The following is a 53565-nucleotide window of genomic DNA, read 5'->3' as shown; positions in this document are numbered from 1 at the left end:
GGCGGCGTTGTGAACCCTGCGTGAAGGATCCGCCATTGCTGAAACGAGCAGGTCGACAGAGTCGGTATCATCCATTTCACCAAGGAGCCTCGCACAGTTTTCCCTCACGGGAATAGAATCGCTCTTCAGTCCTCCGACTATGAAAGGAATTGCAGGAGCTCCTATCGCCTTGAGGGCCGCCGAGGTGTTCCTCGTCACCAGCTCCTCGCCATGCCGGAAAGATTCTATCAGGGGGTTTATCTGCGAAGGGCCTATTGACGGTGTGCGTTTAATCAGGCCGGCGTCCCTGCCGCTTACGACAGCAGCTGGTGATTCAGCACCTAAAGGCACTTGTGAAGCAGGAGGAGCAATGCTTTCCCCGGATGCCATCTCTTCCCCGGTTCTTCCAAACTGGACCTGCGGAATTGCAAGTATGGCGATAAAGACCCAGAGATAGATGAAGGATGTAAAGACCATAAACAGGGCATCGAGGCTCCATCCGTTCATCAGGAATCCAGAGATAAGACAGAAGAAAATCAAAGAGAAAATGATGAAGTGCGCCAGTCTCTTCTTGGGGTACCAAAGGGCAGTCAGTACAAGGGGAATATAAAACAGGTGAGGGATGAGACGGGCAAGGATGTAACCCATCTCCCCTCCGATGGGTGAGAACGCATAGACCGCAAGAATGCCGACGACCAGAAAATATACTATGAGCACGAATAACCTGACGAAATCGCCATTATTCCGGTTGACGGTCTCCAGGTGCCCTGCGATTCTCATATATAATCGAATTTGGGTTCTAAAGCTGTTATAGTTTTGTAATTCAACCGTAAAAAGGCGACAAACAATTTAATTTAATTAATCTGTCCATATTATGAATTTATCAGGGGCAAAGAGACGGTGTCCTCCTCCAGCCTTATGGAAACGAGATTCTTTGTATTGAAAAGAAGCCTAAGCAGCCCTTCAGTCATCCTGATGATATATTGCATTCAAGAATAATTATATCCGCACAGTTCCAAAATTATTAGAGCCTTTACTGATAAAGGACTAAACAGACCCCCGTAGTGTAGTGGTCAATCATTCCGGCCTTTGGAGCCGGAAACGGCGGTTCGAATCCGCCCGGGGGTATTATTTTCTTTTTGCACCTGTGCCAAACGATAAAGCACGGATAAAAAATAAGATTCCGGGATTCATCACCGGGCTACAAACACTCTGGAAACTTCACCATCCTGTCCTTGAGATCGACGGTCTCTCCGTCGACAACGAAGGTGCCGTCGCCGTTTGCATGGAAGGTCCGCCTCTCCTCGTGATCAGGGTCCGTCCATGCCTTTACCGCTTCGAGGACGAAGAGGCCGTATTTGTCCACCATGCTCCTGTCAACAACCCGGCATTCTATGTTGGCGAAGCATTCCGCCAGCAGCGGTGCTTTCACTTTCCCGGCAGGAAGCGGAGTAAGCCCGAATTCTTCGAACTTGTCGACGTCCTTCCCGGAGCAGTTCCCTATATCCACGGTTTTCTTCATCATCTCAACCGTAGGTATGGCGATGACGCACTCTCCTGTGGCATAAAGCGCCTCGAAACTGTAATCGTCCGGGCTGAGGACGCAGCCTATCAAAGACGGAACGAATTCCATCGCCATGTGCCAGCTCATCGTCATGACATTAGGTCGTCCATTGTTGGAAGTCGTCACAAGGACGACCGGACCCGGTTCAATCAGCTTGAATACCTTTCCAAGATCGTAATCTTCCATCTGAAACACCCCGGGAATTTAGATCACTCTCTTATCCTCTTCATCAGGTCATCAATATTCTTCCTGATCGCCTCATCATCCGGATCAAGCGAGCGTGCCCTTTCATAAGCGACGAGAGCCTCCCTGTACCTGCCGAGGTCGACAAGAGCACAGCCTTTGTTGTCAAGAGCGAGTATATTCGACGGATCGAGGATCAATGCCTGGTCGAAGTATGCAATGGCACGTTCGGGCTCACCTGAAGCCGCATATGCAATTCCGCAGTTTACAATCGTCGGGACATGGGCGGGATTCAGATCGAGAGCCTGGTTGTAGATCTTTATCGCTTCCTTCGTCCTTCCAAGTTCACTCAACAGGTTTGCTTTATTATTCATAGCCATAATATTGCCGGGATTTATTCTCAGGGCCCCGTCAAGAGCGATAAGCGCTTCATCGTTCCTCCCGAGACCGATAAGTGAATACGCCTTGTTCACCAGTACCGGACTGTTTCCGGGCTCAATCTCCAGCGCCCGTTCGTACATCAGAAGCGCCTCTTCATCCCGACCCAGATCAGAAAGGACGTTGCCCCTGTTGTTTAAGGCCATTACATTATCAGGCTCTGCTTCAAGGGCTTTATCGTACAGTTCAAGAGCCTCTTCAAACCTCTCAAGCCTTCGCAGGACATTCGCCATGTTGTTAAGAGCTGCATCATAGAGAATGGGATTTTCAGGGACAATACGCAGCACTTCCCTGAAGACTTCCAGGGCCTCATCATCCCTTCCCAGGATGGAGAGGATGTTTCCCTTCCTGTTCTGTGCAGCAAGGTAGCCGTCATCGGTGGCACGAATCAGATCATAGGCAAATAGGGCCTCCTCGTATTTGCTCTCCTCAAACAGCCGGTCGCCTTCTTCAAGCAATCTTTCATCATCCGGTGTTCCGGCTGAATCGCCGGAACCTGTATTTCTCTCGGTCATATAACTCAAACTCCACAACTTCCCTAAGGGGTTAATCCGGTATAATTGTTAGGGAGAATTCAACAGATCGATTTCTCCTCAGGGGATGGAGAGAATCCCGGAAGATCAGGGATTATATGAAAAACCATTACAAAGTCAATACAAGGGAAATGCCCGGAACAGACACCGACATGTAGTCTTCGTTTTATCTACCTGTCGGCCGGACTGTCATTGCAGCTCTCTTTTTTTGAAAACGGACAGCTCCTGAAGACCGCAGACAGGCATATGCACAGAAGTCCACCCATGACAAATGAAATCGATATCGCAAGATTATAGCTTTGCAGACCGGCAGTAATAAGCGCCGTCAGGAAAGTGAACGCAAGGACGATAATTGCAATCAGCAGTCCCATCCCGAGGCTCAGGTAACCGGATTCCATCGATCTATCATTGGGCAACACAAATATATAACTATCCGAAAATTCACATCGTGCTTCAAAAGTTATTTTTATGCAACAGATCCAACAGTTTCTGTTAAACTATGAAAAAACCCGAATCAGGTAATAAACAGGAAGAATCCCTAATTAAAAGGTTTTTAAAGAGTGATGAGCCGGCTTTTTCACTGGCACGCGACGTAGCATGGATCGTGCTGGTCGTAGGCCTTGTCGCACTCCTGCTCTTTATATTTTCAGGCACCTGGCCGGCAGTCGTTGCAGTCGAGTCTGAGAGCATGGTTCCAAATATGAATAAAGGAGATCTCGTCTTTGTCGTCGCCGCAGACAGATACGGCGAACTGCAGACATGGAACGGGAGCCTTTCGACAGGCTACGGTAAATTCAACGAGTATCCCAATCTTTACGGCAATGCTGTCTACGGGGACGTAATTATCTACAAGCCGAACGGGGTGGACAGCGTTCATCCTATCATCCATCGTGCAGTTGAATGGTATGGCAATGCAAGCGACGGAGGATACATTACCTGGGGCGACAACAACCCATACCCGGACCAGATGGGAGGAATTTCAGGAATAGGACAGCTAATGCCTGTCGAAAAGGAATGGGTCGTAGGAAAGGCCTGGTTCGCAATTCCCCTCGTAGGATATATCCCGCTGCACATAATCGAATTCGCAATACTGATAATCATCCTTATGTTTGTTCATGAACTGTATCTGAATTCCAGGGAGAAAAAGAAGAAATGAAGGACGCAGAGCTTAAGAACCTTTTAAACGATGTTCTCGAAGGTCACAGGATGACCGAGGAAGAGGCGGTCTCGCTGATGATGATCCGTGACAGGAATATCTTCAGGATCGCCGAAGCGGCAGATCAGTTAAGGGAAAGAAAGGTAGGAGACATTGTGACCTATGTCAGGAACCACAATCTGCATGTTACGAACATCTGTAAAAATCTCTGCGGGTTCTGCGGTTTCGGCAGGCCGAAGAAAGCTGAAGATGCCTACCTTCATAACGAAGAAGAGATCAGAGCACGGGCTCTTTTGGCAAAGGAGAGAAAAGTAACAGAGGTCTGCCTTCTTTCAGGAGTTCACCCGGATTTCGACGCGCAAAGATACGCTGAGATCATATCCTGGGTGCATGATGTTATTCCCGAAGCGGACATCCATACTATGAGCCCTGACGAGATCTCCTATTCTGCAAAAAAAAGCGGAATTTCGACAAAAGAGGTCATCGAAATGATGAGAAGCGCGGGCCTCGGAACTCTCCAGGGAACTGCGGCCGAGATCCTCGTAGACAGCGTCAGAAAGACAATATGCCCGGCCAAGGTACCGACGGCCGAATGGGTCAGGATAATAAAGGAAGCTCACTCCATGGGGATAAAGTCAACTGCAACGATATTACCCGGTTCAGTGGAGACCGAGGCGGACAGGGTGGAACACCTTAGAGTTCTCAGAGAGATACAGGATGAAACCGGAGGATTCACCGAACTCGTCCCGCTCCCCTATCTTCACCACAACACTCCCCTGTTCAACAAGGGACTTGCCCCGCCGGGTGCCACAGGAAGAACCGACATCCTTCTCTTCGCAGTCTCAAGGCTCTATCTCGACAACTTCGACAACATCCAGATCTCATGGGGAAAACTGGGACGGAAATTCACCCAGGTTGGTCTTTTATCCGGAGGAAACGACTTCGGAGGAACGATGTTCTCCGATGAGGTATCCGTAGATGCAGGCGGCGATGAATCAGACTACCTCGATCCAGGCGAGATGAGGCGCATAACCGAAGATATCGGCAGGGTTTTGAAACAGAGATCGACAACCTACGAAATCCTGGATTAACCAATAAAGAAAATATTCTTATTTTACCTGATCTCCGGATCATTCCGGTTTTTATTTACAGACGGGATAGTACGAATTGTATTTGCCGGTGAACCAGCCGGGACAGACCCCTTAAAATGCAAATTTTCGAAGAAAAAAGAGTAATTATATTTTGAATCCCTTCATATCGCCCTGGAGCTTCTGGGACATCTTGTTCACTTCATGGATTGCGCTTCCAATCTCTTCGGTCGATGCGCTCGCCTCCTCTGCAAGTGCTGCGAGCTCCTCGACCTCCCTGAGGTTGTCCTTGGAAAGAAGGCTTCCTTCATCTGTTGCAGATACAACAATATTGGCAATATTCGCCTGGTCCTCGATTGCTTTTGCAATCTCGCTCATATCCATTGTGACCTTCTCAGAACCCTCTACAATTGTGTTTAATGCCTTAATTGCGGCATCTACACTCTCGACACCGGAGACTACCTCGGTACTGGCGGTCTGGATTGCGTCGGCGGTCCTGATACTGTTGTTCTGGATCTCACCGATGACCTTGTCGATATGCTCAGTGGCTTTCCTCGCATCCGCGGCAAGGTTCTTGACCTCTCCGGCTACAACTGCAAATCCACGCCCGTGCTCTCCGGCACGTGCGGCTTCGATTGCGGCATTTAGTGCAAGGAGATTGATCTGGCTCGTGATATCGGTGATCATCTTGACGATCTTGTTGATCTCCTTTATCTGGTCGTTGAGCTCCTTGATCTCCTCGGCGCTGCGGTTTGTAATCTCGACTACAGAAGCCATCTTGCGGTTTGCGTCATTTCCAAGAACCTGTGCGTCGTTGCCCATCTTAGTTACCTCCTCGGAGTTCTTCAGGACGTCCTGCGAGGTTGCGGCGACCTCCTCGTTGGAAGCGGAGAGATCAGCAATCTGCTGTTGGATGGCTGTCATCTTGTCGAGCATCTCCCTGCTGATATCAGCACATTTCTGGCTTGTCATGGCAACATGTTCGGCCGCCTTCGCCACCTCATCAGAGCCCTTGCTGGCCTCGTTGGTCCCCACAAACACATGATCTACGGCGTTTATTACGTCGCTGATTACATTGGAAGTATTCTGGCCGAGAAGATTGATCGATTCCTTGAACTCTGCAAACTCTCCTTTGACAACAACTTTATCGTTGAAAAATTCGGTATAGTTGTTCTCGGCATATTCGCCTATAACTTTTATCGCCTCATGGAGGGGTTCTGCAATAGTATCAAGGGTGTGGTTGATTCCATCGACAATCTGCCTGAACTTGCCGTCATGTTTCGACGCATCCGAACGGACATCAAGCCTGCCGTTAACTGCTGCCTGTGCAAGCATCTCGGAATCGGCCACAAGGGCTTCCACAGCCGCCTTAGCCTCTCCAAGCGATTTGTCTACACGGTTGAACATCCGCCGGGCTTCGGACGTGTACTCATTCGCTGCACCGGCATCGAGGTTCATATCAAGGTTGCCTTTTGAAAGTTTCTCAAGATTTTCCGAGATCCTGTCAACCTCGCCGTTCATATAATTGCTGAGAGTAATTTCCGGCGTCATATCCTGGTAGATATAGTAGTTGACATCAATTTCGCCTTTTTCATCGAGAATAGGGGTCTGGAACAGACGAAGATAAGATTTCTCTCCGTTCTCCCACGAGATCTCCATCTCAGTGACGGCCCTCCGTCTGCTCTCGAAAGATCCGTAGAAATCATCGCCGCCGGTGATGTTGATATTGAAGTCGTAGAGTTTCTTAGCCATAAGTTCGTCATAGCCGCCGCGCCATACACGCTGGTACTCTTTATTGAGGTCGAGACGGTGCTTATCAGGTGCAAGAACGGTAATAGCCTGTGGGTTTTCCTGCAGGAAGGCTTCGGCACGTCTCTGAAGTTTGGCAGTCTCAGCCATCTCCTGCTTTAATATTGTAATATCATTGTAAACCGTCATTACGGTGTCAACCTTTCCGCTTTCATTAAGAAGCGGGATATTGTATCTCTCAAGGACTTTTATTCCGGAGGGGAATTCCATCTCGGCTTCGCCATGGTTTGCCTTCTTCTCCTCAATGGTATCCTTAATGGATTTGCCGCTCTGTTTGAGATATTTGAAATCCGAAAGTTTCAGTTTTTCAGCTGCTGAATCTGAAAATCCGGACATCTTAAGAAATGCCTTATTGTATTTTCTGATAGTCAGATCGGTATTCCAAAGAAGTATAGGCATCGGATTTTCGCTGACGATGGCATTGGACTGCTCCTCCAAGGTCTTAATTTCGTTCAGCTTTTCGACCTGATCGGTGAGATCCTGGTAGATATAATAATTGACATCGATCTCCCCGTCTTCGTCAATAATCGGAGTCTGGAAAAGACGGAGGTAGCTCTTCTCGCCGTTTTCCCAAGAGATCTCCATATCGGATATCGCGGGTTTCTTTGTCTCAAAAGAGGCGTAGAAATCATCCCCGCTGGTGATCTCTATGTTGAAGTCATAGAGCTTCTTAGCCATAAGCTCGTCATATCCGCCACGCCAGATCCTTTCATACTCTTTGTTGAGATCAAGGCGGTGCTTGTCGGCGGCGAGAACAGTAATTCCCTGAGGATTCAACTGCAGGAAGGCCTCGGCACGCTTCTGCAGCTTTTGAATCTCAGCCATCTCCTCCTTCTGCGGTGTGAGATCCTGGTAGATGTAATAATTGACATCGATCTCACCCTTTTCGTCAAGAATAGGTGTCTGGAAAAGGCGAAGATAGGTTTTCTCGCCGTTTTCCCACGAGATCTCCATATCGGATATCGCAGGCTTCTTAGTCTCGAAGGAGGCATAGAAATCATCGCCGCTGGTGATATTGATATTGAAGTCGTAGAGTTTCTTAGCCATAAGCTCGTCATATCCGCCACGCCAGATCCTCTCATACTCCTTGTTGAGATCGAGGCGGTGTTTGTCGGCGGCAAGAATTGTAATTCCCTGTGGGTTCAACTGCAGGAAGGCATTGGCACGCTTCTGGAGCTTCCTGGCTTCCGCCGCATCCCCAAGTTTTTCCACAACACGGTTGACCGTAGCCGCCAGATTTTTAAATTCGTCCGTGACTTCCGACTCATTTACTCTTGCCGAGACGTCTCCATCAAGCGCCTTTTTAAGAATATTATTAATGGTATCTAAACTCATTTCCATCACACCATAATTTGACTATAATTTCAATATCGAATTCAAGCTTATTAAGTTTATATAATTGACATGCAAATTAAAAGTGAATTTTTTTCCGCAGGACTTTATTTTTGAAATATTATTTATCAAATGTAAAGACAACGAGACAACAATATATAAAATAAGAGTATAAAATTTCTAATAACAGCCGGCTTTGAACAAACAGATGGGATTGAGGGGATAAGATTAAGAGCTGTTATATACGTTTCGTACATAAAATTGGAAAGAACAGGAATATGGAATTATAAAATTCCCGGTGCTAATCATAAATGAAGGTCGGAGTTAGATATTGGTATAATAAAGGAATTGCTCTTCTTGAGGCGGAGCTGCCGGAGAAAGCTGTCGAGTGTCTTGACAGGGCATTGGAAGAAGACCCGGAAAACGACACAATCATATTTAAAAAGGGAATTGCACTTTTTTATTCGGAGAGACTTGAAGAAGCCGCCGGGATCTTCGACTCCGCCCTGGAGAAGAATCCTGAAAACTATTCGGCTTTAAACAACAAGGGGATGATCCTGCTGAGATTAAACAGGATAGATGAAGCCGAAAACTGTTTCAGGAGTGCAAACGAGATATCCCGGAAAAGCGGGTGTGTTGACTTAAACTTCAGCATGATAAAAAAAATTCGCATTGGTGAGCGGTGAGAATTATGAGAATTGTTTTAACAGTTGATGAAGAACTTTGCCAAAAGATTGAAAAAACTGCAGCAAAAGAGGATTTGAGCAGAAACGAGTGGATAATCGGATCCATTTCAGGCCTGGTATCAGGGAACAATCCGGCGGATGCCGAACTTAAAGAACTGAAGTCCAACCTCAACGGTAAAAATACAGAGAACAGCAGACTCAGGGAAGAGATTAAACTCCAGGTCGAACTGAGGGAAGCATATGCAAAACTCCTGGACGAGAGAAACAACAGGATCGACGATCTAAAGGAAGAAGTCGCAAGAATAGAAGTCCTGAGCGTAACTGCAACCGACCAGATCAACCAGGATAAAGACGACAGGATTAAAGACCTTACCAAAATGATCGAACACCTCCAGGGACAGGCGGCGGCCCACAGCCTGGCGCTCCAGTCTGCAATAAAAAGCATAGAAAAAGATGAAAAAGAATCTGATGAACAGACCAAAGAAAATACAGGGCGGAAAGAATTGATAGAAAAACCGAAATGGATGTTTTGGAAATAATTTGGCAACGGAACCTGAACAGCGATATAAAAATTATATTTTTCTCTTAATCTCCGCCATCCTTTTTGCCTTCTGCGCCTTTTCATGAGAAGGATTCATTTTAAGAACCCGATCAAAGCATTCAAGCGCTTCATTGAAATAACCGTTTTTGGCATAGATTATTCCTTTTGAAAAGACTGCCTCGGAACAATCTTCAGTTATCGTTTCGATCCTGCTGAAACATTTCAAAGATGCCCTGTAGTATCCCCTGCGGGCGAGTGCCACACCTTTCTTATAGAGATAATCCGGATCATCAAGCTGCTCCTTTGTCGGCGTCCTTGTATCAGGAATATTTACAGAATCGTATTCCGACGATTCCATAACCGGAGATGAGACTGAACCGGTGCCGGCCTGCGTGAAATCCTCCTTCTCCTTTTTGGATGCCCTCAGCTTAGGCTTTGCATCCCCGGACCCGTGACTGATCGAAGACTCCGAAATCCTGTGAATTCTGTCAATCTCCCACTCGATAAATGAAGAAGCACTGATGCCCCTCATCAGCCACTCTTCTTCAAGAGACGGATCAAAATCGATGGATCTCTTATAGCACTCCATCGCCGCCCTCCTGTCGCCAAGACGGAACAGAGCAGTGCCCATATTAATCAGGGCATCGGTATCATCAGGCTTTTTCCGGAGAACTTTTTCAAAGTCCGCCACCGAATCTTCATACCTTCCCAGGGTATACAATGCAAGCGCCCTCGACATCACGAAACCTGACTCTCCCGGGACGAGACTGATCAGCCTGTCATAGTAAGGCAGGGACTCCCCGTATCTTCCCAGGTCGGAAAGAATTGACACAAGTTCGAGAAGATAGCCGATATTTTCAGGCTCCAGCTGCAGGGCGGAAACATACAAAACAACCGCATCATCCTTTCTGCCGGTTTTTGCAAGTGAGAATGCCTTGCCTGCGATAAGATCCGATCTCCCGGGACTCGTGACGATGAGGCCGTCATACATGGGGATAGCCTCTGAATATCGTTCGAGTGAAACAAGACTCTTAATACGACCGGATATGGCAGCGGAATCCTCCGGATCTGCTATGAGAATCCTGTCGTATGCCGTCAGGGCCTGCCCGGGATGACCTGCATCTTCATATAAAGCGGCAAGTTTCCGGAGTACATCCGTATCCATGGGGCTTATTTCAAGAACATTATTATAGGCCTCAACTGCTTCAGCCGGATTACCGGATGCTGCAAGAATCTCCGCTCTTCCTTTTAATGCCCCAAGTATATTTCCGCCTGCATCTATTGCACGCTCATATGAAGACAACGCTTCTCCGCTCATTCCCAGGGCCAGATAAACATCTCCCTGCCCTGAAAACACTTCGCTTCCTTCAAATCCCGACTCGATAAGCCTGTTATAATAACCGAGTGCATCCTTAAAGCGTCCCGTTTCAAGCAGGAGAATTGCAATTTCAAGGAGTGTATCTGAATCGGAGGGATCGAGCCGAATCGCTTCTTTAAACGAGTCTATCGCCTCATCATACTTCCCCATGACCTTCAGGACCAGGCCGCGTGAATGATGCACCGCAGCATTCTCAGGCTTTCTTTCAATGAGAAGATCATAGCATTCAAGCGCTTCTTCAGGCCTTTTTTCTCTCATCAGGAGCAGTGCTTTGGATGCAACCGCCCGGGTGCATCCGGCATCAAGAGAGATCGCCTGATCGTAATCCACAAGTGCTTCCCCGAATTCCCCGCTCTTCTCACTGAGCCATCCCTTCTCGAACCAGAGATGAGAATCTTCAGGATTCTTTTTGATGTATGAATCCAGAAGCTCCGCAGCATCATAATAATTCTCACTCTCCTTGTAAAGGCGGTAAAGAGAGAGAACCGCAGTCATATTGTCAGGATCCAGTTCAAGCGCACTTTCATAGGACTCGATTGCATCAGTAAAGTGTTCGGCCAGGGCGCAGATATCGCCCCTCATGATCCAAAGGTAGGCAGATCCCGATTTTTCCAGGACTGATCCGCCGAGGAGATTCATTGCATCTTCATATTTGCCTTCAGAGACCAGCTCCTTCGCTTCAACAAGCAATGTATCGACGGCCGATTCTTCAACAAGGTCTTCAAGATCGGAAAATTCGTCATTTACCTCGAATCCTGACGACAATTCTCCAGGGAATTCCTCATCTTCAATATCGGTCAAAGAACCTGAATCAGGAATTTCAGCGGCGGCCAAATCCGGGAAATCGTCCTCTTCCAGATCAATACTTTCCTCAAAGCCTTCAATTTCCGGGAAACTCCCGGCAGATATAGAAACATCGGGCTCCCCGTCGCCCGGCGAGAGATCCGGCTCTACACCTGTCAGTCCCTCAAATTCAGGAATTTCCTCACCGGAATCCGGAAGAAGATCCAAATCCATATCGTCAAGATCGTCGAAGGAGATTGCATCTTCAACGGACGAAAACCCGGAAGGGAGCGTTTCACCCGGTTCCGGAACAGTTTCCTCAGGTTCGGAGGGAATGTCAAGATCCATGTCGTCCAGATTATCGAAGGAGATGGACTCGTCAAAGACAGGAGTTTCAGGAGAGATGCTTTCAACGGTTTCGGGAACAGCTTCCTCTGAATCCGGAAGTAGATCCAGATCCATATCGTCAAGATCGTCGAAGGAGACAGACTCTTCAGGAGATGGAACCTCTCCTGAGACGGTTTCATCGAACCCGGCGATCTCTTCATGGGATTCCGGAATAAGATCGAGATCCAGATCGTCGAGATCGTCGAATGAGATCTCTTCCTCCTGCACGGACGGTGCGTCAGTCTTAAATTCTTCAGAATCCTGGACGAGATCCTCCGTCAATGTCCCGGTAAACGGTTCCTCCTCTATAAGATCCGCTATTTTTTCGTTGAAATCCGCATCTTCATGCATTCCTTCGAATGAAAGAGACCCGGACTCCAAAGGCACATCAGGAGATTCTAAAGAAAAAATAGCATCTGACGGATGATGAAATTTAGAATACGATCTCATTGAAGGTGCAGAGGATCTGTTTATCCCTTCAATAAATTCCTCAGGACTTATCTTCGAAGGTTCGCATATCTCCATGTCTCCCTCTTCAAGAAGATGCGCATAATCCATCAGTTTTTCTATCTCGGCTGCAGCCGCAGGAATAAACTTCTGTTCCTCAGGCAGCCTGACCGAAAGCCTGTTGGTATCGTAATCGACATAAAGAACACGGTATTTGCTGAACACCCCTTCAAACTGGTTCTTTTCCACATTGTTAAAAGATATTGTAAATTCGGCAGGGATGATGCAATCATCCTCAGAAGTAATATATCTCCCTATTGTAAGCCTCGGCACAACTTCAACCCCATAGGACGGAGACTCCATTTCCGTCCTGTATCATATAAAAGTATCTGAATCTGAATTCTTATGTCTATTGCTTCCTCTTACCGTCACGATGGGTTCTGCTCACCATTTTCAGTATGTTTTCAGCCACTTCGATCGATTTCGCCATAGCGCTTTCATCCTTACGGACATCCCCTGCGGCAGCCCCCTTGCCGGCCACATATCCGATATAACCGAACTCATGCGTATTGACAAAGCCTTCAAGCGTAGAAAGGGTTCTCTCACCGCCCCTGTCGGCACAGACCGAGATCACAACCGCATATTTTCCAGCGAGTTTTCTGTCATGGAAGAGCGAATAGGTCCTGTCTATGAAGTTTTTCGTCTGCCCGTTGACATCGTAATAATATGTGGGGGAGCCGAGTATCAGGATATCGCATTCCATCATTTTTTCCGCGATATCGTCCCAGTCATCGTCAAGAACACACCATTTGGTCTCCCTGCACTTGTCGCATCCTATACACGGCGATATCTTTTTTCCGGCGAGGGAGATATATTCGGTGTTAAACTCGTCACAGCCTTCGGTTTCGATATAATCCACCACACTCTTCACGAGTATCGAAGTGTTGCCTTCTGGCCTCATACTTCCGGAAATCCCAAGCACTTTCATAATGAGATTAGTCTATCCGAAGTTATTTGATTTTTTTCATATGGACAGGGAGATTCAGGGCTTCAAAGGCGGACCGGACTTCATCCTCCGGATTGCCGTCCCTATGAAAAAGGTGCGACCTGCACCTGCAGTCCGAGCACCCAAATCCCGGAACATTTTCCCCCCCGAAAAGCCCAGAAAGAGTGCATTCAAGCCGCTCTGCAGTTTTACCGCAGAAAACGGATTCCAGCTCGAAATAAGAGGAAGTGAGCAGGTAATCTACATGCCAGCGTGGTTTTTTGTTTTTTTCAACAAAAAGAGATATATGCCGTCTTACTCTTGAAAATCCGGCCTGCCCAAGGGCGGAACCTACATAAATATGCCACCCGGGAGAAAATTCCACATCCCCGAGGCTTCCAATTCCAAGAGTTATCCCGGGGTTCCGGAACACAAGACAGTAGATCCCTCTTTCATTCATGATTCAGAAATAACCCGTATTCAGTGCCCGGAGTGCAGCAAGAATGTGCCGTCTTCCGTTTGAAAAAGCAGGAGTACCATGACCGGGGTACAGCCCCTCTACATCAAGTTCCGAGAGCTTTTTAACAGAATTACTGAGCTGCTCCAGGCTCCCGCCGGGAAAATCAAACCTCCCGAAGCCTCCGTCGGCAAATACCGTGTCGCCTGAGAAGAGGATCATCTCTTCGGCGTCATAAAGGCATATCCCCCCCGGAGTATGGCCGGGAGTATGAATTACTTTAAGCCCGCCGATCTCATCGCCCTCGGAAAGGATAACATCAGGTCCGATATCAGGCCCTCTCTCGCCGAACATCGTAGAGAGGCTTCTCGCAGGTTCGGTGATGCCGGGCGCGTCAAGTTCGTGTATGCAGATCTCCGGGTTTCCGCACATATCCCTGATCTCCCGGAGATGCGCAATATGATCGTAATGGCAGTGCGTTAAGACAATCGTCCTGATATCGTCGCGGTAGGGCTCAACAGCCGGCGGGATAGCCCCCGTATCGATAAGGACCGAACCGTACACATAGGAATTCGAGAAATATCCGGTTCCGGGGATCCATTCTACAGGCATGTAATGATTGTTTAAGTTATCAGGGACAAAAGTATATCCATGCAAACCCTCGCACGGGAATGTAAATCCGGTATCCCGGAGATCGTCCGAAAGACTGCAGAATCGCAGAATATCGAACCCGAAAGGCTTTCCCGCTCCATAGCTGCAGGAAAAGCGGTTATCCCGGCAAACCGCATAAGAGAGCACAAGCTATGTGCAATCGGGGAAGGGTGCACGGTAAAAGTAAATGTCAATATAGGAACGTCAGGCATAAGGTGCGACCCCGGGCTTGAGATTGAAAAGGCGAAGTGTGCAATCGACGAGGGCGCAGATGCAATAATGGATCTCTCGACAGGCGGCGACCTTGAGGAGATGAGGAAGAAGATCCTCGATCTTGACATTACCGTCGGCACTGTACCGGTTTACGAGGCGGTCCGCCGTGCGGGAAGCGCCCCGGACTTGGACTCCGATACATTGTTCAACGTGATAAGGGATCACTGCAAACAGGGAGTAGACTTCCTGACGCTTCACTGCGGTGTAAACAGGCAGGCTCTGGATGCATTAAAGAAGGACCCGCGTGTGATGGGCGTCGTCTCGAGGGGAGGTGCGTTCCATATAGCGATGATGACCGCATCCGGCGAGGAGAACCCGCTCTTTGCAGAGTATGACTACCTGATCGAGATGCTGGCCGAATACGATGTAGTGATCTCCCTCGGCGACGGAATGAGGCCCGGTGCGATGATCGACGCCGTAAAGAGAGCAAAGACCGTAGAATATCTCACGTTGGGCGATCTTGCACAGAGAGCACACGAAGCAGGAGTTCAGAGAATGATCGAGGGGCCCGGCCATATCCCGATCGACCAGATCGGCTACAATGTAAGGATGATCAAGGAACTGACCGCCGGAGCTCCGCTATACCTGCTCGGGCCGCTGGTAACGGACATCGTTCCGGGCTACGACCATGTCTCCGGTGCGATCGGTGGTGCGATCGCTGCAATGAACGGTGCCGACTTCCTCTGCATGGTCTCGCCGTCAGAGCACCTGGCACTCCCGTCTCTGGAGGATATCAGGGAGGGAACGCGTGTCGCAAAACTTGCCGCTCATGTAGGAGACACGATCCGCCCCGGGATCAACTGGTTCGGAACAGGCGAAGAAGAGATGGCGTATGCGAGGAGAGATCTCGACTGGAAGAAGCAGTTCTCGCTTGCAATGTTCGGGGAGCATGCAAAAAAGATCCATGAAAGAGACGGGGAAACGGATACATGCTCGATGTGCGGCGATCTCTGCGCCGTAAAAATAGTAAGGGAAAGCCTCTACAAAGACTCCTGATCTTATTTATTTCTTTAATTTTAGAATTCTCAGGGCAAGATGCGCTGCATTTGCCCCGTTGTCTATCCCTACACATGCAACAGGGACACCTTTTGGCATCTGGGCGATTGAAAGAAGTGCATCAAGGCCCCCGAGGGTTCCGGATACCGGGACGCCGATAACCGGCTTGTCGGTCCTCGACGCAACAACTCCCGGAAGTGCCGCCGAAAGGCCGGCTATGCATATGAACACCTCTGCATCCGACCCGGCAACGTATTTTTCAAGTTCGACCGGATTTCTGTGAGCCGAAAGCACCTGAATATCGTATTTCATATTGTTCTCATCGAGTACAGCCTTTACCTTCTCCACTATGTGCGAATCGGAGGCCGAACCGGATATTATTGCCACACCTGACATATGCTGAATTATTGGTACCGCATTGAATAATTCTTTTTGGAGAGCACGATATTACAGGAAAAAAGGCAAATTATTGTATTGCAGAGAGACTTTTCCGGACCTTTGAAGAAAAAATATTCGAATAGTAGATATTTTATGAAATTATATTCTCAATAGCGATTATAAAAATAATAAATTTTCACCCACCAAAATAATTGAAAATCCTTTTTAAGTGAAACTCAGACATATTAAATGCCCCTTTTGCAGGGGCAGTGAGGAGAACAAATGTTTGACTGGATATTATTCATAAAAGTACTAGCACAAATTCTTCAGATTATCGCCGATAGCTTCTCAGGAGTAATTGGTTAATTATTTTTCTTTTTTTTAAGTCCGGTTTTATTTATCGTTTCAAATCAGGATGATCCGGTTGTAACCCGCAACCTAAATTGCCTTTGGCGTTTAAATATTCTTACTGATTTCTATGCAGGATGAAATACTACTGATGATGCCGGGACCCGTCCCTATGCCGCAGCGTGTAAGGATGGCGATGGCTCGCCAGGCAATTAATCACAGGGGCCCTGAATTCGGGGAATGCCTGAATGACATCAACAGGATGCTCAAACCGATGTTCGGGACAAAAAACGACTGTCTGATACTCTCCGGCTCGGGAACAGCCGGAATGGAGGCGGCTGTTGCAAACTTCTGCGCAAAAAAGAAGATTGCCTGTCTTGTCAACGGAAAATTCGGAGAAAGGCTTTACGATATAGGAAAGATGTACGCCAGCGAAGCCGTTGAGCTCTCGTCCGAATGGGGAACCCCTCTTCCGCTTGAGAGACTTGAGGAAGAGCTTGAAAACGGTGTCGAAGCAGTAACCCTGGTCCACAACGAGACTTCCGCCGCAATAAAGAATCCTGCCGAAGCAGTGGGAAAGCTCTGCAAAAAGCATGACGCCCTCTTTATAATGGACGGAATAACCTCGATCGGAGGCGACGAGGTTCTTGCAGACAAGTGGGGTGCGGATGTCGCTATAGTCGGATCCCAGAAATGTCTTGCAGCACCTGCGGGTCTGGCGGCAGTATCGGTTTCCGATAAGGCATGGGAGAACATTGCCGAATGGCGACCCTACTATCTCGATCTCAAGAAATACAAAAAGAGCGCCGAAAAGAATGAAACGCCATATACGCCTGCTGTACCACTGTTTTTCGCACTGCGCGAGGCATGCAGGATCGTAGAAGAGGAAGGTCTTGAAAACAGGATTGCACGGCACAGGAACCTCGCCGACGCGGTGAGAGCAGCCGCGGGTGCATGGGAGCTAGATCTCTACCCGACTGTAGACGAACTGCATTCATATTCAAACACTGCAACCGCAATCTGCTATCCCGAAGGCATAAAGGACAATGAATTCAGGGGGCTTGTCAAGAAAGACGGAATAGAATTTTCCGGAGGACAGGACCGCCTGAAGGGCAAAATATTCCGCATAGGCACTATGGGCGCCACAGGAGTGCCTGAGGTTCTCGCAGTCATCGGCGCCGCGGAGAAGGCACTAAGGCAGCTCGGATACGAACGCGGCACATGCGGTGTAAAGGCAGCAGCAAAAGTGCTTAATGCCTGAGGAGTGAACTTCTGGTATGAAAGTCGGGGTTGCGGACACCACATTTGCAAGGGTGGATATGGGTGCAGAGGCCATCGACGAACTCCGCAGGCATGCAAGCGTGGCGATCGAGCGCTATACGGTCCCCGGAGTTAAAGACCTCCCGGTTGCATCCAAGATCCTTCTCGAAGAGAGAAAATGCGACATTGTCATCGCACTCGGAATGCCCGGGGGAAAGGAGAAGGACAGGATGTGTGCCCACGAGGCCTCGCAGGGCCTGATAAGAGCACAGCTTATGACAAATAAGCATATCATCGAGGTCTTTGTTCACGAGGACGAAGCTGAAAACGACAGCGAACTCGCCTGGCTCGCAAAGAGGCGTGCACGCGAGCATGCCGAAAATGCCGTCCTTCTCATCCAGCATCCCGAAAGGCTCGTAAAACAGGCAGGAACCGGGCAGAGACAGGGCTTCGGGGATGCCGGCCCGGCCCGCCAGTAAAACACGAAAACGATAATAGAGTAACCGGATAAAACGGATAATTAAGATTTCAAAACAGGAGATAAAAATGACAGTAAAACTTGGATTTGTTGTTGCGGAGTTCAACCGTGACCTGACCTATATGATGGAGATCGAGGGAGAGGAGCACGCGAAGTTCCTCGGTGCGGAAGTTACCGAGAGAATCTACGTCCCCGGAGCATACGATATGCCCCTTGCAATCAAAAAGATGCTCAAAGATAACAAGGTGGATGCAGTCGTTACAATCGGATGCGTTATCGAGGGTGCAACCCAGCACGATGAGATCGTCGTCCAGCATGCCGCAAGGAAGATCATCGACCTCTCGCTCGAGTTCGACAAGCCAGTAACACTCGGAATCTCAGGTCCGGGAATGACAAGGCTCGAAGCGACCGAGCGTATCGATTACGCAAAGAGAGCAGTCGAATCAGCAATAAAACTTGTAAAAAGGCTGAAATAATCAATCCCGAGAGGGTTTTTCATCAATGAGGCCGCTTTCAGAAAAAATCAGCAGCATACCCCCTTCCGCTACGATAGAAATTACCGATCGCGCCAGGAGGATGAAGTCAGAGGGTATAGACGTCATCTCCCTTTCCATAGGAGAACCGGATTTTGAGACGCCGAAGCATATCACCGACGCCTGTATAAATGCCCTGAAGGAGGGCAAGACTCACTACGAGGCAAGCCAGGGAACTCCGGAGCTCCGTGAGGCGATATCGGAGAAGCTCAGGAACGACAACGGGGTTGACGTCGATGCCTCAGGAATCGTCGTCGCCTGCGGTGCCAAGAACAATATCTACGAGGCGATGGAGGCCTGCCTCAATCCCGGAGACGAGGTTATAATCATAGACCCGTCATGGGTCTCATATGAACCTGCCGTAAGAATTGCAGGCGGAACTCCCGTTCATCACAGCCTCAACGGGAAGGACTTCCAGATCGACGACTCCCTTCTTGAGAAGATCACAGGGAAGACGAAGATGATCGTCCTCAATACTCCTTCTAATCCTACAGGTTCGGTTCTCTCGAAGGAATCGCTCTCGATTGTTGCCGACATCTGCAGGGACAACGATATAATCGCCTTATCCGACGAGATCTACGAGAAGCTCATCTATGATAAGGAACACCTCTCGATCGGCGCCATGAACGATATGGCAGAGAGGACAATCACGATAAACGGCTTTTCGAAGGCATATGCAATGACCGGCTGGAGGATCGGTTATGCAGCCGCCTCACCGGAGATTGCTAAGGCGATGACAAAGGTCCAGCAGCATACGATCAGCCACCCGGCGACGTTCGCCATGTGGGGCGCCCTTGCGGCATTGAAAGGCGATCAGTCGTGTATCGAGGATATGAGAGTCGAGTTCGACAGAAGACGCAGGTATGTATGCGGCGAACTTGAATCGATGGGCTTTAAGACTGCTCCTGCCGACGGGGCATTCTATGCCTTCGTAAATATAAACGGCGACGATATGGAGAGAGGCGAGAGGTGGCTTGAAGAGGCGCACGTGGCCGCCACTCCCGGAACGGCCTTCAATGCACCGGGCTGGATCAGGATATCCTATGCAGCAAAGACGGATACATTAAAAGAGGCAATGCGCCGCATAAGGGAATTTGAAGACAGGCGGGACTGACAGGATGACCGACCTGATCTCCCCCGAAGTCCCGGAAATAAAAGATCCTTTTATCAAACGATTACTTTTTCTGACTCTTCCGTTCATTGTAATCGGAATCTACATATTTCTCCTGTACTTAATTCTGACACCGGAAAAATTCGAGATTATTCTCGGCCTGATGGCGATCAACCTCATCCCCCCTGCCGGAAAGGAGAGCGTAATCCCTCTTGGAATTGCAGCGGGGATACCCTGGTATATCATCGGAACTACAACCGCCATGATGGACGTTGCAGCAGCACTCTTCATGATCCTCAACTTCGATCTTGCACTTAAGATCCCGATACTCGGGAAGTGGATCTATGGATTCATGCACAAAGGGAGCGCCTTTTTCTTGAAATACAAGTGGCTGGAAGGCCTATCCATATTCGGACTGATGATCTTCGTTATGGTTCCCTTCCAGGGATCAGGAGGTATAGGCGGAACCTTACTGGGAAGAATTATGGGCCTTCCGCCGCTGCAGCTCTTCATCGGAATTGCAGCAGGCTCTTTCCTGGGCTCTTATATCCTTGCAATTGGATTCGAGTTTGCAACATCCGTCCTTGCGATAAACCCGCTCTACCTTGCTCTTATAATAGTCGCGCTGGTGATCATAGCAACCGCTGCAAATTACTTTTATAAAAAGATGAAAAACAGCAGGGAAAGCTGAATTACGGGATAATGTTTTATTTGCAATCAAACCATTATTTCTAACCGGATGGAAGCTGAATACACAAATTCAGAGATAAGAATTCTGAATGCAGGGAAAATAATCCTTAACCTTTCCCTTCCTTTTGCAATCCTCGGAGTTTATATCTTCGTACTCTGGATGCTGCTTCCATATTCCCTGTTCTTGTCCATGCTGACTCTTATGTTCATCTATTTCGTTCCCCCGGCAGGGAAGGAGAGCGTGATTCCCATCGGAATCGCACTGGGCATACCCTGGTGGACAGTTGCGTTCTCGATCGCCATGATGGATATCCTCTCGACTCTGTTCATGGTCCTGAACTTCGATCTCGTACTAAAGATTCCGATTGCCGGAACAAAATGGATGAAAACCTTCATGGAGCATGGAGAATCTTTCTTCAGGAAACACAGGTGGCTTGAAAAACTCTCAACCCTCGGGCTGGCGATCTTCGTAATGATTCCTATGCAGGGCACCGGGGGAATCGCAACGCCCATAGTCGGCAGGATGATCGGAATTCCGCCGCTGCAGATCATTCTCGCGGTAATTGCCGGTGCTCTTTCCGGTTGTTTCCTGATCGCACTCGGATCGGAGTTCCTGAAAGATCTGCTTGTATATAACCTGAGTCTCGGCATAATCGTAATAATCGCGATTGCTGTGTGCGCTGCAGCAGCATGGTTCCTCTGGAAGAGAAAACAGAACAGGCTGAAGGAGAGAAAGCCGGCCCATAGGATATGAGGGCAGTGAACGGAAACAGATCGGTCCTTTTCATATGCACCCACAACTCTGTGAGATCCTTTATGGCCGAATACATAGGAAGATCGAAATACCCGGATATCGTCTTCAGGAGTGCAGGGATCTATCCTCTAAAACCCGATCCTGCAGCTGTTGCCGTACTTAAAGAAGAAGGCATAGATCCTAAGGACCACAGGCCGTCAACGATAGGGTCCTGTTCGGGTGAGTACTTTGATCTTATAGTGTTCATGTGCCCCCATGCGATGAGGAACGCATACTCACTGCCAAAATCGAAGGGGATTATACTGCATGAAGTTAGTGTTCCGGCGGGGGGAACCGGCAATCTTTCAGGATTCAGGGAACTGAGAGACAACCTCAAAGTCTTTATTGATGAGATTGCCGAAACTATAAGGATCTGAAGTGATTTTTATGAAGGAGATCGTAGTTCTGTGGTCGCATACCGGTGACCCTACAATTCCCCCTCTCGTCTGCCCTGACACCTGCAGGACTGTAAAGGAAGTCGTTATCGATTTCCAAAATGCCCGGGGCACTGATAAATACAGGTTTACATTTTCTGAAGAGATCCTAAATGATAAAAATGGAAATGACAGATCACTGACAATCGACGGACTGCCTCTCGAAGAATTTGTCCCCCTGCCGGACCCCTCAAAATACTGCGGCATGGCGTGTGAAGGATGCGGAACCGGTAACCAGGGTGATGGAAGATCATGCAGCAGGATTTACGAGCAAATCCCTGAATCCGTCCTAAGACTGGCACTTTCAAAAGCCCTTGAAAGAAGAACAACGGGATAACACCTGCGGAACAGATTCCATACCTGATGATCCCTGTATGGTTTCCTTTTCATAATATTCACCCGGCAAGGTAATGTTATATACTTCTAACATTTTATATAATAACACATGATTTCGGTAAAAGAAATATTGATTACCCCGGGGCATTTCTTTGAGAAGAAATGCAGGGAGGAGGCGTCCCTGAAGATGCCCGTACTGATAGTGCTGATTACGGCAGTTATCAGCGGAATATCTGCATATATAGTCTCGGGAAAGACCATTGAGGCCATGGGGTCAGGCCTTGAAGGATATGCATTCATCGCTTCGCTATTCGGTTTTGCATTCGCTTTTGTTTCAGCGTTTGTTTACTGGATAATATGGGTCTTGGCATTCCTGGTAATGATATATATCCTGAAAGGAAAGTCCGCATTTAAGCAGCTTGCAGAAGTTACCGGGTACGGCTTTATTCCACAAATATTCGGTGGAATTATCACCACGGCCATAATGATGACATCTATCCAGAACCTTGTAATCCCGGCAACTTCCAACATGCAGGAGATTGAGGTTGCCATGAAGGCATTTACAACTTCAGCACCAATGATGGCTGCATCCTTTGTAACCATAATATTTACAATATGGTCTGCGAATATCTGGTTATTCGGGATCAAAGAATCCTCAGGTCTGGAATTCAAAAAGGCCGCAATATGTGTTGGCGTGCCGCTTGTGATATTCATAATACTCAGCCTGAGTTCATTCGTCATGTGAGGTAGAAAAACATGAAATCAGGAATTATAATTTTGTTAATACTGACGGCATTTCTTGCGACGGCAGCATCGGCGGCTTCAACATCTACGAATGATGCCGCCTCCTATATCGAGATTACGTCATATGAGGTCAGTCCTTCGGTCTTCATGAAGGGAGACACGGGAACAATCGCAGTTACAATAAAAAATACAGGATCTTCCAGCGTCGAGATCCAGAGTGCAGACCTTTTCTCAAAAGATCTTACTCTCGTAAATGAAGAATCTTATTCGACCGTAGGAACAGTCGGACCGGGTACAAGCAGGGACTTTACCTTCACCATTAGGGCCGATGCATCCGACGGCATATATTACCCGAGATTCTACATCAACTTTGCAGGGGGAGGCAGTATGAGTGGCCTGATTCCCGTCAAGGTCGAGAGCACCCCGCTGGAGATATCGATAATCGATATTCCCGATGAATTCGGAAAAGACGTCAAGGACCCGGTGACCGTGCTTGTCGGAAACCCGAGGGAGAATGCGGTAAACGGTGTCGTGGTGAAGCCTGAAAGCGACACTGCATCGTTTATACAGAACAGCTATTTCATCGGAGAACTCCAGCCTGACGGGAGCCAGCAGGTTGAATTCGAGGTCATCCCTTCGGAATCGGGGGAGATCGTATTCAACGTCGAATACAGGAACGGGATCAACCTTCATACAACAGAGCAGGTGCTTACCTACACGATCGGGGAAGGCAAGAAAGATGCCGAGATAGTAGTAAACAATGTCGAGGTGTCCTCCGGAAGCAGTTACTACACCGTGACAGGTGATGTTACAAATGCAGGCCTTAAAAATGCAAAATCGGTGATCGTTACATCTTCTGATCCCGCTGTTCCGACCGACCCAAACCGCCTCTATGTAGTCGGCGAACTCGAACCTGACGATTTCTCAAGCTTCGAAGTCACGTTTACGGCTGAAAACACGAATGAAGTCCCTCTGAGCATAATATACAAGGATGAAGACGGAAACAGCTACGAAGAGAAGGTGACGGTCTCTCTCGGGGCGTCATACTCCCAGTCATCAGGGCAGTCGTCACAGGATTCCTCAGGTGACGGGTTCCCCGTCGGCCTTGTAATACTGGTCATCATAATTGCTGCAGGAGTAGGCGGAGCGATCCTGTATTCGTGGAAGAAAGAAGGCAGGTTATAATCACCCCATTTTATTTTTGGAACAGCCATGCATGTAATACAACTTGAAGGGGTCTCCAGGATCTACCGCATGACTTTCGGGGATGTGGTGGCGCTCAATAATGTCTCTCTTTCTATCGAAGAGGGAGATTTTATTGCAATAATGGGACCGTCAGGTTCGGGCAAATCCACGCTCCTCAATATGATAGGCTCCCTGGATGTCCCTACGAAAGGCAGGTTATACATCAACGGGACTGATGTCAGCAGGCTCTCCGACGATCAGCTTACAGATCTCAGGCGGGACACGATTGGGTTCATCTTCCAGCAGTTCAACCTGATTCCCCTCCTTACCGTAAGGGAGAACGTCGAGTACCCGTATATTCTCAAGTACCGTAAAAAGGACACGGAAGGCAGGTGCGACGAGCTTATCAGGCAGATGGGGCTTACCGAGAGCCTGAGCCACCACAAACCCAACGAACTCTCAGGCGGACAGCAGCAGAGGGTTGCAATCGCACGTGCACTTGTCAACGACCCGAAGATCCTGCTCTGTGACGAACCCACAGGAAACCTGGACTCAAAAACCGGACTGCAGGTAATGGAGCTGTTAAAGAGTCTCAACGAGCAGGGCAAGACCATTATCATGGTAACGCATGACAACCACATAGCCGAATATTCAAAGAGAATTATTACAATCGCGGACGGTGAAATACAGTGAGCACACCGATATTTTTCGAGTTTGCGAAGAGAAGCGTGAGGCTTCACTGGCTGAGATCGCTTCTCGCCGTCATCGGCATTGTCATCGGTGTTGCCGCAATCGCGTCCATGGGAATGCTTGGAAACAGCCTTACGCTGTCGATATCCGATTCACTCTCGGATGTCGGAGATTCCGTAGTCGTCTATTCTCACGGGGGTTCAGTTGTTGAAGACAAGATCACGAAGAGAATGCTTAAGGATATCGTCAGGGCGGCCGGTTCAAACGATGTGATTCCTGTCTATAATAAGGCCGACGAGATCGAGGCAGGGGGAGAAGAAGGTTTCGTCACCGTCTATGCTTTTGAAACACAGGACATTCCGTTGATTCTCGATCTCGAGGAAGGCCAGTACCTGAAGAGTTCTGCCGGAGCGCTTGCGGGCAGCAGAATTGCCGAAGAATACGACCTGAAGGTAGGCAGCCGTGTCAAACTCGGTGACGATAACCTGAGGATTGTAGGAATACTAAAAGAGAGAGGAATGGGATTCGATATCAATCCCGATTCCGCCCTCGTCGTAACCGACAAATTCTTTTCATCGACATACGACCAGGAGGATTATGACTTCGTCGTAGTCAAAATGAGGAACTTGGACGATATCGAGGATGTAAAGGATTCAATCGACGCAAAGATGAACAAAAAGGACGACGTGGTAGATATCTTCGATACAAAAGCGATCCTCGAGGCGATCTCCAGCGCATTCAGCCAGATCTCGATGTTCACGACGGCGATAGGCGGAATATCCCTTGTAGTTGCCGGAGTCTCGATATTCAATATCCAGATGATGTCCGTAACCGAGAGGATAAAGGAGATCGGAATCATCAGGAGCATAGGGACCAAGAAGAGCGAGGTCCTGAAGATGTTCCTCTACGAAGCATTCCTCCTCGGTCTTTTCGGTGCGATTGTCGGGGCATTCTTCAGTTTTGTAGCCGGCTTTGTGGTGCTGATGTTAATGCTAAACAGTACCACGTACCTCTTCGAACCTTCGACCCTGGTATACATCCCGTACGGAATGCTGTTCGGGATCGGTACAAGTCTAATCTCGGGATTCTATCCTGCATGGAAAGCGGCAAACCTGAACCCGATCGAGGCGCTGAGATTCGAATAAAAGATATTAACGGATCTGAAGAGGGAGCTCTTCCCTCTTCAGGTCAAAACTGTATGCCCCGGATTCAGTCTCCACTATTATCGATATCGGGCATACAGAAAAAACGAATCCACCGGGATATGCAAATGTTGATACATCGGCCACCGATGAAACTTTTACACCTCCTGCCGTTACCTTCCCGGAGGTGATTTTCTCTTTTACGATCTTCATGCGGCAGGGACACCCCCGGCGGTATCCGCTTTATTTTTCTCTTTCTTCTCACCGGATATTCTGAAGATCCTGATTGCCGGGGCTATTATCCTGTAGAACCTGGAGATCCTGAACCCTGCTTCAATTTCGCACTCCAGCGCCTCGGTCTCAAAAACCGGGAGAATATTCAGTTCGAAACGATCGGAACAGCTTAATACACCTTTCAGGGCGGAGACCAGACCGAACGCCATCCCTGTCCCGGCAGGATCGCCAAGGCCGACCCTTGCATTCACCCTGAGGTAATCGAAACTTATCTCCCTGAAGATTACAGCTGCCTCGTCGAGCAAAGGCTTTATTTTTCCGGGATCAAACGGCTGTTTATCCTTCTCCGTCTCTTCGGGGGTGGTTTCTTCTTTTCCCAGGGAAAACTCCTTAAGCCTGAATGAAAAGAGATAGAGCGTAGCAGTGCCGCCGGCAGATACCTTCACCGATGCACGGAGAAATCCCCAGCTTATCCATGCCAGAAAAAGATCGCTCCTGCTCGATCTCAGCCTGCCGGAGAACTTTACGGGCAGAGCCAGGATATGCACGGCTAAAACGACTAAAATTAATCCTATAATTAGTGCTGCGGCTAAGAGAAAAGAGACCATTCAGTCTACCGAAAAAAGTTATTTTCCTTTTTTCGTTTCTTCCTTTTTGACCTCTTCTTTTCCTTCTTCTTCTTCTTTCTTGTTCATCATTTCGACGACTTTCGGGATGATCTCCTCCCCGATGGCAGTTATAGCCTCGGTAACGGGGCCGGGCTTTTTCACCGGAACGACCCTTACGCCCTCGATTCCTTCGGTGTTCTTATCGATTACGACAAGTGCTATCGGGGACATTCCGCCCCCTGCACCTGCTCCTCCGCCCTGTCCGGTCTTGTCGTTTCCTCCGAATCCGGCTCCGAACCCGAAACCGTACGCGAATACCGGGATTATCGTGCAGCCGTTGATCTCAACAGGGTCACCGAGGGTGCTTCCCTCGTGGATGAGCCTGTCCAATTCTTTTAACGTTTTTTCAAACAGTTCTTCTGAAGACATATTTCCTGCTCCTTTTGTAACACAACAGCTTTCGGGAAAATAAAGGTAACTGATATTGAATATATATTCGTATGTAGAGAAGAGCTTATATCTCCTTTATAACCATCACCCGCCATTCTTTGTCAAGAATTTCTACGGTGCCCCAGAATGCCTGCTTTTGAACTTCATCGGCAGAACCTGTCGCTTTGAAGGAGTAATTATATGTACCCGAGGGGCTCGATGAATATTCCTCAGCAAATGCAATCAGCGAGGGATATGCCTCGTAAGCCGGATTTACGAACGTTTCACTCCCGATCTCTTCCGAGTCCTCGTCATAAAGAATAACCCCGTCAGGCTGTGCAACCATGACAGAATAACCGTACTTCGATTTTATATCCCCTGCATAAGGCTCGATCAGCTCTGCGGGAGTGAACGCGAAAGAGAGGATTCCTGCATATTCACCATCCTCCGAATATACGGGATATTCGAGAAGTGTTCCCATAACACCTTCATCAAGCAGCATATAATCCGACATTACCGGCGAACGGGTTGCAAGAGCCTCCTGTACAATCTCCTGGTATGAGAGATCAGCACCGACAAGATCGCTGTACGATTCGGGCATTATTGCAACGACCTGCCCGCCGGGACTTATGAATGCTGCCGAGTCGATCCACGAAAATCTCTCCTGTGAATCCCCGAGGATCACGTTCACCTGTGTCTGGTTGCGATCGATATCTGCGAGAGCCCGGGATGTTTCACCTGCAAGTGCAAGCGTGTCCGACAGGGACGAATTAACTCCCGATTCCAGGTACTGCAATGCTTCGGCGGCATCATCCCCTCCCCCTCCGGCAGACCCTACAGTTGAGACATTATCAATACCAGCACAGCCGCAGGCAAATGAAAAACAGAATACGAGCAATAGTGCAATGAATCCAATATTCGAGAAAAGACCCATGAAATTCATAGAGAATAAAAGTACGCACCTGGAAAAAATAGTTTTGGATTTTACTTATTCAGGCTTCCGGAATACCGCGATCCTGTTCGTATTCGTACCTTTCTTCCGGTTCTCTATACCCCAGATATTGGATGTCTTCGTAAAGTGCTGCTCGTTTATCACGACACCTGCACATTCGAATCCTGCATTAATCCCGAGCGGAACGACATGCTCGTCAAGGCATACTTTGCCGTTTCTGACCTCGCCTACCTCGAAGGCAACCCATCCGCCGGGTTTCGTGATCCTGAAGAGCTCCCTGAAGACATCACCCATCACCTGGCACCACCCGGCCGTTGTCCCGGCCATCGTGATCTTCTTCTCTATCTCTCCTGCATCGAGCGAGTTGAACCAGCAGCGGAGCCAGTTGTCCTTTGAGTACTGAACTATGTCAAGGAACGGGGGCGAGGTCACGGTAAGAGCAACCGAATCGTCATCGATCTCCGGAACGGAGACTGCATTGTTCGAAAGGAAGACAGCATTCCCTGATGCCGAATAAAGGTTATCGGCCTCCGTCTGCTCAAGATTTTTAAGGAGGCTTTTCGTCTTCTTAAGGATCAGCTTTTTCGTGTCCCTGTACCCAGGCACCTGATCTCTTTTTTTGTTGATCTTCACCTGACTTTCCGGAGACACGGCTTGGTTCGGCGGGAGTGTATATACCGAAAAAAAACCGCTGGAGTGACCTGTGAGCCGGTTTGTTGCGACCATCCTTATCCACAGGTCTGTCGGGTCCTCGATACCCTCCTTTCGCCTCTCAGCAAGATAGTCTCTCAGGGACACTATCTCCGAAAGAGTCGATTCATGAAAGAACATTGAAAGATCAATATCGGCCCTCCTGGAGCCATCATATTCGATCTCCTCAAGCCTCTTTTCGACATCCTGAATCTCCGGGGGCGTCAGCCTCGGTTCGCACAATATCCTGCTGAGGGGATTTGCATCATTGGATATAACGAATCTGCCGAGAAGAGCCGCCTCGATTATTGTCGTCCCCCTGCCGGTGAAAGGATCATAGACAACATCTTTCCCATTCGTAAGCAGCTCAATGAAAAACCGTGGAAGCTGCGGCTTGAAGCATGCACGGTATGAAACCTCGTGAATCGAAGATGCCTGCCGCTGCCTTGACGTCCAGAATTCGTTTACATACAAATTGCAGGGAATTTCATTTATAGTCCGAACTTCGGCAAGAGTCTCCGTGGTTTTACCCCCGTTATACGTGGATATAAAGCCGGAGATCTCTTTTCTGAACTCAGTGATATTATTTATCGGCGGCATTTCAATCTGACTTGTTCGATAACCGAAACAGGATTTCCAAATAATTATTCAGGGCAATCGGAATAAATGATGTGCTTTTGAGGTTCCACCAGAACCCCTGCGGTTATCGCATGTAACCGGGGCGATCTGCATCATATATATGCCCGGCGAGGAATCTTTGATCAATGAAAGGCGAAATAATCAGGCTCGGGAAAAAAAAGATCGAAGGATTCGTAATACCTATAGGAAAGGTAAACCTTGTCTTTGCCAGGACGGACAAGGGTCTTGTAGGATGCGGTGCGTTCGACGTCATGGCTCTTGAAAAGTTCGGGTATGCGGCTGCAAAAGTGAGACCTAAAGGAGAATCCGTAGGAGACCTCGACGACCTGATGAACGGAGAGATCGCGGCAGCGAACCCTTCTGCAGAAAAACTCGGCATGAAGGAGGGAATGACTGGAAAAGACGCAATTGCCCTCCTTTAAATATTATACAACCTCCTTTTCTTTTCAAACAGAAAAGAATACGTCTTCGTAATTTAGATTTTTTAAATTATCATTAAAGCAGCTCTTTGCCAAAAAAGCTATTATCACGCGTATATAAGATAATTCTAATTAATTGCATTAGTGCTGACGATATGACCACAATGAGGTAAATATGAATCAGAAAACCGGGTACATCCTGATTGCCGTTGCCGTTTTTTTCCTAATTACGGCTGCTGTATTTTCAACAGGATGCATCAAAGAAGAAAATCCCTATGATGATACAAAAGTCAACGAAGACGTAATTCAGATCAAAAACTTTAGCGTGAATTCCGAATCTTCAGATGTAAATACGTCGGCAAAAGGAACGATCTTTGTCAAAGGAGCCGGAAAAGTTCCCGAAAATGTACAGATCGTTGCCCTGATCGAGATAGATCCTGACGACTGGGGAGGTGTCAGCTTCGATATACCCACAGGGTGGCAGATCTCCGGAATTACAAGCAGTTACCCGGAAAATGACAGCACAGCAACACCTGCAGACTACGTATCTACATGGACCACCGCAGATCCCGATTACGAATGGAAATCAAGGATAGAAGTCGGGAGAGATCGCGGGTTTACACAAACAAAAGGCGGTACCGGGACTGTCGTGATCGAACTTGTTCCTGTTGATACGGCAATCCTGCCGGATACAGCAGATCTCCTTATTGCGGTCGGCTCCGATGAAAAGGATGGTACCAGGATAGTCGGTACCGATTATGTCGAAATACCCCTGTGATTTACCGGCAGTGAATAATTTCAATGCCGAAACTCCTGAAGGGGCCGGGCCTCATCCCTGCATAATTAAGCAGTGGACGGACCGGAGAGTCCTGAATTGGATAAAGGATAAGACTAAAACTTTATCGCGTCCCGTACGACCTGACATGCTCCCATGACCGTTTCAGGTCGGCCCTCAGGTTCCGGTCTTCATCATATATCCCGATATTCTTTCTGTCATATAAAGTGCGATCTTTTCCTGCCGGACAGACCTTCACGCAGATTCCGCAGGGAGCAAGGCGCCGCTTCTCAAGTCCGGCACTGTTCTCCGCACATGCCTTTTTATCTGTAAGGAACTCCGGGTATTGCCCTTTATCGCTGAGGGCAGATGCCGGGCACATCCGTACGCATGCCATGCAGCGGGTGCAAAGCTCCTCCTCCATCATGGAATCGGGTGGGAGTTCGGCTGTGGTAAGCACAGACCCGAAACGCACGCGGGGACCGTATTCCGGGGTCAGGAGCATATTGTTCACCCCGAAATTTCCGAGTCCTGCGAAAAATGCGGCATGACGGTGGGAGAAGAAGGCGATCGGTTTTTCAAGGAGCACATCGATGCCCGTGTACCCGTCCCGGGGTATAAAGACCGAAGGATACCCTCGTTCGTTGAGATATTCGGCAATCCGCCAGGCGTACTGGTCGAGAAGGCTGTTTAAGGTGCGATAGAGTTCCCTGTACCAGATCGAAGGGGCGGTCTCGATGACAGGCAGATGGACAGGTAGCCCGAGTACCACAACGGATTTGGCCTCCGGAAAGATCGACCGGGGGTAGAAAGCCTCAGGCATCCACGGTTTGAACGGAGGATTCTCCCACCGACCAGCATCAGCCACTCCGAAAAGAGGAATGTCCATCCCACTGCATTTATCTTTCAGTGCCTGTTTCAGTTCCCCGGCCATAATCACTCAGGAACTGTTTGTCGAATCCTGAAATAAAGATACCCCGTTTGAACCGGAAAGACCGGTGAGTATTCGCGGGTTAAAGATACACGACTGTTTTCTGCTGAAAGTGACGAACAGGGAATAACTGAAACAGAAACGATTCTGTCACATCAATAAATGGGGCATTTGGAGAATTGTTGCTAAAAAAATGAAAATCAAAAATTATAACGAAATCTCTTCGCTTTTTACCGGGAAAGTGATCATCCATTTTGTCCCGGATTCAACTGTCAGATCAGCACTTCCTTTAAGCTGCAGGGATACAAGATTGCGTATAAGACTTAGGCCCAGCGACTCCTGGCTTTCATCGATCAGGTGCTCGGGAATACCTACACCGTCATCACGGACGCACAATTCGAATTTATCGTTCTCACAACTGTATTCAACAGAAATCACCCCGGAAACCCGACCTGCAAAAGCATATTTCAATGAATTGCTTATGATCTCGTTCATGACCATGCTAAGGGGTATAGCCTGATCGATATCAAGCAGGCATTCTTTGCCTTTTACTTTAAAATCAATATCTTTGCCCAGGAAATAAGTCTGAACCATCTGCTCGCCCAGGCTTAAGAAGACATCATGAATATTAACCTTCGAAACGACTTTCGATTGCAACAGGCATTTATGCACCATCGAGATTGACAATATCCTGTTATTAATCTCGGTCAGTTTTTGTTTTGTCTCCTCTTCATTCGAATTTAAAATCTGCATCGAGATCAGGCTGCTGATAACGGCAAAAGTATTGTTGAACCGCTCGTTAACACAGGAAAGAAGAGTTTCTCTCTCCTCTACCATCTTTATAAAACCGTTCCGGGTCATTTTCAGCCTGCTGCTGTAAAAGTACCCGATGAACAAAACCGCCGAAAACGACAAAAGAATGGTTGTCCCAACGGCAATGTAGTCGTTAAGGACAGGAATTTCAAATAAAGACTGATTTAATTCTTTTTCAGCAGGTAAATCCCCTGAACCATAATAAGAGCTGCTGCCCTGTATACCGGTCTGCCCGGGTGAATTATCAACTGCACAAATGAAACATGATCCGGGTACGACCATGCCTGACAATACGACGATGAATATTAATACTGTAAAAAAATATCCTCCTTTAACCATCTTATCCCCCTTATTGTTAACCCGGTTTATATTCCGCAAAATGACAATTACCCACTAAATAGACGGACAATCATCAAAGCGAAGTTACTTTTTTAAAAATTCCTGTAAGACTGCCTTCCGTATTTTGATCGCAGTTTTTATCGCGCATTGCAGAGAGAATTTCTCCAAAATTGTAGAACTCTTTAAATCCGGGCTTCAGAATGCCTGATATATTGACAGTCCGGTGAAATTCCTGTCCGGACTCCACATTGTCTAAACTCCCGGCCCTGCCTTTGGTATTTAACAAAGACAAGAACACTTCACATTCCTTCTTTTCCGGCATAAGGTGTCCTCCCATTATAGTGTAATATTTCGCCTGTTTTCAGCAGGAATTCATTAAAAAGATAAAATATCGATCGGTCAATAAAATACCCAATGCTCATAATCCCCGCGTCAAACACCACAACAGGGAGATTATTTTTAATATTATATTAATATGATCAAATAAAATAATATAATGGTCGAATTATTTATTAAAATATGATCTAAATAATTATATAAATATAATCTTTCAAATTTAGATCCTTTGTTTTAAAGGAAAATTCCGGTTTTGGTCTGAATATCAGTTTTAAAATGTCATATATGAAATATCTTTTCAATTGTTACTTTTTCATCCGGCGTTCTGTTTCCCGACAGAAATCCGGATTTATGCTGATGATTTATCTGATATGTTGATGAATCTCTTCAAGACAATATAATGCTTATCATATGGGCATTGCACAATCTGTGAATCAAAAAAGTCTTGTCAGCCTCATTGAAGCGTAATCTGAGATTTACGAGATACTTCAGGCATTTTTTTACTGCAACAGGATAATTGAAATTTAGGAAAAAAGCTCTTTTCCGTTAAAAAAGAATTTATTGGTTTTCTTTGTCGTACCTTACCGCCAGGTATACAAGCACCAGGATGAAAGGCAGAAGGATAATTGCAGGGGAATAAGGAGGAGCAAAACCGCTTAAAAATCCACCCAGCGAGTTGAAAAACTCGGGCGAATCTTCTCCTGCCGGAATGCTCTCGCAGAGCCTTGCAAACAAATCCGTTGCCGCGATCATGAGCACCATGAGCGCCCCAAGGGTTACTTTTGCAAACTGCCTGATCTCATATGCCTTCAACGCACCGGAGAGCATTATAACTCCTCCTATGAGCACTACGAGGCCGCCCCATGCCCAGCGGAAGAAGTCGTCGCCGGCGATCTCCATTATCCCGAACTCGATTCCGGGACTGAAACCGGCCCAGACAAGAATGTCGGCGCACCCGAATGCAAACGCCACTATACCTATAACCAGAACATATATGCTCAGGCCGCTGAATTTTTCATTGCTGCTGTTTTTCATATCCATTTACGCCACCCCCAGGAGAATTCCGATTGCATGAATCAGGCCGCCGTAGATCATAACTACGCAGAACAGCACTCCGACTGCTGCCAGAAGCTGTTTCCAACCCTCCTTAAGCATAACAACAAAGGTTGCCACGCACGGGAAGTATATCGAGATCAGGACCACAGACGTAATCATCTGGTATGTCGTCATCGGAATCGCCGAAAGCTGTGCTATTGCAAGGTCCTTCCTCAGGAATGCGGCAACCAGTGGACCGGCCGTCTCCTTCGGCACGCCGAACCAGTATACGAACAGAGGTTCGAAGAAGTTCGACAACGCCTGTATAACCCCTCCGAGATAGAGGAGGTTTACGACCAGCACACCGAACAGGACGAACGGGACAGCTTCTTTTAAAAATCCCCTCGTCCTCATCCAGAGCTTCTTGCCGACATTGTTCCATACCGGCATATGGTATGCAGGAACATCGATCAGTATCTCGGGATTCTTGCCGGGAATAATCTTATCGAGGATTATTCCGAAGATTGCAAAGCCCGCTATAAGATAGAGCATCACCCAGCCTACCGAATCCGGTATGACTTCGAGCATCACACCGAGCTGTGCCCCGCACGGGATGAATATCGCAAGGAGCGTCATCATCATGAAGCGCTGCTTCTTTGTTTCGAGGATGCGTGTCGCTGTTACGGCAGGAACATTACACCCGAGACCGAGGATCGCGGGGACGATTGCATACCCGTGAAGACCGATCTTGTGGAGCAGGGTGTCCACCAGAACCGCAAGCCTGGGTAGATAGCCCGAATCCTCAAGAAGCGTCATCATCAGGTAGAATATCAAAACCGCCCACAAGACGACACCCAGGGAGACGAACAAACCGGATGTCAGCATACCGAATGCCTCAAAGCAGTTATCGGCCGCCGGATCCCCTACAAACAGGAAATAAATCCATCCGCCGGGATCGGGCCATACGGACTGCAGCCATGGCAGCCAGTAGTTGTCGAATAGCTTCACCATGAACCCGTCGGTCATGAGAGCTCCTGCAAAAGAGCCAAATATGCTCCAGAAGGCATACAGTACAGCTATTGCAACCGGAATTCCGGTCAGCGGAACAACGGTGAGTTCACCGATGACATCACGGAGGCTCTGTTTGTATTCGCCGTATGTTACAATGCGGCCTGAAATCTTGTCTACAAGATCCCAGCGTTCGTCCTCGGAGATATAATTACCAGCCATATCAGCAGCCTCCGCATCCACCGCAGCCCTTGCATCCGCCGGACTGAGCGGGTTCTTTGTTCTTTCCTTCAAGTGCAGCCTTTATCTGTGAAACATCAGAGACACGTGCTTTTCCTGCCATCTTTGCAAGGTCTTTCAAGCCCTCACCGCTGATAGCGGATGTTGCAACGACAGGCACTCCAAGCAGGCGCTGGAGTTCCGAAGGATTCACCAGGATCTCCTTGTCATGCGCCTCATCTATCATATTCAATGCGATAATTGCCGGATAGCCGCGTTCGATAACCTCGAGTGCAAGATACAGGCCTCGCTCGACCCTTGTCGCATCAAGGACTATCATCACGACTTCCCCTTTCGCCTTTTCAAGAAGACTTACGGCAACCTCTTCAGCACCGTCCCGGGGATCAAGAGAATACGTACCCGGCACATCGGTGACCTCGTAAAAGACCCCTCCTTCGGCGAATTCACCCTTGGTGTAATCCACAGTGGTGCCGGGATAGTTGGAGACAATCGCTTCTCCGCCGGTCAGGCGGTTGAAAAGAGCGCTTTTCCCGACATTCGGGTTGCCGACCATCATTATTTTCTTTATTTTTCTTATCTTTTCTGCCATAATCCAGTCTCCCCGTATCAGTTACATTCGACGAAGACGGAATCGGCCATCTCAAGGCCCATCGCGACCTCGACTTCACCGAGCATTACAACAACCGGCCCTTTTACAGGCTGTTTTGTAACCATGGTCAGGGTCTTTCCCTCCCTGACTCCAAGTGCACGAAGGCCCGATTTGTTGGAACTGATCTCACAGACAGTCCCGTAATCACCAAAATCCATCTCGGACAACTTTTTCTTCATAGGATTCCTCAATAATCAGCTATCTATTCTCAAAACCCTGATTCTGCCAGCCATTCGTCTTCCAATCGCAAGAGTAATGCCTTTGACCTCAACGACTACGGGTCCGCAGCCTGCGGATATCATTTTAACAATACATCCCTCAGAAAGCCCGCGGAGTGCAAGATCCTGTCTTGAACGACCGCGACCGGGAATCATTGTGATCCTTCCTCTTTCCGATTGGGACAATTCGGTCAGAAACATGAGTTTACCATAAGATGTTGCAAATTCGGTTGTAATGAATAGGGTTCGAAAAATACCCGGTTTTTAATCAAAAACCGGAACAGATTAGGATTATCCGGAAATTCCAAAATCAATCCGGCGGGAAAATCCACCTTAAATAAGGACAGCAAAACTAAATTTAATGCTAAAATAATTATTCGGGATCGCTTTTTGCTTCTTCTGATCTTTTGACACGGCAGTATGCCTCAAAGTCCGCGAATGTATGGGACCGATCCGCCCTTTCATCGACAAAGTTCAACAGGAACTGGATCTGCTCGATGGATCTGGGATTAAGTTCATGCTCCATCATACATGCATCTTCATCTGCGATATCCTCGGGAACTCCGATCCTCATGAAGAACGCCTTGAGAGTGTCGTGCCTGCTCTTTATCATCTTTCCTATGCGGAGACCTTCGGGATTCGGGACGACCCCCTCGTATTTCCTGTACCTGACAAGACCCTGCCTGTCAAGCTTCCGAAACATTTCCACCACACTTGAAGGGCTGACCCTGAGTTCGGCAGCAACATCCTTTGTCCTGGCGTAGCCTTTCTCCCGGCTAACTATATAGATCGCTTCGAGATAATCCTCCGCCTTCCTGCTGAGATGTATTTTTCCGGACATTTCATACCTCATTTCTTTAGAATATCATCTTTATTTTTATACAAATATTAAAGGGTTTCAAAAAAGATTCGGTTTCTGCGAATAATATAATGTATTTGGGTTTTTGGAGAAAACCCTAACTATGGATTGTGTGGATTTTTATAATCCAGAGGTTTTAGAGTCGATAACGGTGTGTTGGTTTTGATGCGTTCATGAGTGTATAGCCATGAATTTTTCCCTGACGCTATTTTATTGTAGAGATTTTATAACACAGGCGACGGTCTGCTACATCCTTACACCCCCGTAAACCGGTTTATTCCCCGCTTTCAGGGGGGAATCCTCCTTCAGTTTTATACCCGCAAGTTCGAGCAGGACCGGGGAGACACGTGAGAGATCCCTGACCCCGCCTATCGAAGAGCGTCCGCCAGAGTGAGACATTCAATACCCTCCCCGGGGATCTCTTGCCGGCGTATTTAAGCACCGGCCCCTTTCATCATTTACGAATTTTATCTCAGGCTTCATCATCTAAACTAAAATTGCAGTTTAGGTATGGAATAAGATGACCCGAAATTTTTGAAACGAATGCAAATCTCCCAAAGAATATAATAAAAAATCTCAGGTGACCGAAATTTACAGAAAATTCACAATATCCGGACATCCGGGATTAATGTTCAAAAAAGAAGGTGTGAAAAATCGACATTTATGAATCGTGAGAATTTTCCTCCCTGAATCTCTTCAGGTCCTCAAGTATTCTTTTATTGTCATCCCCCCCAAGAAAGCCCACGAGATTATCGATCGCAGAGATAGTATCGCGTTCGAGTTCGTGCTCCATCTTACATGCATCGCTGTCCGCAATATCATCATTAACCCCGATCAGGCGCAGGAAATTAAAGAGAGTGTCGTGGCGGAATTTGATTGTTCTTGCGATCTCCAGGCCGTCCGGTTTCAGCCTGACACCTTCATACTTCCTGTACTCGATAAGCCCCATCTTATCCAGTTTTATGAACATCTCGACCGTCGACGAAGGGGTCACGCCAAGCAGAGCGGCGACATCCCTTGTCTTTGCGTATCCTTTCTCAAGGCTTACGACCAGGATCGCCTCAAGATAATCCTCGGTTTTTCTTGTCAGTTTTTTGCCCCTGTAGGATGTCATCAATATAATTAGGATATCCAAATAAATTTAGGTTTCCAAAAAAAGGGGAGCCTTCAGACAGACGGCACAATAAAGGTGCTGTTTATCGCCGCCAGTCCTTCGATGAAGAGCGTAACTGCAATTGCCGCAAGAATCAGGCCCATTATCCTGACAAGTATCTCAAGTCCCTGGTCGCCGAGGCCATGCCTGATAGGGGTTGCAAGGAAGTTTACGATGCAAACGATCAGGCATATTACTACTATCACGATCAGCGAATCGATGACAGCTCCCCATCCTGCGGAAAATGCCTTGTTTCCGTACATTATGACGACACTCAGTGCCCCAGGGCCTGCATAGATCGGGATTCCGAGGGGGACGAGCACTTTGGGCAGGAAGGCTTCGGCCTCCTCAAAATCCTTTTCCAGCGATTTATTCCCGTCGGCACCCCCGTCGACATGCATGATCTTCTTCTGCCTTTCGGTATGCTCCCCGCTCACCATTGACAGTGCGATAATCAGGACGATTATTCCGCCCGCAATCTGGAATGCGGGTATGCTTATCCCGAAGAACTGCAGAATTGCATTCCCTGCAAAGAAGAACAAACCGAAAAAAACCACCAGAAAAACGGAAAGAAGGATTGCCATTGCCTTCTGAACCCTTGGTGCGAGACCTTCAGTATACGTTATGAAAAAGGGAAGATTTCCGAACGGGTTTGCAAGTGCGAACAGGGCACCGAAAAATGCAACGAATAATGACAACTCTTCCACAATACCACCCCGGTTAACAACCAGTTGTTTTGCAGGACACTTTAAATTAATTTCCCAAACGATCTGGCAGAATAACAGCATTTTCGTAATGAAAAAATTTTGACAATCGGGTCTTTTCCTTAAAATTGAAGGGAGAAGTTCAAGGCGACCGTATTTTCAACTTAATTATCGCGTTGAAAAATCGGCGCAAAAGGAAGTGAAACAAATGGAAAGTGAACTATTAACCCACATAAACGGCGAACTTAAACACGTCCACGATGATATCGAGCACGTCGAAAGAGACATCCAGGAACTTGTGGCACACCTGAAAAATCTCGACGAACACATGCATCACCTGATGGATGAGGCAGAGAGCGGAGAAATCCAGTAATTTATACTGAAAAGGGGGCAATTGATCTTGAAAATCCCAATTCACAGGTACTACCGCACGATAAAATTATAAAAAATCCCTTTCTGAAAAACAAATTTTTTTCGGCCATTATATATCGCAACCTAATCCCCAAAACTCAGTACCATGATTAAAATCCTCATAGTGGATGATGATCCCGAGGTCCTGGATATTACAAAAATATTTCTTGAAAGAACCGGTTACTTCAAAGTTGCCACAGGAAATTCTGCAGCAGAGGGGCTGTTAAAACTTGAAGAACAAAATTTTGAAGCCGTAATATCCGATTATGAGATGCCTGATATGAACGGACTGGATTTCCTGAAAAAGATCAGAGGGGAAGGGAATATCATACCGTTCATAATCTTCACGGGCCGGAGTCGTGAAGAGGTTGTGATAGAGGCAATGAACAGCGGTGCGGATTATTATATCCAGAAGGGTACAGATCTCAAATCGCTTTTCGCCGAACTCACACATAAAATCCTGCTCGCGGTCGATAAGAAAAGATCTGAAAAAGCACTTGAGGAGGCAAATGAATACAAAAACAGGCTTATTGAATCTCATATCGATCCGCTCCTCACAATCGACGACAGGTACAAAATCATGGATATCAACTCGGCGATGGAAAAATTGTCAGGATACAGGAAGGACGAGATTGAAGGAAAGGATCTTGCAGTGCTTTTCCGGGATCATGAAAACGCGAAATCAGCTCTCGCCATCGCATTAAAAGAAAACAACCTGCGGGATTATCCGCTCGATATCGTAACAAGCTACGGTGAAATTATCCCGATTCTCTTTCACGCAGCACCTTATATTAATGAAAAGATGGAATTTCTCGGATTTTTTACCGAATTTCATGAGTATAAAGAAGAGAAAAATGAACATGCCGGGGAAAAGATCAGTAAAAATGAATTCTATCTCGATATCCTGACGCACGATATCAGAAATATGATCATGGTAGAAACCGGATGCCTTGAGATCGATGGAAATTCGGAAGAAGAGCAGTCTCTGTGGGAGAAGAGAATGAGAAATCTTATCGGAAACATCAAACACCTGATTGAAAATACCGAGGCTATGAGACAATCCGATGAGAACTGCCACGATTTAAAGCCGGTCGAATTAAGGCCGCTGATATGCAGGGAGGCCGAAAACTATCCCGACCTTGATATAACCATCGAGGATTTCGGCTGCATGGTCGTAGCAGACGATCTGCTTGGCTCCGTATTCTACAACCTCTTCAACAATGTAAAAAAACACTGCGGTGCCGGAACAGAAGTAAGGATCTCGGCACCTGAATACGAAGAGGGATCCGCAATATCTGTTTTCTTCGAGGACTTCGGACCAGGTATCCCTGGTGATATTATTGAGGGTTTTAACGTGGGAGACCTGACTGAAAATGGCAATTCTGGTAAGAAAAGCCACGGGCTTGGTCTTATCAGGAGTATCATGGATAACTGCGGCGGGCAGATAATGATCCTGTCTAATGAAGGGAAAACAGGTACAAAATATATAATAAGTCTTAAGAAGCACTTTCCATACGAGGAATCATTATTATTAAGTGAGAAGAGCGTATGTCTGAAAAACCGGTAAAAAAGACCTCTCTTAAGGTCACTGGGATGCACTGTGCGGCATGTGCTGCGAACGTGGAATCGGCGCTGAAGAAGCTTGAAGGAGTGGATTCAGCTTCCGTCAGCATCGCATCAGAGGACGCACAGGTAAGATTCGACCCGGAAAAAATAAGCCTGGGGGATATAGAGTCGGCAATCAAAAAGAGCGGATACGGAGTATCTCTTGCCGAACAGAAGATCAAGATCGGCGGGATGCACTGTGCCGTATGTGCCGGAAGCGTAAAAGCTGCTCTTGAAAAAGTCGACGGCGTTATGTCGGCCGATGTAAACCTCGTCGACAACTCGGCTGTAATATCGTATATCCCGGGGGACACGGATAAAAGAGAATTCAAAACGGCAGTTGAATCGGCTGGTTTCCAGTACATGGGGACTGAAGAGGATTTTTCTTCAGAGAAAGAGACAGAGGAGTTCGAAAAGGAACAGAAAAACAAACTCGTGAGAATTGTGCTCGGGCTGGGAACCGCCGCAGTTCTTATTGCAATAATGTACTCGGGGCTTTCGGCGTTCATATCCGTCAATCTCCTGATGTTCATAATCTCCACACCAGTCCTGATCTATCTTGCATACCCCATTTTCAGTGCAGCGTTCATCTCCCTGAGAAACAAAACGCTCAGCATGGACGTGATGTACGCCCTCGGTATCGGGACGGCATATATTGCGTCCGTATTCGGCACTTTTGAGATCGTTCTCACGAGCGATTTCATGTTCTACGAGACCGCCGTTATGCTCACTGCATTCCTGACGCTGGGACGATATCTTGAGGCGAATGCAAAAGGTAGAACGAACGATGCCGTGAAGAAGCTCCTGAACCTGAAGCCAGCAAAAGCCCTCGTGAAGAAAGACGGCGAATATGTCGAGATTCCTGCAGAAGACCTGATGGAAGGAGCCGAGATCCTTGTCAAACCGGGAAGCAGGGTCCCAGTCGACGGAACTGTTCTCTCGGGAGAGGCGTATGTCGATGAGTCTATGATAACTGGAGAGCCGGTGCCTGTTCTAAAGAAGCAGGGAGACACGGTAACAGGCGGAACGCTGCTTACCGGGGGATCGGTTGCATTCACAGCTACAAAGGTAGGAAAGGATACGGTCTTATCGCAGATCATAAGCCTCGTCGAGGAGACCCAGAGGACGAAACCACCGGTCCAGAGGATCGCGGATGTGGCTGTAGCATGGTTCATACCCGCAATACTTCTCATAGCAATAGTTGCATCCTCGGTCTGGTATTTCGTACTCGGTTCGACAACTCTCTTTGCACTGACCGTCTTCATATCAATTATAGTCGTGGCATGCCCGTGTGCACTCGGTCTCGCGACGCCGACCGCTGTTACGGTAGGAATCGGAAGAGGGGCTGAACTCGGAATCCTTATCAGGAACGGCGAGGCGCTCGAGATATCGGAGAAGCTGAAGACGATAGTATTCGACAAGACCGGGACCCTGACACGGGGAAAGCCGGAGGTCACTGACATTACATCCTTCGGCATGGAAGAGAATGAGATGATCGGTCTTGCAGCCGCAGCAGAAAGCTTCTCCGAGCATCCAATCGCAAAGGCGATCCTCGATTATGCAAAGGAAAAAGAGATCGCAGTGCCTGAGGGGGAAAACTTCAGGTCCGAGACAGGCGGCGGTGTTGAGGTCACTGCAGGCGGGAAGAATGTCACTGCAGGAACCCGCGACTTTGTATCGAACAGCGGCGCTGTCATCGATGAAAAGACCGAAGAAACGCTTGCGGCCTACGAAAGTGCAGGAAAAACAACAGTCACAGTAGCCGCGGACGGAAAAATCATCGGGGTACTGGCAATATCCGATGTACTGAAGGATTCTGCAGGAAAGGCCGTATCGGAGATAAAAGCAATGGACCTTTCGGTCTCGATGATTACCGGGGACAACGCGATCACTGCACTTTCGGTCGCAAAGGAGGCGGGTATCGACGATGTACATGCAAATGTCCTGCCCGGTGAAAAGGCCGCACAGGTAAAAAAGATCAGGGAGGAATCCGGCATGACCGCCTTTGTAGGAGACGGCATAAATGACGCCCCGGCTCTTGCCGAGGCCGACGTGGGCATAGCGGTAGGAAGCGGAACGGATATCGCCCTGGAGAGCGCTGATATAGTCCTGATGAAGAGCGACCTCAGAGATGTCGCAGCCGCAATTCAGCTTTCAAGAAAGGTCATGGGAAGGATCAAGCTGAATCTTTTCTGGGCTTTTGCATACAACACGGCGTTGATCCCCGTCGCCGCAGGAGTCCTTTACCCGTTTTACGGAATTATATTCAGGCCGGAGTATGCAGGCGCCGCCATGGTGCTCAGTTCGGTCACGGTTATTTCACTCTCGCTGATGCTCAAAGGGTACAGGCCGCCCGCAGTTGCAGAAAGATAAAACAAAGATAAAAAAATTATTTTTCAAGCCGCCGGTCAAGTGTCTTCAAAGCCTCGATTATCGTTTCGGCCTGCGGTTTCATAATTACGACCGGAATCTCAACTATACGCTCGATCATCGACGCAAGTACAGGGGCGCAGACGATCCCGAGGGCACCGTCCTTTTCAGCCCTGACCGCTGAGATAATGCACTCTTCCATCGTATATGCAGGATATCCGCGAACTTTCACCTTCTTTGCTCCCACGTCCGGCCGGCTTGATTCTATATCGTCGAGCAGGAATTTGGCCGCTATAATGGCAACAAAATCGGAATCCTGTGGCTGCAATGCATTCACTATTGCCTGCACAGTTGAAAACCGCGGATCACGCTCTCCCGAAGTTATCTTGTAAAGTGTTGCAACAGGAATTCCGGCTCTCTCTGCAAGTTCACGAATGCTTACGCCTTTTCTGTCGATCTCCTCCTGCAGTGCGGTTTTAAAACCTACCTGGAATATCCTTTGCGAGAACATGACATACAATTGAGAAAAATAGATATTAAGTGTTTTCCTGAAAAGGCAAAATAATTGCCATCAATCTATGCAGAAATCCAGGTAGTCACCGACGGGCCTTAGTCTTCCGCCCCTGTTGCCGGGAAGGCTCCTGCAAATATCTGACAGAAGAGTGCATGCCTCGATGTACTCCTCCATGTCACCGCCTTCCGCAAGATTCCTGCAGTAGTTGAGCAGGTAAAGCGCAGGAAGAATATCTCCTCCACCGTTTTCCAGGGCTTCACTAATCGACAATTCTATCTCATGCAGTTCGTCGAACGGTGATATTCCGAACTCTGCGTATTCATTCTCTGCGATGCCTGTTGCCCCGTCAGCACCGGAAAGCTCCATTTTCATCTCTCCGCTTATTAAACAGGTTTCTGTCATATCTTATTCCTTAATTCATCTTCCCAGCCTGTCAGAACTCCCGAAATACAATTCTAAATAGTAAGGACCGGGTTATAAAAGGTATAAACGGAACCGATTGGATGGTTTAACCCGGAGGTTAAACGACTTTACACAACCTGCTAAAAAACTGCAGCGAATTATTTGCATAATAGGTAAAATCTAATTAAAAAATTTCCCCATAGTATCTTAATTTTTGCCTTAAATGATCCATATTAAGAAATAGTCCGCTAATACTGATACATGGACCCCCTGACAATAGAAAAGATCACGATACTCCCCGGCAGGAACAGGAAAGGGATCACGGAAAATTTCAGTGCTCTCACAATATGCCCGGGCGACACGATATCGATAGTGGGACCGACGGGATCGGGAAAGAGCGCCCTGATAAACGACATAGAAGTCTTTGCAAACAGGGACACGATTACAGGCAGGACAATTCTCGTGAACGGAGAACCTGCCCCTGAAGAGTTCGTCCGCGACCCGGCGAAGAAACCCGTCGCTCTGATCACCCAGAATACAAAATGCCTTGCAGATATGACTGTCGGGGATTTTCTCGGGATGCATGTCAGGTCGAGAAAGATAGAGGACGAAAGAACAGTCGAAAAGACGATTGCCCTTGCGAATGAGTTTACAGGCGAAAAGATCCTCCCGGAAGTCAGGATGACCTCGCTTTCCGGAGGACAGACAAGGTCCCTGATGGTCGCAGATGCCATAATGATCTCAAATGCACCGATTATTCTTCTCGACGAGATCGAAAATGCAGGCATATTCAAGGAGAAAGTGATCGAATGCCTGAAAACGCACCATAAGGCACTCATCTTCGTCACACACGATCCGGTCGTCTCACTGCTCTCTGCAAAGAGGATTGTTATGAAGAACGGGGCCGTGGAGCGCATCCTCGAACCCGGAGAAGAGGAGAGGGAAGCGCTTGCAGAGATCATCAGGATGGACCGGACGCTCTGCACGCTGAGAGAGCTGATACGTGCGGGAGAGATTATCAGGAGCGTAAATCCGGCATGAAAATGATCGTAATCGCAGGGCCGCCGTCTGCTGGAAAGACGGCTGTGGTCAAACAGGTGATAAGGAAATATTCGGGGGAAAAACGGTGTGCGTACCTGAAGATCGACGTTGTCAGGGCCTTTGAGGACGAGGAGCTTGCAGGGGAGTTCGGAATTCCGACAAAGAAGGTATACTCGGGGGACGTCTGCCCCGACCATGTAGGGATACTGGTTATGAGCGATGCAATATCGTGGGCCGAGTCCGAAGGCGCCGATCTCCTGATAGTGGAGAGTGCGGGATTATGCCTCCGCTGTTCGCCGTATACCACCCAGTCGCTCGGAATAGTTGTCCTGAGTTCGATATCCGGGGTAAATACTCCACTTAAGATGAGCGCAATGCTGGCCCTCGCGGATATCGCAGTCGTTACAAGGACAGATCTCGTATCTCAGGCGGAAAAGGAGGTTTTCAGGGAGAAGATCCGCGAGGTGAACGAAGGGCTCGACATCGTCGAGACCAACGCAGTGCAGGGAACCGGGCTCAGGTACCTCTTCAGGGCGATAGACGAACAGGAGGAGATCTCCGACCCGCAGAAGATCACACTCAAAGGAGCGCCTCCTCTCGGGGTCTGCACGATCTGCGTCGGGAAGAAGGATATAGGATGGCAGAACCACTTTGGGGTTATCAGGAAGCTCGAAGGTGCGGACTTCCTCTTCAGGGGAGACTGACTGCCATGAAAAATACGGATACAGGTGAATGGGTTCCGCCGGGAAAGAACTGCGGGGCATGCGGGGCTTCGACATGCGAAGAGTTCGTTCTTATGCTCGCGGGAGGAAAGAAAGAAAAACCGGACTGCCCGTTCTATAGAGAGAGCCCGGATTTGAATAATCCGCCGGAATCAATACTGACAGCGAACTACGGGGTCCGCGATATTCACGGGGATCCGTTCGACTTCATCCTCCACCCGCTGCCGGGAGAGCCCTCAGCCAGAAAGATTGTTCTTCCTTTCAGGCCAGATATGACCGAAAAACTTGAGATAAAGAAAGGCGATCTCGTCCTCGGCAGGCCGACGGGGGCCGGGTGCCCTGTCCAGCACGTACTCTCGGTCATCGAAGCCGACTATCTCACCGGACTCCTGACCTGCCATGTCGTCTCGCCGCTCCTTGCAAGGGAGAAGGGCGATGAGGTTAAATCGATCTCCGCCTATCATATCATCGGGTTCGAAGGAGTCGCACAGACAATAAACAAAGAACCGGAATTCGGAAGGAGACAAAAATTCCTGCCGGGCTTCTGCATGATGAATCTTGCACATACTGGCGTTGTCAATATGGTGTTTGAGAACAGTTATGGTATACATACAAGAGTGGAGGATATCAGGATATGGTGAAGACAGTCGCAGAGATCAATAAAAAGATCAGGGGCGGAACTGCCGCCGTGCTTACGGCAGAGGAGTTCAAGAAGAAAGTCCGCGACGGCGAGAGGCTTTCACCCGATGATATCGATGTTGTCACCTGCGGAACGTGCGGGGTCATGTCCGGAACGATGGCAATACTGACCGTCCCCGTCGCAGAACCTGGGGCGTTCCGCAGGGCGGAATCCATAACACTGAACGGTGTCCCTGCCTTCCCTGGCCCGTGCCCGAACGAAGGGCTGGGGCTTGTCGACCTTGTAGTATACGGCACATCCCATGCATCACGCTCATACGGGGGAGGAAATCTCTTCAGAGATGTCGCATCGGCAGAAAAAGAGATTGAGGTACACACGGAAGCCGGAGGAAAAAACTTTGAATGCACGGTTTACGGCGACGAACTTCATTATGCCATGATGATCACGTCGAGAAGTGCATTCAAAAACTACTCGGCATTTGTAAACTCAGGTAAAGATCCTGTGAACACCATATTTTCCGTCCTGCCACTTTCCGGCGGGCTCACACAGGCGACGGTCAGCGGATGCGGAGAGATCAATCCCCTCCAGAACGATCCCGATATCAGGTTCCTCAGATCCGGCGCAGGAGTTCTGCTGAACGGTGCCGAAGGGCTAATACTCGGTACAGGAACTAGGAGCAGCCCTGAAAAACCGAACCTTTCGATATCTGCCGGTATGGCAGGAATGAACTCTGAATTCATGGGCGGATTCAAGACGTCCGCAGGACCTGAATGTATTACGTCGATCGCCGCCGCGATTCCGGTTCTCGACGACGAATGCATCGCACGCTTATCAGTGCTCGACGAGGAGGTCCCGCTCCCTATAGTGGATGTCCATGACAGGCGGACACTCGGGTTTTCGGACTATGGGAGGATCTGGCAGTCGGCCGGCCGGCATATAACAGCAGATCCGGCAAAATGCCTCTTTTGCGGGGAATGTCCCGCACAGGAGCAGTGTCCTGCCGATGCGATCATGCCCGGCGGCGGGATTATTTCCTCAAGATGCCTCAGCTGCGGGGCATGCCTCTCTACCTGCATCGGCGAGGTCTATTCGATGGAGACAGGATCGATAGAACTTGAGGGAAAAGAGATCCCGGTTGTTCTGAGGCAGTCGGATCGCCGGAGGGGTGAACAGATCTGCTCGGATCTTAAGGAAAAAATTGAATCAGGTAAATTCATGCTGGGAGGTATGTAATATGGGCGAATACACGCTCAGGTGCCCTGTCTGCGGAGAGGCGATCGACGACTGCTATACCAATGCATGCATGAATGGATGCAGTGGTCTGGTTTATGCCGATTATTCGGCAAAGCAGATCACCGTCCGCGATCTCCCGGGAATGTTCAGGTACCACGACTGGCTCCCGGTCTCAGGCTGGACGCAGACGGATACATGCCCGGCAACGTACCGCAGCGAAGGGCTTGCGGATCACCTCGGGCTTAAAAATCTCTACATCGTCTTCAACGGCTACTGGCCGGAGAAGGGGGCTTTTATCAGGACATGCTCGTTCAAGGAGCTGGAAGCCGTTCCGACGATGCTTAGGATTAAAGAGCGGCTGAATAACGGAATCCTCCAGATCTCGTCCGCAGGAAACACGGGACGGGCATTTGCAGAAGTTTCCGCAGGAACCGGTACTCCTGTGATAATATCCGTTCCGAAAAAGGCGGCGGGCAGCATCTGGACGACAAAAGAGTGTGATTCGGTCTTCCTCGTGACAATCGAAGGTGATTATTCTGATGCAATTGCACTGGGCAATGAGATCTGCACAATCCCGGGAGTGATATCCGAAGGAGGTGCAAAGAATCCGGCCCGGAGGGACGGCATGGGAACGGTGATGCTGGACGGAACCATGGCAATAGGAAAGATGCCGGACTGGTACTTCCAGGCCGTTGGCAGCGGAACAGGCGGAATCGCCGCGTGGGAGATGGGAAAGAGGCTTCTTGCCGACGGAAGGTTCGGCGACCACCTGCCCCGGCTTTATCTTTCACAGAATGAACCGTTCGTGCCGATGGTAAATGCATGGAGGGACAGGAGAAGGGAGATTATTCCTGAAAAGGATATGCCCGGGGGGAAGGAGGCAGCAATGGAAACCTATGCGACTGTTCTCACGAACAGGAATCCCCCATATTCTGTTGCCGGAGGTCTCTTCGACGCTCTCAGCGGGACGAACGGTATAATGAGAGGGGTGAAAGGTGATGCGAAAAAAGCAGGAAGGCTCTTTATGGACCTCGAAGGAACCGACCTCGATCCTGCCGCTGAAGTATGTGTCGCATCACTCATAAGTGCGGTGGAATCCGGGGATGTCGACAGGGATGATAATATCCTGCTCAATATCACGGGCGGAGGATACAGGAGGGCGGCAGAGGATCTCGACATGATCCCCGTCAGGCCTTCCGCCTCACTCCGGAGTTTGGATGAAGCAGAGGAACTAAAAGACAAGATTACGGAGTGAATGAGGAAATATGCCTGAAAGGAAGATTGAATCGATACTGCGTGACGAAGGGATCGAATTCGTCGTATCCCTTCCGTGCGACAGGACAAAGGATCTCTGTGCACTGCTGGAGAAAGACTTTCACTATGTAAACATCAACCGCGAAGAAGACGGTGTAGGGGTCTGCGCAGGCCTCGCTCTTGCGGGACGCAGGTACGTTCTCCAGATGCAAAGCTCGGGGCTTGGTAATTCCCTCAACGCAATGATGTCGCTGACATATCTTTACGGTCTTCCGCTGCCCATAATCGCAAGCTGGAGGGGAGTATACAATGAAAAGATCGCCGCACAGGTCCCGTTCAACAGCAGGATTCCGGCAATTCTCGACGCAATGGGGATCTCATATACAATAATCGACGGATCGGGTGACCTGGAAAAGATCAGGGAAGCCATTCGGCTTTCTTTTGAAAACAGAGAGATCCACGTGATCCTTATTCTCCCGAAACTATGGGAGGAAGGAAACGGCGGTTGTGCTGAAGATCCATTTCCTCCCCGTGAGCATGAAATCAGACTTGAATATAACCGCAGAATTAAAGAGCCTGTCATGAACCGTGCCGGAGCAATCTCGGTCATCGCCGGAGAACTGGAAGATGAAGCGGTGGTCGTGAACATAGGTGTCCCCTGCAAAGAGATGCATGCCGCAGGAGACAGGCCTGAAAATTTCTACATGCTCGGGAGCTACACGCAGGCAACACCCATAGGGCTCGGGCTCGCAATCGGGCAGGAAAAGGATGTCGTTGTAATCGACGGCGACGGGAGCCTTCTCGGAACCGCGATTCTTTCTACTGTTGCAGCGGAAAAACCAGGCAACCTGACGATTTTTGCCCTCGACAACGGTGCATTCGGAAGCACCGGCATGCAGATGACTCACTCGTGGACGACCTGCGATCTCGAACTTATCGCAAAAGGGGCAGGGATTGAGAATACCATAAAAGTTGGAACTGCCGAAGAGCTGAAAGAGGCATTCTTAAACCGCGGTAAGGGGCCGTCTTTCATTCATGTCATCATCAAACCGGGAAACACGGACTCTCCGAATCTCACGCTTACACCTGAAGAGATCAGGGACAGGTTTATGGATTCGATCGGGAAGGTCACATAAACTGAAATAAACAAAGCGAAGGGGAGTTACCTCTCCCTATAAAAACTACCAGAACTTTTCTCTTGAATATTCGAGAGCCTCGACCGCCGGGAGCTTCTTCCCCGTCAGGAACTCTATACAGGCACCGCCACCGGTCGATATATGGCTGAACCTGTCAGCGACACCCATCTTCTCGATAACAGCCGCAGTATGGCCTCCGCCGACAACCGAAAACTCCGCCTTCTCCGACGCACGTATCAGTTCGTATGTTCCTGCTGAAAACTGCTCGTCCTCGAAAACACCAGCCGGCCCGTTCAGGACGATGGTGCCCGAGTTCGATATGATCCCTGTAAGCTCTGCCAGGGATTCGATACCGAGGTCCATAATTCCCTTGTCCTGCGGCATGCTTTCGAGCGGGTACTCGGCACGCATTCCGTCCTCCTTCACCGCGACATGGTCGGGGGTTACAATCCTGTCTGAATATTTTTTGAGGAGCTCTGCAGCAATTCCAATCTCCTTATCATAACCGAGAGAGTGTACCAGATCCGTCGATGGCTTTCCGATATTCTTTCCTTCGGCAAGGTATACGACATTTGCGACGACTCCGGTAAAAACGACGTTATCGGCAATCCCTGCTTCAAGAGCGTTTTTGGCAACTGCAAGAGAATCGTCGACCTTAGTTCCTCCGAGCACAAAGGTGACCGGGCCGGGTGCATCTGTCAGGACCTTTGAGAGTGTTGAGACCTCCTTATCCATCAGCAGGCCGGCGACCGATCTCATCACCCTCGGGATTCCGACGATTGTGGGCTGGGAGCGGTGGGCGGTTCCGAACGCGTCGAATACATAGTAATCGGCCATTGCCGAGAGCCCTTTCACAAGATGTGTCTTTTGGGCGTCTTCTCCGCTCATCGTCAGGACCTCTTCCGAACTGAACCTGACATTTTCAAGCATCAGGACTTCGCCGTAGTCCATCGCCTTCACGGCGTCCCTTGCACATGCACCGAATATATCGTCGATATAGTCGACCGGCCGGCCAATCAGGCGTTCAAGCCTTTCGGCATGTGCCCTGAGATTCGTAAAGTCCTTCTTCATCGGCCTGCTCTGGTGCGTTACAATCACGCATTTTGAGTCCTCAAGCGCCTTTACCGTCGGCGCATGCTCGCGGAAGCGCTTGTCGTCAAGAATCATATTCGACGAGGGATCAATCGGGGAATTAAAATCCACGCGCAAAAGAGCAGTTCCCCGGAGGGAACCGAGGTCCTCAAGCCTTCCAATCTTCATATTTTTGCCACCAGCCCGGAGTCCATTGACATATTATTGGATCGGGGGGGAAATATTGATTTCTTTGCATGACATGCCGGCCATCGTCCCGCCGGCGTCAGTTATATTAATGACCGTGACATTATCAAAATCAGGGAACATAGGTTATGAAAGTCGTAGCATTTAACGGAAGTCCAAAAAAAGACGGAAACACAGCGATACTCCTGCAAAAAGTCCTTTCAGAGCTTGAAAGGGAAGGTATAGAGACCGAGATCATCCATATCGGCGGACAGAAGGTCCACGGGTGCACCGCCTGCATGAAATGCATGGAAAACCAGGACAGGAAATGCGTCTTCGACGACGATTTCGTCAACAACTGCATAAAAAAGATGGAAGAGGCCGACGGTATCATCATCGGATCGCCGACATACTTTGCCGATGTTTCCACAGAAGTAAAGGCGCTGATCGACCGGGCAGGATTCGTCGGGATGGTCAATGGAGGAATGTTCAGCAGGAAGATCGGAGCCGCCGTAATCGCTGTAAGGAGATCGGGAGGCATTCATGCATATGATACGATCAACCACTTCTTCGGAATCAGCAGCATGATAACCATCGGATCATCCAACTGGAACCTCGGCCTCGGGCTCGAACCCGGTGATGTGGAGAACGATGTCGAAGGCATGCAAACCATGCAGACCCTCGGGATAAATATGGCATGGATTCTGAAGAAGATCCACAGGTGATCAATAACCACAAAATCCTTTCGCCATCTTTTACTCTCAGCGGACAAATTCGATATTACACGCTATCGAGGTCTGAACCGGGATTTTCACCGGACAAATAGAGCCACTCCGGTTTCTTTCAAATAAGATATACTGCCAGTCGATATAATCCAGATAATCTGCGGTTTTCACGGGAGTGACAAAATACCCGAAAACCGGCAACCCGATCCGGATTTCATCATATTCCCCGGTTCCGATCGATTTGTTATATTCACTTACAGACAATACCTCAAGAGCACGGTGATAACTCTCCCAGTCATAGCCTGTATCATTATAGTAAAGATAGGCTGATGAAAAATCGGAGATCTGGTAGCATGATCCCTCCTGTGCGTAATCGTTCCAGTTGACGACTAAAATATCGAGATAAAGGGTATCGTTGACGATGGAGAAATCAGGTGTGTAATCGCCCTCGACAAAGGTGCCGGTTTCCGGATCGCTGACATTGAAATGAATGGCATCGTTAATGTTATCCGGTAATACCCACGACTCGTTGTCGATATAATAAACTAGATCGAAGTACCCGGACCCTCCCAAAAATTCCTGGGGGCTATAATACCTGTAACCGGAAGAGTATCGTTGTTCTGAAAAGTCACCTGCGTCAGATATTTCTTGGAGATTGCAGTAATACCAGGCACAGGCCACAAAGCCCGGAGTTAATATTAAAATAACCAATACGGTGACAAAAACGCGATCTTTTAATAATCCGGGGTGTTTTTTGCCGGGATTCACCATATTTTCTCTTTTAATATTGATGCCCCCCTGGTGAAATCAAATATTATTTGTGCCCTCGATCGATCCCGTGATATCCTCTTTCCTGTGATGTTTGAAATAAAATGCCCCGAATATCGATACTATGATCGATCCGGTCAGAACGAAGATCATATCGAGCATCGTGTCCGTATTGCCGTGCTGCATGGGTCCGGCCATTGATCCTCCCAGGAACGTGTCTATAAGAAATTCATAGATCTCCCAGAAACCCGCAAGGGCCATGCCGAATATTATGGTAAACCCGATGATGAACGGAGTATTCAGGTTCATATTCCAGTACTTGTCGAGGAAGATGACGCCTAGGAACCCGAGAAGAGCGACGGTCGTCCCGGATACGAGATGGGCGATCTTGTCATAGTACGGGTAGAAGGTGGTGTAGTAGCCCTGTATGTAACCCGCCGTATGAAACCACAGAGCCATTGCGATCAGGAGATATACGAACCAGGGGAAGTTCACGTTCATCTTCTGTGCGACTATGTAAGGAACCAGTGTCAGGATAAACATAAGAAGGCCGGTAAACATCAGTTCATACTCCCCGATCAGGAAAGCATGAATCACGTTCAGGGCGATTAATGCCTGAAAAATATATGCAAGGTACATCCCGTACTCTTTCTTCATGAATCCATTAT

61 protein-coding genes and 1 tRNA gene are annotated in these 53565 nt (G+C 48.5%); 30 read left to right on the top strand and 32 right to left on the bottom strand.

What is annotated here, in order from left to right; all coding sequences use genetic code 11:
* A partial coding sequence (locus METPAY_RS10370; RefSeq protein WP_048152203.1) for a HEAT repeat domain-containing protein occupies positions 1-759 on the bottom strand: 759 nt, incomplete at its 3' end.
* 275 nt (positions 760-1034) lie between these two features.
* Between METPAY_RS10370 and METPAY_RS10365 the strand changes: the two genes are divergently transcribed.
* Positions 1035-1107, top strand: a tRNA-Gln gene (locus METPAY_RS10365).
* Between the two features lie 73 nt (positions 1108-1180).
* Here METPAY_RS10365 and METPAY_RS10360 read toward each other — a convergent pair.
* From METPAY_RS10360 to METPAY_RS10350, 3 genes are all read right to left on the bottom strand, one after another.
* Positions 1181-1729, bottom strand: a complete 549-nt coding sequence (locus METPAY_RS10360) for a flavin reductase family protein (RefSeq protein ID WP_048152200.1) — start codon at positions 1727-1729, stop codon at positions 1181-1183.
* A gap of 23 nt (positions 1730-1752) precedes the next feature.
* The gene (locus tag METPAY_RS10355) at positions 1753-2679 is read right to left on the bottom strand and encodes a tetratricopeptide repeat protein (RefSeq protein WP_052418773.1); all 927 of its coding nucleotides are present in this window, start codon (positions 2677-2679) and stop codon (positions 1753-1755) included.
* Between the two features lie 188 nt (positions 2680-2867).
* Positions 2868-3095: a hypothetical protein gene (locus METPAY_RS10350; protein ID WP_048152199.1), complete on the bottom strand. Its 228-nt coding sequence runs from the start codon at positions 3093-3095 to the stop codon at positions 2868-2870.
* A gap of 101 nt (positions 3096-3196) precedes the next feature.
* On the opposite strand from METPAY_RS10350, the gene METPAY_RS10345 reads away from it, so the two are divergent.
* Together METPAY_RS10345 and cofH are read left to right on the top strand one after the other, a co-directional pair.
* Positions 3197-3853: a S26 family signal peptidase gene (locus tag METPAY_RS10345; RefSeq protein WP_048152194.1), complete on the top strand. Its 657-nt coding sequence runs from the start codon at positions 3197-3199 to the stop codon at positions 3851-3853.
* Positions 3850-4944, top strand: coding sequence for a 5-amino-6-(D-ribitylamino)uracil--L-tyrosine 4-hydroxyphenyl transferase CofH (gene cofH / locus METPAY_RS10340; RefSeq protein ID WP_048152191.1), 1095 nt, complete (start codon positions 3850-3852; stop codon positions 4942-4944). Before METPAY_RS10345 ends, cofH begins: the two co-directional genes overlap by 4 nt.
* Before the next feature lie 144 nt (positions 4945-5088).
* On the opposite strand, the gene METPAY_RS10335 is transcribed toward cofH, so the two are convergent.
* Complete coding sequence (locus METPAY_RS10335; protein WP_245611618.1) at positions 5089-8085, bottom strand: methyl-accepting chemotaxis protein; 2997 nt, start codon at positions 8083-8085, stop codon at positions 5089-5091.
* A 308-nt stretch (positions 8086-8393) separates the two neighbouring features.
* Here METPAY_RS10335 and METPAY_RS10330 point away from each other — a divergent pair, with 308 nt between their 5' ends.
* Positions 8394-8768: a tetratricopeptide repeat protein gene (locus METPAY_RS10330; protein ID WP_048152187.1), complete on the top strand. Its 375-nt coding sequence runs from the start codon at positions 8394-8396 to the stop codon at positions 8766-8768.
* Positions 8769-8773: 5 nt separating this feature from the next.
* Positions 8774-9307: a hypothetical protein gene (locus METPAY_RS10325; protein ID WP_048152184.1), complete on the top strand. Its 534-nt coding sequence runs from the start codon at positions 8774-8776 to the stop codon at positions 9305-9307.
* A 33-nt stretch (positions 9308-9340) separates the two neighbouring features.
* On the opposite strand, the gene METPAY_RS10320 is transcribed toward METPAY_RS10325, so the two are convergent.
* The 4 genes from METPAY_RS10320 to METPAY_RS10305 are packed head-to-tail and all read right to left on the bottom strand — an operon-like array spanning position 9341 to position 14358.
* A complete protein-coding gene (locus METPAY_RS10320; RefSeq protein WP_048152181.1) occupies positions 9341-12667 on the bottom strand; it encodes a tetratricopeptide repeat protein in 3327 nt (1108 codons plus the stop codon).
* A gap of 46 nt (positions 12668-12713) precedes the next feature.
* On the bottom strand, positions 12714-13292 hold the full coding sequence (locus METPAY_RS10315; protein WP_048152178.1) for a flavodoxin family protein: 579 nt from the start codon (positions 13290-13292) through the stop codon (positions 12714-12716).
* A gap of 22 nt (positions 13293-13314) precedes the next feature.
* A complete protein-coding gene (locus tag METPAY_RS10310) occupies positions 13315-13749 on the bottom strand; it encodes a GIY-YIG nuclease family protein (RefSeq protein ID WP_048152175.1) in 435 nt (144 codons plus the stop codon).
* Positions 13750-13752: 3 nt separating this feature from the next.
* Positions 13753-14358 (bottom strand): MBL fold metallo-hydrolase, encoded by a 606-nt coding sequence (locus METPAY_RS10305; RefSeq protein ID WP_048152172.1) that lies wholly within the window; start codon positions 14356-14358, stop codon positions 13753-13755.
* 39 nt (positions 14359-14397) lie between these two features.
* On the opposite strand from METPAY_RS10305, the gene thiC reads away from it, so the two are divergent.
* Complete coding sequence (gene thiC / locus METPAY_RS10300; protein WP_048152170.1) at positions 14398-15666, top strand: phosphomethylpyrimidine synthase ThiC; 1269 nt, start codon at positions 14398-14400, stop codon at positions 15664-15666.
* Between the two features lie 6 nt (positions 15667-15672).
* Here the strand turns inward: thiC and METPAY_RS10295 are convergent, their stop codons facing one another.
* Positions 15673-16062, bottom strand: coding sequence for a 5-(carboxyamino)imidazole ribonucleotide mutase (locus tag METPAY_RS10295; protein ID WP_048152168.1), 390 nt, complete (start codon positions 16060-16062; stop codon positions 15673-15675).
* A gap of 460 nt (positions 16063-16522) precedes the next feature.
* On the opposite strand from METPAY_RS10295, the gene METPAY_RS10290 reads away from it, so the two are divergent.
* From METPAY_RS10290 to METPAY_RS10235, 12 genes are all read left to right on the top strand, one after another.
* Entirely contained in the window at positions 16523-17653 is a 1131-nt protein-coding gene (locus METPAY_RS10290; RefSeq protein ID WP_048152164.1) for a pyridoxal-phosphate-dependent aminotransferase family protein, read from the top strand.
* 16 nt (positions 17654-17669) lie between these two features.
* Positions 17670-18131 carry a riboflavin synthase gene (gene ribC, locus METPAY_RS10285; RefSeq protein ID WP_048152161.1) on the top strand — a complete coding sequence of 154 codons (462 nt, stop codon included), beginning with the start codon at positions 17670-17672 and terminating at the stop codon, positions 18129-18131.
* 67 nt (positions 18132-18198) lie between these two features.
* Positions 18199-18606 carry a 6,7-dimethyl-8-ribityllumazine synthase gene (gene ribH, locus METPAY_RS10280; RefSeq protein WP_048152159.1) on the top strand — a complete coding sequence of 136 codons (408 nt, stop codon included), beginning with the start codon at positions 18199-18201 and terminating at the stop codon, positions 18604-18606.
* A gap of 25 nt (positions 18607-18631) precedes the next feature.
* Positions 18632-19777, top strand: coding sequence for a pyridoxal phosphate-dependent aminotransferase (locus METPAY_RS10275; RefSeq protein WP_048152157.1), 1146 nt, complete (start codon positions 18632-18634; stop codon positions 19775-19777).
* A complete protein-coding gene (locus tag METPAY_RS10270; protein WP_052418772.1) occupies positions 19758-20465 on the top strand; it encodes a small multi-drug export protein in 708 nt (235 codons plus the stop codon). Before METPAY_RS10275 ends, METPAY_RS10270 begins: the two co-directional genes overlap by 20 nt.
* A 48-nt stretch (positions 20466-20513) precedes the next feature.
* Positions 20514-21218, top strand: coding sequence for a small multi-drug export protein (locus tag METPAY_RS10265; protein WP_048152155.1), 705 nt, complete (start codon positions 20514-20516; stop codon positions 21216-21218).
* Between the two features lie 5 nt (positions 21219-21223).
* On the top strand, positions 21224-21634 hold the full coding sequence (locus METPAY_RS14290) for an arsenate-mycothiol transferase ArsC (protein ID WP_169743662.1): 411 nt from the start codon (positions 21224-21226) through the stop codon (positions 21632-21634).
* A gap of 10 nt (positions 21635-21644) precedes the next feature.
* Positions 21645-22028, top strand: a complete 384-nt coding sequence (locus tag METPAY_RS10255; protein ID WP_048152152.1) for a hypothetical protein — start codon at positions 21645-21647, stop codon at positions 22026-22028.
* Between the two features lie 108 nt (positions 22029-22136).
* Entirely contained in the window at positions 22137-22772 is a 636-nt protein-coding gene (locus METPAY_RS10250; protein WP_048152150.1) for a Yip1 family protein, read from the top strand.
* Positions 22773-22783: 11 nt separating this feature from the next.
* A complete protein-coding gene (locus tag METPAY_RS10245) occupies positions 22784-23956 on the top strand; it encodes a COG1361 S-layer family protein (RefSeq protein WP_048152146.1) in 1173 nt (390 codons plus the stop codon).
* A gap of 27 nt (positions 23957-23983) precedes the next feature.
* The gene (locus tag METPAY_RS10240; protein WP_013328264.1) at positions 23984-24649 is read left to right on the top strand and encodes an ABC transporter ATP-binding protein; all 666 of its coding nucleotides are present in this window, start codon (positions 23984-23986) and stop codon (positions 24647-24649) included.
* The gene (locus METPAY_RS10235) at positions 24646-25791 is read left to right on the top strand and encodes an ABC transporter permease (RefSeq protein ID WP_048152144.1); all 1146 of its coding nucleotides are present in this window, start codon (positions 24646-24648) and stop codon (positions 25789-25791) included. The genes METPAY_RS10240 and METPAY_RS10235 overlap by 4 nt, the downstream gene beginning before the upstream one ends.
* A gap of 6 nt (positions 25792-25797) precedes the next feature.
* Here the strand turns inward: METPAY_RS10235 and METPAY_RS10230 are convergent, their stop codons facing one another.
* The 5 genes from METPAY_RS10230 to METPAY_RS10210 all read right to left on the bottom strand — a co-directional run bounded on the left by METPAY_RS10230 (position 25798) and on the right by METPAY_RS10210 (position 29301).
* On the bottom strand, positions 25798-26001 hold the full coding sequence (locus METPAY_RS10230; RefSeq protein ID WP_048152141.1) for a hypothetical protein: 204 nt from the start codon (positions 25999-26001) through the stop codon (positions 25798-25800).
* Complete coding sequence (locus METPAY_RS10225; RefSeq protein WP_084600805.1) at positions 25998-26630, bottom strand: DUF2953 domain-containing protein; 633 nt, start codon at positions 26628-26630, stop codon at positions 25998-26000. Before METPAY_RS10225 ends, METPAY_RS10230 begins: the two co-directional genes overlap by 4 nt.
* An 18-nt stretch (positions 26631-26648) precedes the next feature.
* On the bottom strand, positions 26649-27059 hold the full coding sequence (locus tag METPAY_RS10220) for a spore germination protein GerW family protein (RefSeq protein ID WP_048152132.1): 411 nt from the start codon (positions 27057-27059) through the stop codon (positions 26649-26651).
* Positions 27060-27144: 85 nt separating this feature from the next.
* Positions 27145-28002 (bottom strand): cache domain-containing protein, encoded by an 858-nt coding sequence (locus METPAY_RS10215; RefSeq protein ID WP_048152130.1) that lies wholly within the window; start codon positions 28000-28002, stop codon positions 27145-27147.
* A 45-nt stretch (positions 28003-28047) separates the two neighbouring features.
* The gene (locus METPAY_RS10210) at positions 28048-29301 is read right to left on the bottom strand and encodes a DNA methyltransferase (protein ID WP_048152127.1); all 1254 of its coding nucleotides are present in this window, start codon (positions 29299-29301) and stop codon (positions 28048-28050) included.
* Between the two features lie 164 nt (positions 29302-29465).
* Between METPAY_RS10210 and METPAY_RS10205 the strand changes: the two genes are divergently transcribed.
* Entirely contained in the window at positions 29466-29762 is a 297-nt protein-coding gene (locus METPAY_RS10205; RefSeq protein WP_048152125.1) for a YunC family protein, read from the top strand.
* A 172-nt stretch (positions 29763-29934) separates the two neighbouring features.
* Positions 29935-30537, top strand: coding sequence for a hypothetical protein (locus tag METPAY_RS10200; RefSeq protein WP_048152122.1), 603 nt, complete (start codon positions 29935-29937; stop codon positions 30535-30537).
* 121 nt (positions 30538-30658) lie between these two features.
* Here METPAY_RS10200 and METPAY_RS10195 read toward each other — a convergent pair whose 3' ends face one another.
* The 12 genes from METPAY_RS10195 to METPAY_RS10150 form a co-directional block, all read right to left on the bottom strand.
* Positions 30659-31468, bottom strand: coding sequence for a 4Fe-4S binding protein (locus tag METPAY_RS10195; protein ID WP_048152119.1), 810 nt, complete (start codon positions 31466-31468; stop codon positions 30659-30661).
* 204 nt (positions 31469-31672) lie between these two features.
* The gene (locus METPAY_RS10190) at positions 31673-32617 is read right to left on the bottom strand and encodes a sensor histidine kinase (RefSeq protein ID WP_048152116.1); all 945 of its coding nucleotides are present in this window, start codon (positions 32615-32617) and stop codon (positions 31673-31675) included.
* A 73-nt stretch (positions 32618-32690) separates the two neighbouring features.
* The gene (locus METPAY_RS10185) at positions 32691-32939 is read right to left on the bottom strand and encodes a hypothetical protein (RefSeq protein ID WP_157199064.1); all 249 of its coding nucleotides are present in this window, start codon (positions 32937-32939) and stop codon (positions 32691-32693) included.
* A 572-nt stretch (positions 32940-33511) separates the two neighbouring features.
* Positions 33512-33994, bottom strand: coding sequence for a hypothetical protein (locus METPAY_RS10180; protein WP_245611616.1), 483 nt, complete (start codon positions 33992-33994; stop codon positions 33512-33514).
* Positions 33995-35218 (bottom strand): nucleoside recognition domain-containing protein, encoded by a 1224-nt coding sequence (locus METPAY_RS10175; RefSeq protein ID WP_157199063.1) that lies wholly within the window; start codon positions 35216-35218, stop codon positions 33995-33997.
* A gap of 1 nt (position 35219) precedes the next feature.
* Complete coding sequence (locus METPAY_RS10170; protein ID WP_048152111.1) at positions 35220-35825, bottom strand: FeoB small GTPase domain-containing protein; 606 nt, start codon at positions 35823-35825, stop codon at positions 35220-35222.
* Between the two features lie 17 nt (positions 35826-35842).
* Positions 35843-36064, bottom strand: a complete 222-nt coding sequence (locus METPAY_RS10165; protein ID WP_048152108.1) for a FeoA family protein — start codon at positions 36062-36064, stop codon at positions 35843-35845.
* 15 nt (positions 36065-36079) lie between these two features.
* Positions 36080-36304, bottom strand: coding sequence for a FeoA family protein (locus METPAY_RS14740; protein WP_084600803.1), 225 nt, complete (start codon positions 36302-36304; stop codon positions 36080-36082).
* Positions 36305-36476: 172 nt separating this feature from the next.
* Positions 36477-36944, bottom strand: coding sequence for a metal-dependent transcriptional regulator (locus METPAY_RS10160; protein WP_048152106.1), 468 nt, complete (start codon positions 36942-36944; stop codon positions 36477-36479).
* A 264-nt stretch (positions 36945-37208) separates the two neighbouring features.
* Positions 37209-37361 (bottom strand): hypothetical protein, encoded by a 153-nt coding sequence (locus METPAY_RS14970; RefSeq protein WP_157199062.1) that lies wholly within the window; start codon positions 37359-37361, stop codon positions 37209-37211.
* A gap of 262 nt (positions 37362-37623) precedes the next feature.
* Positions 37624-38076: a metal-dependent transcriptional regulator gene (locus tag METPAY_RS10155; RefSeq protein WP_048152104.1), complete on the bottom strand. Its 453-nt coding sequence runs from the start codon at positions 38074-38076 to the stop codon at positions 37624-37626.
* Between the two features lie 53 nt (positions 38077-38129).
* A complete protein-coding gene (locus tag METPAY_RS10150) occupies positions 38130-38822 on the bottom strand; it encodes a MarC family protein (protein ID WP_048152101.1) in 693 nt (230 codons plus the stop codon).
* A gap of 205 nt (positions 38823-39027) precedes the next feature.
* Here METPAY_RS10150 and METPAY_RS15160 point away from each other — a divergent pair, with 205 nt between their 5' ends.
* The 3 genes from METPAY_RS15160 (at position 39028) to METPAY_RS10140 (ending at position 43208) form a co-directional block, all read left to right on the top strand.
* A complete protein-coding gene (locus METPAY_RS15160) occupies positions 39028-39192 on the top strand; it encodes a hypothetical protein (RefSeq protein ID WP_169743660.1) in 165 nt (54 codons plus the stop codon).
* Positions 39193-39336: 144 nt separating this feature from the next.
* Positions 39337-40797 carry a hybrid sensor histidine kinase/response regulator gene (locus METPAY_RS14285; RefSeq protein ID WP_052418768.1) on the top strand — a complete coding sequence of 487 codons (1461 nt, stop codon included), beginning with the start codon at positions 39337-39339 and terminating at the stop codon, positions 40795-40797.
* Complete coding sequence (locus METPAY_RS10140; protein WP_048152098.1) at positions 40779-43208, top strand: heavy metal translocating P-type ATPase; 2430 nt, start codon at positions 40779-40781, stop codon at positions 43206-43208. The genes METPAY_RS14285 and METPAY_RS10140 overlap by 19 nt, the downstream gene beginning before the upstream one ends.
* A 16-nt stretch (positions 43209-43224) precedes the next feature.
* On the opposite strand, the gene METPAY_RS10135 is transcribed toward METPAY_RS10140, so the two are convergent.
* Together METPAY_RS10135 and METPAY_RS10130 are read right to left on the bottom strand one after the other, a co-directional pair.
* Positions 43225-43716, bottom strand: a complete 492-nt coding sequence (locus tag METPAY_RS10135; protein WP_048152095.1) for a helix-turn-helix domain-containing protein — start codon at positions 43714-43716, stop codon at positions 43225-43227.
* A gap of 60 nt (positions 43717-43776) precedes the next feature.
* The gene (locus METPAY_RS10130) at positions 43777-44091 is read right to left on the bottom strand and encodes a hypothetical protein (protein ID WP_211251530.1); all 315 of its coding nucleotides are present in this window, start codon (positions 44089-44091) and stop codon (positions 43777-43779) included.
* A gap of 291 nt (positions 44092-44382) precedes the next feature.
* Here METPAY_RS10130 and METPAY_RS10125 point away from each other — a divergent pair, with 291 nt between their 5' ends.
* Genes METPAY_RS10125 through comE form a run of 6 tightly spaced genes read left to right on the top strand, consistent with a single transcriptional unit; the run spans position 44383 to position 50147 of the window.
* Positions 44383-45162 (top strand): ATP-binding cassette domain-containing protein, encoded by a 780-nt coding sequence (locus tag METPAY_RS10125; protein WP_048152089.1) that lies wholly within the window; start codon positions 44383-44385, stop codon positions 45160-45162.
* A complete protein-coding gene (locus METPAY_RS10120; RefSeq protein ID WP_048152087.1) occupies positions 45159-45866 on the top strand; it encodes a GTP-binding protein in 708 nt (235 codons plus the stop codon). Before METPAY_RS10125 ends, METPAY_RS10120 begins: the two co-directional genes overlap by 4 nt.
* Before the next feature lie 5 nt (positions 45867-45871).
* Positions 45872-46525: a (Fe-S)-binding protein gene (locus METPAY_RS10115; RefSeq protein WP_048152085.1), complete on the top strand. Its 654-nt coding sequence runs from the start codon at positions 45872-45874 to the stop codon at positions 46523-46525.
* Complete coding sequence (locus METPAY_RS10110) at positions 46519-47757, top strand: methanogenesis marker 16 metalloprotein (protein WP_084600799.1); 1239 nt, start codon at positions 46519-46521, stop codon at positions 47755-47757. The genes METPAY_RS10115 and METPAY_RS10110 overlap by 7 nt, the downstream gene beginning before the upstream one ends.
* Before the next feature lies 1 nt (position 47758).
* Positions 47759-49012, top strand: coding sequence for a cysteate synthase (locus METPAY_RS10105; RefSeq protein ID WP_048152083.1), 1254 nt, complete (start codon positions 47759-47761; stop codon positions 49010-49012).
* Between the two features lie 10 nt (positions 49013-49022).
* Positions 49023-50147: a sulfopyruvate decarboxylase subunit beta gene (gene comE, locus METPAY_RS10100; RefSeq protein WP_048152081.1), complete on the top strand. Its 1125-nt coding sequence runs from the start codon at positions 49023-49025 to the stop codon at positions 50145-50147.
* 45 nt (positions 50148-50192) lie between these two features.
* On the opposite strand, the gene METPAY_RS10095 is transcribed toward comE, so the two are convergent.
* Positions 50193-51407 carry a phosphoglycerate kinase gene (locus tag METPAY_RS10095; protein WP_048152080.1) on the bottom strand — a complete coding sequence of 405 codons (1215 nt, stop codon included), beginning with the start codon at positions 51405-51407 and terminating at the stop codon, positions 50193-50195.
* Between the two features lie 146 nt (positions 51408-51553).
* Between METPAY_RS10095 and METPAY_RS10090 the strand changes: the two genes are divergently transcribed.
* Entirely contained in the window at positions 51554-52129 is a 576-nt protein-coding gene (locus METPAY_RS10090; protein ID WP_048152076.1) for a flavodoxin family protein, read from the top strand.
* A gap of 36 nt (positions 52130-52165) precedes the next feature.
* Here the strand turns inward: METPAY_RS10090 and METPAY_RS10085 are convergent, their stop codons facing one another.
* The gene (locus METPAY_RS10085; RefSeq protein ID WP_048152075.1) at positions 52166-52702 is read right to left on the bottom strand and encodes a hypothetical protein; all 537 of its coding nucleotides are present in this window, start codon (positions 52700-52702) and stop codon (positions 52166-52168) included.
* A gap of 234 nt (positions 52703-52936) precedes the next feature.
* Positions 52937-53554 carry a hypothetical protein gene (locus tag METPAY_RS10080; protein WP_048152072.1) on the bottom strand — a complete coding sequence of 206 codons (618 nt, stop codon included), beginning with the start codon at positions 53552-53554 and terminating at the stop codon, positions 52937-52939.
* Positions 53555-53565: the final 11 nt, after the last annotated feature.

The sequence above is a fragment of the Methanolacinia paynteri genome, from assembly GCF_000784355.1.
Lineage (GTDB): Archaea > Halobacteriota > Methanomicrobia > Methanomicrobiales > Methanomicrobiaceae > Methanolacinia > Methanolacinia paynteri.
This window is presented reverse-complemented; position numbering and strand designations above follow the sequence as displayed.

Excerpts from the sequence above, each read along its gene's own strand:
- METPAY_RS10360 (WP_048152200.1), bottom strand. The coding sequence starts at position 1,729 with ATGGAAGATTACGATCTTGGAAAGGTATTCAAGCTGATTGAACCGGGT.
- METPAY_RS10355 (WP_052418773.1), bottom strand. The coding sequence starts at position 2,679 with ATGACCGAGAGAAATACAGGTTCCGGCGATTCAGCCGGAACACCGGAT.
- METPAY_RS10350 (WP_048152199.1), bottom strand. The coding sequence starts at position 3,095 with ATGGAATCCGGTTACCTGAGCCTCGGGATGGGACTGCTGATTGCAATT.
- METPAY_RS10345 (WP_048152194.1), top strand. The coding sequence starts at position 3,197 with ATGAAAAAACCCGAATCAGGTAATAAACAGGAAGAATCCCTAATTAAA.
- cofH (WP_048152191.1), top strand. The coding sequence starts at position 3,850 with ATGAAGGACGCAGAGCTTAAGAACCTTTTAAACGATGTTCTCGAAGGT.
- METPAY_RS10335 (WP_245611618.1), bottom strand. The coding sequence starts at position 8,085 with ATGAGTTTAGATACCATTAATAATATTCTTAAAAAGGCGCTTGATGGA.
- METPAY_RS10330 (WP_048152187.1), top strand. The coding sequence starts at position 8,394 with ATGAAGGTCGGAGTTAGATATTGGTATAATAAAGGAATTGCTCTTCTT.
- METPAY_RS10325 (WP_048152184.1), top strand. The coding sequence starts at position 8,774 with ATGAGAATTGTTTTAACAGTTGATGAAGAACTTTGCCAAAAGATTGAA.
- METPAY_RS10320 (WP_048152181.1), bottom strand. The coding sequence starts at position 12,667 with ATGGAGTCTCCGTCCTATGGGGTTGAAGTTGTGCCGAGGCTTACAATA.
- METPAY_RS10315 (WP_048152178.1), bottom strand. The coding sequence starts at position 13,292 with ATGAAAGTGCTTGGGATTTCCGGAAGTATGAGGCCAGAAGGCAACACT.
- METPAY_RS10310 (WP_048152175.1), bottom strand. The coding sequence starts at position 13,749 with ATGAATGAAAGAGGGATCTACTGTCTTGTGTTCCGGAACCCCGGGATA.
- METPAY_RS10305 (WP_048152172.1), bottom strand. The coding sequence starts at position 14,358 with ATGCCTGTAGAATGGATCCCCGGAACCGGATATTTCTCGAATTCCTAT.
- thiC (WP_048152170.1), top strand. The coding sequence starts at position 14,398 with ATGCAAACCCTCGCACGGGAATGTAAATCCGGTATCCCGGAGATCGTC.
- METPAY_RS10295 (WP_048152168.1), bottom strand. The coding sequence starts at position 16,062 with ATGTCAGGTGTGGCAATAATATCCGGTTCGGCCTCCGATTCGCACATA.
- METPAY_RS10290 (WP_048152164.1), top strand. The coding sequence starts at position 16,523 with ATGCAGGATGAAATACTACTGATGATGCCGGGACCCGTCCCTATGCCG.
- ribC (WP_048152161.1), top strand. The coding sequence starts at position 17,670 with ATGAAAGTCGGGGTTGCGGACACCACATTTGCAAGGGTGGATATGGGT.
- ribH (WP_048152159.1), top strand. The coding sequence starts at position 18,199 with ATGACAGTAAAACTTGGATTTGTTGTTGCGGAGTTCAACCGTGACCTG.
- METPAY_RS10275 (WP_048152157.1), top strand. The coding sequence starts at position 18,632 with ATGAGGCCGCTTTCAGAAAAAATCAGCAGCATACCCCCTTCCGCTACG.
- METPAY_RS10265 (WP_048152155.1), top strand. The coding sequence starts at position 20,514 with ATGGAAGCTGAATACACAAATTCAGAGATAAGAATTCTGAATGCAGGG.
- METPAY_RS10255 (WP_048152152.1), top strand. The coding sequence starts at position 21,645 with ATGAAGGAGATCGTAGTTCTGTGGTCGCATACCGGTGACCCTACAATT.
- METPAY_RS10250 (WP_048152150.1), top strand. The coding sequence starts at position 22,137 with ATGATTTCGGTAAAAGAAATATTGATTACCCCGGGGCATTTCTTTGAG.
- METPAY_RS10245 (WP_048152146.1), top strand. The coding sequence starts at position 22,784 with ATGAAATCAGGAATTATAATTTTGTTAATACTGACGGCATTTCTTGCG.
- METPAY_RS10240 (WP_013328264.1), top strand. The coding sequence starts at position 23,984 with ATGCATGTAATACAACTTGAAGGGGTCTCCAGGATCTACCGCATGACT.
- METPAY_RS10230 (WP_048152141.1), bottom strand. The coding sequence starts at position 26,001 with ATGAAGATCGTAAAAGAGAAAATCACCTCCGGGAAGGTAACGGCAGGA.
- METPAY_RS10225 (WP_084600805.1), bottom strand. The coding sequence starts at position 26,630 with ATGGTCTCTTTTCTCTTAGCCGCAGCACTAATTATAGGATTAATTTTA.
- METPAY_RS10220 (WP_048152132.1), bottom strand. The coding sequence starts at position 27,059 with ATGTCTTCAGAAGAACTGTTTGAAAAAACGTTAAAAGAATTGGACAGG.
- METPAY_RS10215 (WP_048152130.1), bottom strand. The coding sequence starts at position 28,002 with ATGAATTTCATGGGTCTTTTCTCGAATATTGGATTCATTGCACTATTG.
- METPAY_RS10210 (WP_048152127.1), bottom strand. The coding sequence starts at position 29,301 with ATGCCGCCGATAAATAATATCACTGAGTTCAGAAAAGAGATCTCCGGC.
- METPAY_RS10205 (WP_048152125.1), top strand. The coding sequence starts at position 29,466 with ATGAAAGGCGAAATAATCAGGCTCGGGAAAAAAAAGATCGAAGGATTC.
- METPAY_RS10200 (WP_048152122.1), top strand. The coding sequence starts at position 29,935 with ATGAATCAGAAAACCGGGTACATCCTGATTGCCGTTGCCGTTTTTTTC.
- METPAY_RS10195 (WP_048152119.1), bottom strand. The coding sequence starts at position 31,468 with ATGGCCGGGGAACTGAAACAGGCACTGAAAGATAAATGCAGTGGGATG.
- METPAY_RS10190 (WP_048152116.1), bottom strand. The coding sequence starts at position 32,617 with ATGGTTAAAGGAGGATATTTTTTTACAGTATTAATATTCATCGTCGTA.
- METPAY_RS10185 (WP_157199064.1), bottom strand. The coding sequence starts at position 32,939 with ATGCCGGAAAAGAAGGAATGTGAAGTGTTCTTGTCTTTGTTAAATACC.
- METPAY_RS10180 (WP_245611616.1), bottom strand. The coding sequence starts at position 33,994 with ATGGATATGAAAAACAGCAGCAATGAAAAATTCAGCGGCCTGAGCATA.
- METPAY_RS10175 (WP_157199063.1), bottom strand. The coding sequence starts at position 35,218 with ATGGCTGGTAATTATATCTCCGAGGACGAACGCTGGGATCTTGTAGAC.
- METPAY_RS10170 (WP_048152111.1), bottom strand. The coding sequence starts at position 35,825 with ATGGCAGAAAAGATAAGAAAAATAAAGAAAATAATGATGGTCGGCAAC.
- METPAY_RS10165 (WP_048152108.1), bottom strand. The coding sequence starts at position 36,064 with ATGAAGAAAAAGTTGTCCGAGATGGATTTTGGTGATTACGGGACTGTC.
- METPAY_RS14740 (WP_084600803.1), bottom strand. The coding sequence starts at position 36,304 with ATGTTTCTGACCGAATTGTCCCAATCGGAAAGAGGAAGGATCACAATG.
- METPAY_RS10160 (WP_048152106.1), bottom strand. The coding sequence starts at position 36,944 with ATGTCCGGAAAAATACATCTCAGCAGGAAGGCGGAGGATTATCTCGAA.
- METPAY_RS14970 (WP_157199062.1), bottom strand. The coding sequence starts at position 37,361 with ATGTCTCACTCTGGCGGACGCTCTTCGATAGGCGGGGTCAGGGATCTC.
- METPAY_RS10155 (WP_048152104.1), bottom strand. The coding sequence starts at position 38,076 with ATGACATCCTACAGGGGCAAAAAACTGACAAGAAAAACCGAGGATTAT.
- METPAY_RS15160 (WP_169743660.1), top strand. The coding sequence starts at position 39,028 with ATGGAAAGTGAACTATTAACCCACATAAACGGCGAACTTAAACACGTC.
- METPAY_RS14285 (WP_052418768.1), top strand. The coding sequence starts at position 39,337 with ATGATTAAAATCCTCATAGTGGATGATGATCCCGAGGTCCTGGATATT.
- METPAY_RS10140 (WP_048152098.1), top strand. The coding sequence starts at position 40,779 with ATGTCTGAAAAACCGGTAAAAAAGACCTCTCTTAAGGTCACTGGGATG.
- METPAY_RS10135 (WP_048152095.1), bottom strand. The coding sequence starts at position 43,716 with ATGTTCTCGCAAAGGATATTCCAGGTAGGTTTTAAAACCGCACTGCAG.
- METPAY_RS10130 (WP_211251530.1), bottom strand. The coding sequence starts at position 44,091 with ATGAAAATGGAGCTTTCCGGTGCTGACGGGGCAACAGGCATCGCAGAG.
- METPAY_RS10125 (WP_048152089.1), top strand. The coding sequence starts at position 44,383 with ATGGACCCCCTGACAATAGAAAAGATCACGATACTCCCCGGCAGGAAC.
- METPAY_RS10120 (WP_048152087.1), top strand. The coding sequence starts at position 45,159 with ATGAAAATGATCGTAATCGCAGGGCCGCCGTCTGCTGGAAAGACGGCT.
- METPAY_RS10115 (WP_048152085.1), top strand. The coding sequence starts at position 45,872 with ATGAAAAATACGGATACAGGTGAATGGGTTCCGCCGGGAAAGAACTGC.
- METPAY_RS10110 (WP_084600799.1), top strand. The coding sequence starts at position 46,519 with ATGGTGAAGACAGTCGCAGAGATCAATAAAAAGATCAGGGGCGGAACT.
- METPAY_RS10105 (WP_048152083.1), top strand. The coding sequence starts at position 47,759 with ATGGGCGAATACACGCTCAGGTGCCCTGTCTGCGGAGAGGCGATCGAC.
- comE (WP_048152081.1), top strand. The coding sequence starts at position 49,023 with ATGCCTGAAAGGAAGATTGAATCGATACTGCGTGACGAAGGGATCGAA.
- METPAY_RS10095 (WP_048152080.1), bottom strand. The coding sequence starts at position 51,407 with ATGAAGATTGGAAGGCTTGAGGACCTCGGTTCCCTCCGGGGAACTGCT.
- METPAY_RS10090 (WP_048152076.1), top strand. The coding sequence starts at position 51,554 with ATGAAAGTCGTAGCATTTAACGGAAGTCCAAAAAAAGACGGAAACACA.
- METPAY_RS10080 (WP_048152072.1), bottom strand. The coding sequence starts at position 53,554 with ATGAAGAAAGAGTACGGGATGTACCTTGCATATATTTTTCAGGCATTA.